We start from the raw sequence: 56,923 nt of genomic DNA, 5'->3' as shown, positions 1-56,923 counted from the left end.
CGAACGGCTCTCTCACATCGATGACGAGGCCGTCTTTCGTTTCGCCGTTTTCATAAGCTTTGTTAAAATGCTCCGGCGATATATGGCTGTAACGATTCATATGGATGTGCGTCTCCTCTCAAACCGCGTTCGCGGCTGTTCTTTATTTACGTTATGAATTGGATGCGGTTTCTTGCAAATCCTGTTCGGCTTTCTTATTGACACTATTACATTGCCATGATACATTATGTTGCAATAGTAATGTTAGTCCCATACAAAAACATGCGATGACGGAGAAAGACCGTTCAGATTGTCCTTAACAGAGAGCCGATGGACGGTGAAAATCGGCGGACAACGAATAGCGTCCAGCACTCCACAGCAGCCGCGCCGAACCCGATATATTGTTTCGCAGTAGGCGTTGCCGGTCATGGTACCGTTATAACCTTGGTCGATTTTTTCGACCGCTGAGGCCGCAGCAATTGCGGTAAAGTTGGGTGGCACCGCGAAATAAACTCTCGTCCCTTCATACGGGTTACGTATGCAGGTTCGGGAGTTTTTTAATTATCATTCCATGTTAGGAGAGAGAAACCATGTTTAAAGTGCTGGTATCCGACCCGATCAGCGATTTCGGGTTGCAGCAATTGACGGATGCTGCCGACGTCGCCGTAGACAAAAAGACAGGCTTGACGGAGGATGAGCTCGCAGACGTAATCGGGGAGTACGACGCGCTGCTGGTCCGCAGCCAAACGAAAGTAACGGACCGAATTTTGGAGGCCGGCAAAAAGCTGAAGGTGGTCGGCCGCGCAGGCGTCGGCGTCGACAACATCGATTTGGAGGCGGCGACGAAACGCGGCATCATCGTCATTAACGCGCCGGACGGCAACACGATTACAACGTGCGAGCACACTTTCGCAATGATGATGGCTCTTGCGCGGCATATCCCGCAGGCTTACCGCAAAACCGTAGAAGGCGTCTGGGACCGAAAGTCGTTCCTCGGCGTAGAGCTTCGCAACAAAGTGCTCGGCGTGCTCGGCATGGGCCGAATCGGCTCCGAGGTTGCCAAGCGCGCGAAGGCGTTCGGCATGGACGTGATCGGCTACGACCCGTTCCTCACGGAAGAGCGCGCCGAAAAGCTCGGCGTAAAGCTGGGCTCGGTTGAGGATATTATCCGAAAAGCCGACTTCATGACGGTGCATACGCCGCTGACGAACGAAACGAAGCATATGATCTCCAGGCCGCAGTTCGAAGTCATGAAACAGGGCATGCGGATCATTAACTGCGCGCGCGGCGGCATCATCGACGAGATGGCGCTGTATGAAGCGATCGAGCAAGGAATCGTTGCCGGCGCCGCCTTCGACGTATTCGAGGACGAACCGCCGAAGCCGGACCATCCGTTCTTGAACCATCCGAAAATTATCGTCACTCCGCATTTGGGCGCATCCACGGTTGAGGCGCAGGAGAACGTCGCCATCGACGTATCCGAGCAAGTGTTGAACATTCTTCGCAACGAGCCGTTCAAGAATGCCGTCAACATGCCGCCGATCCAAGACGCCGTGCTTGCGAAGCTGCAGCCTTATTTCGGACTCGGCGTTAAGCTCGGCTCCTTCCTGGCGCAGCTGTCGGAGAAGGCGGTTTACGAAATTCGCATTTCTTATTCCGGGGAGCTTTGCGATGTGGATACGACCCCGCTCACCCGGTATATCGTACAGGGCGTACTGGGGCATCACTTGGGCCGCGAACAGGTCAATGTCGTCAACTCCCTCCACCTCGCCAAGACGCGCGGCGTAGAGGTTGTTGTACAGCAATCGACGTTGTCCAAGGGCTTTACGAACCTTATTTCCGTAACGCTCAAAGGCCGCCACGAGGAGCATTCCGCGGCAGGCACGCTGCTGAACGGATACGGCGCCAGAATCGTTCAGATCGATCCGTATCCGGTGGACGTATCGCCGGAAGGCCATCTTCTGCTCGTATCCCATACCGATAAGCCGGGTATTATCGGCCGGGTCGGCACGCTGCTCGGCTCTAACGACGTCAATATCGCCACTATGCAGGTCGGACGCAAAGTCGTCGGCGGATCCGCGATCATGGTGCTCACGGTGGATAAGGAAGTGCCGAAGCCCGTGATCGGACAGCTTGCGGAGCTGACCGATTTGACGAACGTTAAGGAAATTACGTTGTAATAATAGATAAGCCCGCTCCGGATTGCACTTGGAGCGGGCTTATTATTTATGCTTTAAGTTTGTATTCCGGATGAAACGCTTTAAATTCCGGCAGCGAGCCGGCTACCATGAGTCCCTGCCCCCAGTTGATGTGAACGTCCTCAACCGCCGGGTCGGAAGCGTCGCGGTATTGGAACAGCACGTTTCGACGGATGCGTTCGCTTCGGTTCGGGTACGAGCCGTGAACCGTCAAATAGTTGAAGAACAAGACGTCGCCGGCTTTCGCTTCGCACGGCGTTGCCTGCTCCAACGGATATTTCTTGGCGTCCAGGTAATGTCTGCCGATGTGCGGTATCGGCCCCCAAAGATGCGACCCCGGGATGACGCGAATGCACCCGTTCTCGTCGTTCGCGTCGTCCAAATGAACGCTGGCGGCCGTCATCGTGTGGTCGCGATGCGGGAAATACGGTTGATCCTGATGCAACGGGAACGCAGCGCCGCGCTCCGGCGGCTTGACGAGCATCTTGGAATGGTGGAGCTGCACGTTCGGGCCGATCACCTTCGTCAATACCGATACGATCGTTGGGTGCATCAGCGCTCTCATGAATGCGGCATCATGGTATTGTACGTCGTGGAACCCTTTTAACACTAATTTGTTTAATTCTTCGGGCGGCAAGAAATCTCCTTGCCACTGATGGTTCACATCTCTCTTCGCTTTGACGGCCCGGTCGATAATTCCGTCCACCGCCTGACGCATTTCGGCAATTTCATCGGCGTTGAATACCCCTTTGACTAGGAGATACCCGTTTTGTTTGTAAAAATCGACATCCTGCTGAGTAATCATCGTATGCCCCCCTACCATGTCATTAAATAATTCATTACAATGTAACTGTATTGTAAGGCAAAAGAGTTCAGCCAGTCTTTCTACATTTGCGACTTCTATTTGTATTTTTAAGACAAGGAGTGAACAGCGGCGATGAAGGATGCGGAGCTTTGCTATGACGCGGTGGCGGTGCTGAACGGAATGGAGCGAAGGCTGCATGACGATCAGTCCGCCTTTGAAGTGCTGTATTGGGGCGCCCAGCGGGATCATCGCGACAACCCGGTTCATAAGCATTCCTTCCTGGAAGTATGCTATGTGCTGGACGGTTACGGCTCCTATGAGGAATACAAGCAAGGGTACCCGCTTGCGCCGCAAACGTTGTTTTTGTCGAGGCCCGGCATCCCCCACCAAATCCGCAGCGAACACGGGATGCTTTTATATTGGGTTGCGTTCCGCCTCGATTCCGCCCGCAGCGAACCGCATGTCGTCGAGCAGTTTCGCCGGCTAAGCTCGTCTTCCCGCGTGCTGCAGCCTGGCGCCGGTGAGACGCCTTCCTCCCTTCTGTGGAGGTCGTTGTACCGGCACGCAGCCGACCGGCATTACGGCTTGCTGCAATCGGTACCGACGCTCGCTTGCGCGCTGCTGCGTTCCTTCGTCTCGTCGTTTCTCGAGGCGGACGCGTCTTCGGCGCAGCATCAGCCGCTGCCGGTGCACCATTCGTCGGCTTCCTCTTTGCTTCATCAAGCCCGGATTTACATCTCCGACAATTTGGCGGGCGAGCTGTATTTGCAGGATGTCGCCGCTTATTTGCACATTTCGGGCAGGCATCTGTCGAGGCTGTTTATGTCGGAGCTGGGAGTGACGTTCATTGAATATGTGAACCGCCAGCGAATCGCCGAAGCTCGACACCTGCTACGGACGACGGACATCCCGATCCGGATTGTCGCCGAACGGTGCGGCTTTTCGTCCGTCCATTACTTTACCCGCGTCTTTTGTACGGCGGTGAAGACGACTCCGGCGCAGTTCCGCAAGCAATGGTGGGACAAAGACAACGAGGGATGAGGGCCGCTAAGGGCGCACAATTTCACGTTACCGGCTAAGCGGGGAGCAGCTGCTGCAGCTCCTCCTTCGCGGACTGTGCTGCCTTGCGCTTGTATGCGATTTCGAGCGAACTTAGCGGAAAGCAATGTCCGCTAATTCGCGGAAAACGGCGGGATCCGACGGNCGTTACCGGCTAAGCGGGGAGCAGCTGCTGCAGCTCCTCCTTCGCGGACTGTGCTGCCTTGCGCTTGTATGCGATTTCGAGCGAACTTAGCGGAAAGCAATGTCCGCTAATTCGCGGAAAACGGCGGGATCCGACGGAATAACGGAACAAGATGTCCGCTAATTTGTTGAAAAGTCAAAAAATCGGGAGAAAACACCGTGTTAGCGGACAACGCCTTCCGTTAAATCGCCGAATTATGTAAACTAGCCCATTTTAGCGGACATTCGTTTCCGTTAGTAATAGGAAACTGCCGTGCGAAGCAGTTCTTACCCTATTCAAAACAAAAACGGGGCGGAAGATGACCCTCCGACCCCGAAAATTTATGCCCGCAGCTCCCCGATGGGGCTAAAGGCTTGGATACGCGCCGCTAAGGGCGCAATTTTGTTCCACGGACAACAAGATTTATCTTCTTTTTTCTACAGAAACCGCCGCAGCTACAGGGAGCGTGACGGTAAATGTCGTACCGTGTCCGATCCGGCTTTTAGCCGTAATCGTGCCCTCGTGGGCGTCGATAATATTTTTGACGATCGCGAGCCCGAGACCGGTCCCTCCGGCGGAGGCGCCGCGGGTGCGGGCTTTATCCGCCTTGTAAAACCGTTCGAAAATATACGGGAAATCCTCAGGCGGAATTCCTTGGCCTTGGTCCTCGATCTCGATGCGGACCGCATCGCCGCCAGGCAGCTGCGCGCGCTCCGCCCGAACCGTAATGTCCTTCCCCTCCGGCGTATGGCGGATGGCGTTATCGAGCAGATTGGTCATGACCTGCTCGAGCCGATCCTCATCGGCCGACTCCAGGACAAGCCCCGCCGCAGCGTTCGGATCGACATCCAAGCGAAGCGTGATGCCCTGATCCTTGGCAAGCACGGAAAACTTCCGGTGCACGCGCTGCAGCAGCGGCATGAGCGATACGTTGCCCATGTTCATCTCCAAGCGCCCGGCCTCGATCTTGGCTAAATCCAGCAAATCCTTCACGAGCCGCCCCATCCGAAGCGACTCTTCATTGATGACCTGAGCCATTTCCCGCCGTTCCTCCGGAGTGGACGCGATGTCGTCAAGCAGCGCCTCGCTGTACCCCTGGAGCATCGACAGAGGCGTCCGCAGCTCGTGCGACACGTTCGCCACGAAATCTTTGCGCATCTTCTCGGCGCGATATTCCTCCGTGACGTCACGCAGCACCGCCACTGCCCCGTGGAGCGTGCCGTGGGTATACAGCGGGTCCATCGACACCGACCAAACGCCGCTGCCCACGTGCAGCTTCGTCACGACTTCCTTCTCTTCCTCGACGACCATCCGGAACACATCGTACAGCGGCGCAGGAATGCTTCGGCGCGGCCGCTCCTTCGGCAGCTCTCCGTCCCCCGCCACCGCAGCGGCGGGAGCCGCCCGATGCGGCGCCACGAGCTTCTCCCATTCACCGGCAACGGTTTCACCCGGCGGATTGCAGGAAATGACAAACCCGTCCGCATCCACTGTGATGACCGCATCCGTCATCGAACGCAGAATGCTGGAAAGGTGCTCCTTTTCGTAATTCAAATCCCGAATCGTGACGTCCAGCTTTTCGCCCATATGATTAAAAGCGCGGGACAGCTGCCCGATTTCGTCGTCGGAATGAATGCGGACTCTCGACTGGTACTCTCCCGCAGTAATCATGTCGGCCGCCCGCTTCAGCTGAAGCAGCGGCTGAGTAATTTTTGTCGATAAGAAAAAGGCGAAAAACGTCGTAAGCAAAAAACCGATGGCGCAAGCGATAATGAATAGCCGTTTCACTTCATACGCTTCGGCGACCGAAAATACGGTATCGATATATTGCAGCAAAGGAATGCCCAGGATGAGCAGAACGACCGCCACAAGTACGATGATCGTCATCCAAAGCTTTCCGACGATGCTTTTCAGGATCGTCAGCATCGTTACTTCGGCACCTCTAGCTTATACCCGACTCCCCACACCGTCGTAATCATGGCGGCAGCTTCCGGAGACACTTTGTTAAGCTTCTCGCGGAGCCGCTTCACATGCGTATCGACCGTACGAAGATCGCCGAAAAATTCGTAATTCCATACATCCTTCAGCAGCTGCTCTCTGGAAAACACTTTGTCCGGCGAAACGGCAAGGTAATGCAGCAGCTCGTACTCCTTCGGCGTCAAGCTTACCTCCTGGCCTGCTGCGGTCACCCGATGCGCGTCATGCTCGATCATGATATGCGGAAATACGATGTTATTGCTCGTATGCGCCTCCCTGGAAAGGAACGCCGTCGCCGACGATCTGCGCAATATCGCCTTCACGCGATAAATAACCTCCCGCGGCGAAAACGGCTTGACGACATAATCGTCCACGCCGACTTCAAACCCTTGCACGCGGTTGGCTTCCTCCCCTTTCGCCGTCAGCATGACGACCGGCGTCGCCTTGCTTTGGCGCAGACGGGCACAAACCTCCACGCCGTCTATGCCCGGCAGCATCACGTCGAGCAAAATCAGGTCGTAATCTTTCTCCTGCGCCATGCGGAGCGCGGTTTCTCCGTCCTCCGCCTCCTCGATGACGAAATGCTCCTTCTCCAAATACATGCGGAGCAGTCTGCGAATGCGCTCCTCGTCGTCGACGATCAAAATCGTATGACTTCCTTCAGCCATGAACTTTCTCCTCCATTCCGGAATGCCCCGTTTTACGATACGCCGGCGTAAGAGTGAAGACCGGCAATAATCAGATTAACGCCGATTAAGGTAAACATGACGACGACAAAGCCTAGCACGGCAAGCCACGCCGACCTGCGCCCGATCCAGCCGCGCCCGAGACGCAAGTGGAGATAAGCGCTGTAGAACAGCCACGTAATAAGCGCCCAAACCTCCTTCGGATCCCACGCCCAAAACCGGTTCCATGCAATGTGGGCCCAAATCATCGCGAAGATGAGCGCGCCCAGCGTAAAGATCGGAAAGCCGATCGCAACCGCCCGGTAGCTGATTTCATCCAAGTCGTCCGGATCGATATCTTTCAGAACCGGACTGATCGCGGCGCCCAGCGGCTTGCGCAGCGCCAATCGAAGAATGCCGTATAAGATGATGCCGAAAATGACGGACCATATCACCGTATTGAGCTTCCTGCCTGCATTAACTCCTTTGAACCAAGACGGAGTCTCAAACAGCGGCTGCGTTTGCCCCAGGAACGGACCCATCTTAACGAGCTCCATGCCGGTCGGGGAAGCGATCGGCGGCAGCGTATATTCCACCGTCGTCTTTACCATCTGCTCCGTGCCTTTGCTATCCTTCTCCAGCTGTTCTCCCGTAAAGGAGGCTTCGTAGCCGATTCCGCGGAACATAAAGACGGCGACGACAAAACCGATGACGATCAAGACGGAAAACAGCGTAAACTCCACCCACCGGCGCTGCCTTTTCAGCTGCTTATCCTCCGAGGAAAAATCGACGACCCGAAGCAAATACATCAAGCCTGCTGCGAAGGCAACGGCAAAGAACGCTTCACCGGACGCAGCCGTCGTTACGTGGATGTACAGCCAGTAGTGATTCAGAGACGGGATCAGCGGCTGCGCCTCCCACGGAAACACCATCGCGTACGCAAGCAGAATGAACGAGATCGGCGTTGCGAACGCGCCGATTAGCGGCCCTTTATAAATCAAATAAAAAATAGCCGTCGCCACGACCGTCATCATGGACAGGAACGTAATAAATTCAAACAAATTGCTGACCGGGATATGCCCGATCCCGACCCAGCGGGTCACGAAATAAATCAGATGAAGAGCCAGACCGGCCAACGTCGTCCCGAAGCCGATGCTTCCCCATTTCTTGGTATGCTGCGCAGGGTCGTTGTTGCCCCATTGTCTGCCGGTAATGCTGAGGACGTACATCACAAACGCGATAATATACAAAAACAGCGCAACAACAAGCGCTGTATTGCTGACATCGAAAATCGTCAAGCGCGACCCACCTCATTCTTACTCATGATTTTGTCTCGTCTGTCTTTGTGCGGACACCGGATGCGTCAAGTCCGGCGGCTTCCAGCAAGCGCTCCGTCTCACGGCGCATGGCGTGCCAGTTTTTGTTGGCGTGAGCCGCGACAACGACCCGGCCGTCTTCGATTCGGAGCCATATTCTTCGATGCTGCCAATAAAAGCCCATAACTAGCCCGATCATGCACACGATGCCTCCGAACAACAGGTAAGGCACGGTCCGGTCCGAACGAGCGCTCAACACGCTTGTAAACTGGGCGATTTCCACATCTTCCATCCCGCCGGCTTCAATAACAAGCTTGTCCCCGATCCCGACCGCCTTATTGAGCTCGTCCTGCCGGAACCGTTCCTTGTCAATCTCGCGAGGGAAGTACAAATAGGTCGAGCCTTCTTCGGGCAAGCCCGGCCCCGTAATTTGAAATACGAAGGCCGGCGCGTTCGGCGTCTCCGCCGACAGCGTAGTGGGCTCCCCGTCCTTGCCGATGGCGAATTCGGGGTAGTAATTATGGAGCCGAAGCTTATACGGGCCCGCTTGGTAGGATAGCTCCGGGTCGCGCGTTCGCAGCGTAAACTGCCCGTACGATTCCCCGCTCTCGGCATCCTTCAGCTGCACGCGGACGCTCCGAACCTGCGGCGTGAAATCGTAGCCGAATTGGTAAACGGACAGCCCTCTGTATTGCAGCGGCTTATTGACCAAAATATTGCCCTTCGCGACTTCCTTGAGAACGGGATCGCTCGTTCCGCACCTGTCGGTACATTCGTACAAAACCGCTTTCGTTTCGTACAGCTTCGGTACGACTTTCTGCTCTTTGCGGAACTCGCCTTGCAGCTCCTCCGGCTTATAAAACTCAGCCGTAAACTTCTCGTTCTTCACATAATAATTCGTGCCGCCGATCGGCTCCGCTTCGCCCTCCAGCACGGATACGTATTGCTCCAGCGTAAACCCGTGGAAGGAGCGAATCAGCACGACCAGCAAAAAAATAATGAGACCGACATGGTTCACGTACGGCCCCCAACGGCTCCAACGGTTTTTTTCGCCCAGGACGGCGTTGCCCTCCCGCAGGATGCGAAACCTTTGTTTCTTTAATTGAAGCTCGAGCCGATCGGCGAGTCCGTCCGCATGCCCGGAAGGAACCGGAACTTCAAGCGATATTTTTTGCCGGCGCAAAAAATCGAGGGTGCGGTTCGCCTTTTGCTTCTTTAACGCCTTATACAGCGGAACCCCCCGGTCTATGGAGGCGATCACGATGGACGTCCCCAGCATAATGACCAAAAGCTTGAACCACCACGACGTATAGGTGCCGGCTAAGCCAAGCTTATAGTACCACTCGCCGGCCGTTCCGTACGTCTGCGCATAATAATCCAGTCCGGGCGGTCTGACGAACGAGCTCGTTTGGGGAAAGATCGAGCCGATGAGCGCGCCGAGAAGCGTAAGCACAATGAGCCATACGCCGACTTTGGCCGAAGCGAAGAAGCTCCATACGCGGTCCAGCCGATCTTTATCGGCTTTCTGCGACCGGATCGGCGCATTGTCGTATCTCATATCGAATTTTTTATCGGCTTCGTTCACGCATCATCCCCCTTTCATGCTGTTGCAGGTGCTTTCCCGTCCGATCTTATTTTCCGAGAAGCTTTCGAATTTCCATCTCCATATAGCCCTCGGTCATGCCGCCGACCTTGATTTCTTGTACGGTTCCGTCAGCATCGACGAAAAACGTCGTAGGATAGGAGCGAACTCCGAAGCGGTCCCTTATATCCAGCTCGGGATCGAGCAGGATCGGATACGTTACGTTAAACCGGTCGACGAAATTCGTGACGCGGACGAGCGGCTTTTCGCCCAGGTTCACTCCGATGATCGCTACGCCCTCATCTTTATATTTCTCGTACATTCGCTGCAATGCCGGCGTTTCTTCCACGCAAGGCGGGCAGAACGTACCCCAGAAATTGATCACGGCGATTTTCCCGCGATAATCGGAGATGCTCACCTGTTCCCCTTTCAAATCTTCCAATGCGAATGACGGAACCCGATCGCCGGCTTCCGGCGGCTTCTTGTCGTCTTGAAAGGCTCCGCCCGCCACCGTATATCCCGCAATCAGCAGCACTACGGCAAAGATGGCGATTTGCAGCCGTTTTTTGTATTTACCCAAGGTCCTCACCCATCAACTATTATATCGAAAGAGAGAAAGCAAGCTAAAGCAAGCTTCAGGCCCGATTATGAACTTTATGTGTCAGCTTTGTCGGCGTTTTGCCGCAATTCTTCCACTTCTTGCTTGGTCAAGGGGCGAACCTTTCCTCTTTGCAGACCGGCGAGCTGAACCGGGCCGATCGAAATGCGCTTCAGCCGCGTTAAAGGAGTATGGATCGCCTCGAACATGCGACGCACCTGCCGGTTTCTTCCTTCAAAAATCGTAATGCGGATCACGGCCGAATTTTTGTCGGTATCGATATCCGCATACTCCACCTCCGCCGGAGCCGTCATTCCGTCATCCAGCTTGACTCCCGCTCTCAGCTTGTCCAGCAGCGAGCCGTGCGGAATTCCCTTGGTCGTCGCCAAATACGTCTTCGGCACATGATGGCGCGGATGCGTCATCAAGTTGGCGAACTCCCCGTCATTCGTCAAAATGAGCAAGCCCTCGGTCTCATAGTCGAGCCGGCCTACGGGATATACACGCTCCTTGACGCCCTTCATATAATCCATGACCGTCTGGCGTCCTTCGGGGTCTTTCGCGCTCGTAATTACGCCCTTCGGTTTGTGAAACGCCAAATAAACCTTTTTTTCTTTAGCGATTTTTTTGCCGTCGACCGTGATTTCATCAGCAGTCGGATCCACTTTAAAGCCGAGCTCCGTAACGGGGTTCCCGTTGACCAGCACTCGGCCCTGCTCGATAATTTCTTCGCATTTGCGCCGGGATGCAACCCCGGCCGCGGCGAGCACCTTTTGCAGCCGTTCCATGTAGACGTTCACCTCAAGCTAATGATAACCATCTGACATGGAAAGCACAAGTTCGGCCCACGGGAAGTAACGTCCGGGACATGTCAGCGTATGGGGCTGCATATGCTCGAACGACAATTCGTAAGCGGCGCACAGACGCAATATCAATTTGGTTGCAATGAATAGCTGCTCGCGGATTTCGGAAGACAACGGGTCGAACGGCGCGGAGAAATCGCCTTCCAGACATATATGAAGCTGCTTCGCATCCATCGGTTCAGAGGAAGGAATAATGGTGCCTCGGCGGGTGATCAGAAAGTCGTACCCCTTCCCGTTGATGGAGGGGCAGGCGGAATGGTGAATCGTAAAGCCCGTATACTGCAACCAGGTTCACCTCGCGGTCCGTATAAATGCTACAGTATATGAAACTTTACGATAATCGGTTCAAGAGGCGGAAAGGAAGAACGGTTTACGAAAAGGCCAAATAGCAAACGGCAACCGCCGCCAAAAAACCGACGGCATCCGAGAATAAGCCGACACGCAGCGCGTATCCCGCCTTCCGAATTCCGACCGCGCCGAAATAGACGGTAATGACGTACAACGTCGTATCCGTGCTCCCTTGAACGGTCGCCGCGATTCGCGCGATGAAGGAATCCGGACCGTACTGCTTGATCAGGTCGGTCGCGTAAGCCAGCGACCCCGCACCGGTAATCGGCCGGAGGATGCCTAGCGGCAGCACCTCGGGCGGGATGCCCAGCGGCACGACGAGCGGCTTTACGAGGTTGATCAGCATGTCCATCGCGCCGGAAGCCCGGAATATGGAGATTGCGGTCATCATGCCGACCAGATGGGGAATGATGCGAATCGCCGTTTCGAAGCCGTCCTTCGCGCCTTCGGTGAACGATTCGTAGACGGGAACCTTCTTATATGCGGCGTAAAGCGGTATAAAAACAATCAGCACGGGGATCGCCCATGCGGATATCGTATTCATCCATTGTGCCAAATGTGATTCACTCCCTTTTTACTGCTGCGGCGGCGGGGGCGGAGGCGATTTGCGCTGATACCACTTGTCCAGCAGAATGGCGGCGGCGAGCGCAATGGCCGTCGCAGCCAGCGTCGGGCCGACGATGTCCGTCGGATTTTCCGAATTGAAATTCATCCGAATGGCAATCAGCGTCGTCGGAATCAACGTAATGCTGGCCGTATTAATCGCAAGCAGCGTGCACATCGCCGCCGTCGCCTTATCTTTCTCGGGGTTGAGCTTTTGCAGCTCCTGCATCGCTTTGATGCCCGCCGGCGTCGCCGCGTTGCCGAGCCCCAGCAAATTGGCGCTCATGTTCGACAAAATATAGCCGAATGCGGGATGATCCTTCGGTACGGACGGAAACAAATAGCGGACAACCGGGTGAAGCAGCTTGGCAAGCTTCTGCAGCAAGCCGGCGTCCTCTGCGATCCGCATGATGCCGAGCCAGAAAACAAGCACGCTGATGAGTCCGAAGCAAACGGCAACGCCCGTCTTCGCTCCGTCGAAAGCCGCCGCCGTTACGGTCTCCACATTGCCGTTCACGATCGCCACGATAAAGCCGGAGACGATAAACAGAAGCCAAATCCAATTGACCATGGACGTTACCCCTCCCCCGTCTTGCCGGTAAACACGCCTTTCAGCAAAGACTTGAATATTTGCTGAAACGTAAGCTCCTGCTGCTCGTACTTCGTGTGCCGGAACGTCGCCCTTTCCTGCACCGTCAGCCGCTTGCTCCCGCTTTCAAATAAAGGCAAAGAGACGATGCGCTCCCCTCGCAGGTAGAGCTCGAGCCTGCCCCGCTGTCCCAACCGATAATCTGTCGAGCCTTCGTCGTAGAGCACTATTTTTTTGCGAAGCTCCGCCGCCTCCCCTTCCGCCAGCGGGAACTCGAACGTTCTGGCGGCGACAAGCCCGGGCTCCTGCACCGTCTCCCCCTTCCGCACGATTGTCGCGAGCGGATAATGTGTAAACGCGTAGTCCAGCATTTTTTTATGATCGTTCCAATCGTCCCCGTCGTTCAACGTGACGACCGCAAATTGCTGTCCGTTCCTTGTAGCGGAGCTGATCAGCGTTCGATGAGCCAGCTTCGTGTAACCGGTTTTGACCCCGTCCGCCCCATCGTACATCGATAACATTTTGTTTTTGTTCGACCATTTGTAATCCCATTTCTCGTTCGGGTTCGGGGCGGTTTTCACTTTCGTTTTGACGATTTCCTGGAAGATCGGATTGCGCAGCGCATAAGCCGTAAGAATCGCCATATCGTTCGCGGAGGAGTAGTGCCCCTCCTCGTCCAATCCGTGCGGATTTTTAAAGCTAGTATTTTTCATGCCCAGCATGCGGGCTTTCTCGTTCATTAAATACACAAACCCGTCGACCGAGCCGCCGACATGCTCGGCGATCGCCGTCGCCGCGTCGTTCCCGGACCGCAGCATGAGACCGTACAGCATGTTTTGCAGCGTCATCTCCTCTCCGAGATGGAGGTAGATGGACGAGCCTTCCTTGCCGTAAGCTCTATGGGACACCTTCACCTTATCGGTCAGCGTTCCGTTTTCGATCGCAACGATTGCGGTCATGACCTTCGTGAGCGAAGCGATCCGCATCCGTTTGTCGCCGTTCTCTTGAAATATGATCCGGTTCGACTTCACATCGATGACAGACGAAGCTTCCGCATGGGTGGAGATGCGCGGAGGCGCAGCCAATGCCCGATGATGCGCAGGCGCCAGCATGCAGGTTAATAGGGCTGCTGCCATGAGAACGAAGGTGATTGGACGAAGTTTCAACAGTTGGTTCATCTTGCCCTCCGATAAGAAAAAGGTTTCCGGCGGGTTTGTCCGGTTACTATGATGTATATGCGTTTTCATATCGGTTATGAAAAAAAATAGCCGCGGCTCGGGAGCTCCCGGCTGCGGCCGTAACGAGTATGTTACTTGAGCGGAGTAATAAAATTTTGCGTGTAATACGGCTTTCCGTCCGCCTCGGAGAACGCCACTCCGACGCCGAGGCGGGTATAATCGCCGAGCACGTTCCGCCGGTGCCCTTCCGAATTCATCCATCCTTCATGGGCAAAGATGGCGCTCGTTTGCCCGGCGGCAATATTTTCCCCGGCGGACCGGTACCGGATTCCGTCTTCCTTCATGCGGTCGAACGGGCTTTGTCCGGAAAGGTTCATATGATCGAAAAATCCGTTCTCGGCCATATCGGCGCTATGCTTCCGCGCGGTAGCGGCAACCGCCGCATCCCACTGCAGCGGCTGCAAGCCCCTCTTTACCCGCGCCGAGTTGGCCAAATCGACAATTTCCCTTTCATAGCTTTCGCGAAGCGCGGCGGACGGGTTCGGTGCGTAAAACTTTTTGAGCGACTGCTCCATTTCCCTGTCAATCGCCTGAACCCCTGAGATCGCCCTTGCTTGGTGAACATCGTAAAATACGGTAACGTACATGCCTTCCGCTACAAACGTATCCCGTTCGTTGCCGTCGCCCAGCATCATTCTCGTATTCCCTTTCAGCACGTAAGACAGCGGTTCTCCAAGCACCCGCAGGGCATCCGTTTCGCCGCGTCCGGCATTCAAGTCGTTCTCCGCCCCATGTATAACCCAATTGCCGCCGTTGGCGTATGCTGCAACGACGGTTCCTCCGGAAATGCCGAACATGGAAAAATTCCGGTAATCGGCGTTATATACGTACCATATAAAGCCGTATTCGCTTGCGTCCTTCCTGTCCGGTTCGCCAAAAGCTTGAATCAGCCCGGCTTCCGAATCGCCTATGGCCACTCCCCCGACGGAAAAGAATGCGTCCTCCGCCTTCCGCGGCTCCGCCGGATGAAGCTCCAGACCGGAGGATACGACGTTTCGCACGAACTGAACCGCTTCCGCCCGCGTCAACGTATCGTTCGCCGCGAAGCCTTCCGCCCCTTTTCCTTGGGCGAGCCCTGCGCCGAGCACCAGTTCGACGGCGCTCGAGACGTTCAGCAGCTCCCCTTGCGAGGCAGCGATGATTTGTGCGACTTGTCCGCGCGTTACATGCTTGCCTGCACGCTCCGCGGCGACCGGCCAATTTAGCTTCGCGGCCGCTTGATAATATGGCGAATACCAATAAGAACCGCCGGAGCCGGACACGGCCGATTGCGGGAAAGCCCGGAACAGCATGGCGAGAAATTGCGACTCCGTTACAAGTCCGGACGGCCGGAACGTGCCGTCGGGAAATCCTTGCACGACCCCTTGTCCCGCCCCCCACTCAATAGCGGCTTCAGCCCAGTGTCCTTCGATATCGGCAAATGCGGCTTTCTCGGCGCCGGCGGACGTCGCTCCGGGGAAGTTCCCGGCGGTCCCGAAGGCAAGCACGAGCGCGATGAATAGTAATGCGGCAACCGCCTTTTTCATGGTGTTTCCTCCTTATTCGCCGCGAATTAGCGGACATTGCGTTCCGCTAACTCCGCGGATCTCCCAACGCCCTTACTAGGATGAAGCTATTCCCCTGTTACATCAAGTATATAGAGATAGGCTAGGCATGAACACAGGCTTAGGGAATATACCAAAAGTTTCATAGGAGGAATTATGGAATAATTGTGTTCATATGCCGCAGTAGTCACGACACGTTTTGAACATAAGATTGCCAAAATCCCATCCGCCGAATGAAATTACACAGAAATAAGCAAAGGAAATTCAGCAAACCAATATGGGTAAATCGATAATATGATGCGGCCTTGCAAAACGCAAAACAGCAGCCTAGGGCTGCTGCTTTAACTAAAAGGTATTACAACGTTGTAGTTGTAGTTGTATTGCTCTCCGTCGGGATTCCTTCCATCGGCGCCCCGTACGTAACATCGTTGAAGCGCGTGTCGGTTTCCTTTTTGCCTCCGAACATGCTTTGAAGCTTTTCCACCATCTGCGGCGCCGACTCGATTAACCGCTCGAACATGCGAGTCTGATTATCGAGCGGCACAACCTTAACTCCGTGCTGACCGACGACCAGGAAAGCGATCGGCGTAATCGATATGCCGCCGCCGCTGCCGCCGCCGAACGGCATCGCAACCGAAGCGCCGTGACGGCTTTCGAACGGTGCGATCGCATGTGTTTCGCGGTCGCGCTGCTCTTCGTCGATCCGATCCTGCGCAAATTCGCTGCCGCCTGCAGCAAACCCGAACGCCGCCTTGCTGATCGGCAAAATCACCGTTCCGTCCGGGCAATTCACAGGGTCCCCTACAATTGTATTGACATCGACCATTTGTCTTATGTTTTCCATTGCGGTCCTCATCAGACCTTGAATCGGATGCTCGCTCATAACAGCTCCTCCTTCAATAAAAATGGGTACAAAGTTCAGTACTTTACGGTGTAATTTCCCCTTTACAACACTCCATTATGCGAAAGGCACCGGTCTTTATTTCGCGTTCACTTGAAGCAATACGCGGCGCCACACTTTCAGATTTTTCTTTTTCCGGGCGACCCTTGCCGCAAGCATAACGATGCCGAGGAGCAGATGGAATACATTGATGCGCATTTTCGCTTCGGCTTCCGTTTGAAAGCAAACTTCATTATAAACGGGCTCCACACTTAGCTCCGGCTTAGTCTCCAGTGAAAACGGAAGCAACATTCTGGACAGAAGCGAGCTTTTCAAGCTCCACACCACCCCGTAGGCTATGGCTGTTTCCGGAGCATCTCCAAGCCCGAAGCGTGTTTTCCACCGAATCCTCTCGACATGAATGCGCCCTAACGTGCCGGCAACCCACTCTTTAAAATCCTTTATATGCCGGATCAGCTCGCGGGTGTTGTGAACAAACCGTGAAATGTCGTCTCTGCTGTATACTTTTCGGGACGCCGGCGCCTCCGCCTGATCCGCCCTTTTCATTTTTAGCTTAATGCCTTCCGCCATTCCCTTAAGCTTGATTACCGGGACGCGATATTTCACATCGACAAGCCCGTACAATGCGGTAACATGCAATCTTACCTCGTCGTTTTTCGCTTCCCTTATGTATTTCAATTGTATGACGATGTTAGAAGTGAGCAGCAAAGTCATCGACAGCGCGAATATAAGAAGAAATGCGATCCCCCATGGCGAGATCAACAAATAATACAGCCCGATCAACAGCGCAAGGGAGGCCAAAACAATTCGTTCCTTCATAAAAACGCCCTCCGTTCCCAATACGTTACGCTTTAGTATCGGTACGAAGGGCGCTATTTCATTCGTTCGGTTCTTCGACAATAGAGGCTTCCTCCAGGCTCGCGGCCATTTCCCCGACATCGTCGATCGTCATTTGTTTTTCTTCAAGTTTTTGGAACAACATGCGGGTTTCCGCCTCGAGGTCCAGCTCTCCGGTCATCTGTTCCGCATCCGGCAAATCTTGAATATGGGCCAAGCCGAAATATTGCAAAAACTGTTTCGTCGTTTCGTAAAGTATCGGCCGCCCGACGGCTTCCGCTCGACCCGCCTCCTGAATCAAATCTTTGGCGACCAGCGTATGAATGGCCCGGTCGGACTTCACGCCGCGGATTTCATCGATTTCGATCCGGGTGATCGGCTGCCGGTAGGCGACGATCGCCAGCGTCTCCAGCGCCGCCTGGGAAAGCGTGCCTCGCGACGGAGCTTGGGCGAGCTTGGCGAAATAAGGCGCATGCTCCGGGTTCGTCGTCAATTGGTAGGAGCCGGCAATCTTGGCGATTCGAAAGCCCCGCTTTTCCCGCACGAACTGCTCGCGCATTTCTTCGATCGCTTCCTCGACGACGCGCCAGTCCAGCTCGAGCACGTCGGCAATTTCGCGCACGTCCAGGCCTTCATCCCCCGCCGCGAACAGCAGCCCCTCAATGACTGATTTCCACTCCGTCCAGCTCGTCTTCATCGGCTTCTTCCCCTTCCTTCGCCTGTATGACGATGTCTTCAAACACCTTATGTTGAAAGCACGATATTTTTTTCATCTTCATCAGCTCAAGCAGCGCCAGAAACGAGACGACCAGCTCGTCCTTCGTCGTGCGCTCGTCAAACAATCGGGAAAACAATATTTTGCCGCCGGCATCGCGGAGCAGATGAAGCACATCGCGCATCCGGTCCTTTACGGACACCTCGTCGCGGCGAATTTTGGCGACTGCGTTCCGGTTTGCCGCCCGGCGAAGCGCTTTGCGGAACGCCAGCAGCAAATCGAACGTGTCCAACCCCTCTACAGGGGACGGCTTTTCCGCCTCCGCGGCGTAAGGCGCCAAATCATGAGGCTCCCGCGTATAAACCAAGCTCTGATCGAGCTCCTTCTCCCTCAGATGTTCGGCGATCGCTTTATATTTTCGATATTCGATCAGCTTGGACACCAGCTCTTCAAGCGAGTCGGTTTCGTCCTCTTCCCATTCCATGTCGATTTCGACAACAGGAGGCTTCGGCAGCAGCATCTTGCTCTTGATCGCCAGCAGCGTTGCCGCCATCACTAAAAATTCGCTGGCTACCTCTAGCTCCATCTCTTCCATGAGGCTGACGAATTCGAGGTATTGGTCGGTAATTTCGCTGATCGGTATATTGGTAATATCCACTTCCGCCTTGTCGATCAGGTGCAGGAGCAAATCGAGCGGTCCCTCGAAGGAAGGCAGCTTATACGTTACGTTCATAGAGCGTCATCATTTCTTTATCGATATTGGTATTTGTTTTTCTCAGAACGCAAGGATTACAGCTGCTTGAGCAAGTTCGCCATCTCGATGGCGGTGACGGCTGCATCCCAGCCTTTGTTGCCCGCCTTTGTGCCCGCGCGTTCCACCGCTTGCTCGATCGAATCGGTCGTCAGCACGCCGAAAATCGTCGGAACGCCGGTTTTTAAGGAAATGGCCGCCACTCCCTTGGACACTTCGCTGCACACATAGTCAAAATGCGGCGTCGATCCGCGGATAACGGCACCCAGCGTAATAACGGCGTCGTACTTGCCGCTTTCGGCCATTTTCTGGGCTGCCAGCGGGATTTCGAAAGCACCCGGTACCCAAGCGACGCTTACTTCATTATCCGCCGCTCCGTGACGCTTCAACGCGTCGAGCGCGCCTCCAAGCAGCTTGGAGGAAATGAACTCGTTGAATCTGCCTACGACGATTCCGTATTTCAAACCTTGTGTGACTAAATGACCTTCAATCATATGCGGCATTCGTTTTCTCTCCTTAGGTAGTTAGTTTAATTATATATCGTCAAGACGGGCGTTTCTTTATTTTGCGGCCGAACCGCTCGGTTTTCCGCTTTCCTCGGCAAATTTCAGCATATGTCCGAGCTTCGCTTTTTTCGTGCGCAAATAGTCGGCGTTATCTTCGTTTTCTTCCATTTGCAGCGGCACCCGCTCGTGGATCGTCAGCCCGTATCCTTCCAGGCCTTTAATTTTCCTTGGATTGTTCGTTAACAGCCGCATGCTTCTGACGCCCAAATCCTTCAAAATTTGCGCGCCGATGCCGTAATCCCGCAAATCGGGCTTAAATCCAAGTTTTATATTCGCGTCGACCGTGTCCAATCCCTGCTCCTGAAGCTTGTAAGCCTTCAATTTGTTGATCAACCCGATCCCGCGCCCTTCTTGACGCATATAGAGCAGCACTCCGGATCCGTTCTTTTCGATGGCGCTGAGGGCAGCGGCCAGCTGCGGGCCGCAGTCGCACCGGTGCGAGTGGAATACGTCGCCGGTGAGGCATTCGGAATGGACGCGCACGAGCGTCGGCTTGTTCGGATCGATGTCTCCCTTGACGAGCGCGACATGCTCCTTGCTGTCGACTTCATTCGTATACGCGATCGCTCTGAACGTGCCGAAATCGGTCGGCATGTTCACCTCCACCTCGCGGCGCACCAGATTCTCCTTCTCGTTCCGGTATAAAATCATATCTTGAATCGTGATCAGCTTCAAGCCGTGCTTCTTCGCGATTTCCCGCAGCTCGGGGACGCGCGCCATCGTGCCGTCTTCCTTCATAATTTCGCAAATGACGCCCGCCGGGTAGCTGCCGCACATCCGGGCCAGGTCCACCGCGGCTTCCGTATGCCCCGCTCTCCGCAGCACGCCGCCCTTCTTGGCGATCAGCGGAAAAATATGACCGGGCCGGCGAAAATCGTGAGCTCTCGTCTTCGGGCTGATCATCGCTTGAATCGTCTGGGACCGTTCATGCGCGGAAATGCCCGTCGAGGTCGATACGTGGTCAATCGACACGGTGAACGCCGTGCCGTGATAATCCGTGTTTCTTGCGACCATCGGCGGCAAATCGAGCTCTTCCGCACGCTCCTCCGTAATCGGGACGCAGATTAGGCCGCGCCCCTCCGTCGCCATGAAATTAATGATTTCGGGGGTCGCTTTCTCCGCGAGCGCCACGAAGTCGCCTTCGTTCTCCCGGTTTTCGTCGTCGACCACGATGACCGGCTTTCCCATCATAAGATCGTAGATGGCCGATTCGATCGTATCGAACGCAGCGCCGTCATGCGTATGGTTCGATTGTGTCATGCTTGTTTCCCTCCGATTCCTTCTGTATTTTTTCGATATCGAATCATAAAAAGCCGTTCTCTTTAAGCATTTGCTCCGTTATGCCGCCTGCGCGGCCTTTCCCGCTGCCCCCGTCCTGCCGGTAAAAGAGCAAATGCTCCACGTACTTGCCGATGATGTCGCATTCGAGGTTCACCTCGTGGCCGGGGTGCTTATGCTGAAGAATCGTTTCGGCAAGCGTGTGCGGGATGATCGACACCCGGAACCGTCCGCCCGATTGGTCCACCACGGTAAGCGAAATGCCGTCGATGGCGACCGAGCCCTTCGGAATAATGTAACGGAATAGTTCCGGATCGTGAGGCTCGATCGTAAAATAAACCGCATTATCCAGCGCTTCCCGCCCGCGAATCGTGCCGGTGCCGTCGACGTGGCCTTGCACGAGGTGGCCGCCGAATCGGGTGTCGGCGCGCATTGCCCGCTCCAGATTGACCGGGTCGCCGATGCGCAGCCTGGATAACGTCGTCTTTCGGAACGTTTCCGGCATTACGTCCATAGACACGGTCGAAGCGTCAAAACGGATTGCTGTCAAGCAAACGCCGTTAACGGCGATGCTGTCGCCGAGCGCAATGCCCTCCAGCACCTTGCGGGCGCCGATGTTGAGGACGAGCGCCTCTCCTTGCCGGTCCACGCCCTTGAGCGTGCCGGTTTCTTCAATTAAACCCGTAAACACGGTTTGTTTCACCTCTTTTCCGTAAAGCTCGCCCCCGGCGGATATACCGGATAGCCTTCGATCAGGACGTCGCTGCCGAACGTTCGGACGGCGACGCGCTCCAGGCTTATGGCGTCGGCCATCCGGCTGAAGCCCGGAAAGCTGAAGTTAGCCGGGCCGCCTTCGCCGATGATTTTCGGTGCGACAAAGGCGTACACCTTGTCGACGAACCCGGCGGCAAGCAGCGCGCCGCTTAGCGTTCCGCCTCCTTCGACAAGCACGGAGGCGATGCCCCGCTTGCCCAGCTCCTGCAGGGCAAGCGTAAGGTCGACGCGGGGGCCCGGCCCGCAGTCGACGATTTCCGCGCCGCGCTCCGCCAGCGCGGTACGGGCGGCGGCGGGCGCCGATGCCGCCGTGAAGATGAGCGCCGCCGGCAGACCGTCGGCGCGGGGCGCAAGCGCCGCCGCATCGGGCGGCGTCCGCAGCTGCGAGTCGACGATGACTCGCAGCGGATCGCGCGACGGCACCTCAAGCCGCGCCGTCAAGCGCGGATCGTCGGCCAGCACGGTGCCGACGCCGGCCATGATGGCTGCGTAGCGATGCCGCAGCCCGTGCACGAACGAACGGGATTCCCCGTTCGTAATCCAGCGGCTGTCGCCGCCCGGGGCGGCGATGCGCCCGTCGAGCGTGCCCGCCGTCTTCACGGCGACGAACGGGCGCCCGCTACGCACGAGGTGAAAAAACACCTCGTTCAGCTCCGCCGCCTCGCGCTCCAGCACGCCGGTCTTCACCTCGATGCCGTGCTCGCGCAATCGCTCGACGCCCCTCCCCGCCACTAGCGGGTTCGGGTCGACGCCCGCAACGACGACGCGGGCGACGCGCTCGCGCACGAGCCGGTCGGCGCACGGCGGCGTGCGGCCGTGATGACTGCACGGCTCCAGCGTCACGTACACGGTACTGCCTTCCGCCGATGCTCCGGCCATGTTCAGCGCGTGCACCTCCGCATGCGCTTCGCCTTGCCGCAGGTGCGCTCCCATCCCGACGATGCGGCCGTCCTTTACGACAACGCAGCCGACGGACGGGTTGGTGCCGGTTTGCCCGATCGTCGCCTTCGCCAGCTCGATCGCCGTCCGCATATATGATTCATCGTTATATTCCATCCGTTCTCCTCCCTCCGTACTGTTTCGTTCCAACGGATCGTGAAGCGCAAAAAAAGCGCCATGGAATCAGGGCGCTTTCAGAAAAACGGCAACGCGAAATACAACGAATAGGTGTGAAAAATTGCACAACCTAGCCGTAATCGAAACGGCACGACGGCTGCGGCAAAACAAGCCCGTTAATGAGGCATATCAAACCAAAGCCCGCCTCATAGCCATGTGCGTCTCTTCTTTGCGTTCCTTCTCCCATCCAGACTATTACTGTCGGTCTCGGAGTTTCACCGAGTCCACCGCCATTCCGTTTTTTGTGAACTGAACGCCGGGTCACGGACTGAGCGTCAAGCCGAATGGTGGCGGCCATTAAGCCGCCGCTTCGCTTGCGCATCACCGCCGGTCGGGAATTGCACCCCGCCCCGAAGGAAAATATAAAGTTTTTACAAGTATACTGCCAACATCCGCGACTGTCTATGATAGAAATCACGACAGCACGAATCGCCGAACGCCGCTTACACTTCCGTTACGCGCACGCTCTCCATCCGGTCATGCCCTTTAAACTCGTCCACAAGCTCCATGCCTTCGGTCACTTTGCCGAATACCGTATGAACGCCGTCCAAATGCGGCTGCGGCTTGTAAACGACGTAAAATTGGCTGCCGCCCGTATTCGGACCCGCATGAGCCATAGCCAGCGAACCGCGCTCGTGCTTGTTCGGGTTGATTTCGCAATTGATCGTGTAGCCCGGACCGCCCGTACCGTTACCTCTTGGGCAGCCGCCCTGAGCAACAAAGCCCGGAATAACGCGGTGGAACGTAAGACCGTCGTAGAAGCCCGAGTTCGCGAGCTTTTCGAAGTTTGCTACTGTATTCGGTGCGTCTTTCTCGAAAAGGTCGATTTTGACCTCTCCGCCTGCCGCCATTTTAATGACTGCTTGCTTTGCCATCTAAGTCCACTCCTCTGCATACAAACGAAAGATGGTTCTAGTTTACATATGTTTTAAGACAATTTCAAATCAAAAGGATCCACCTTAGATTTACTCGCAAGAAACCGCTGGAAAAGAGTGGAATCCAAAGTTACACTAGCTATATCGCTATAACACAATTTCAAAGATACATTCATTTGGAGGGCAGCACAAAATGGCTGATGAGAAAAAGCAACGATTCGAGACAATCGAAACAGAGCAAATCAATATTGTTGATAAAAATGGAAACGTGCGAATGTCGTTGTTCAACAGCGAACGGATGCCGGAGATCGTCATGGAGGGACAGCCCGTTTCCGGGAAACGAAGCGGAATACCGGGATCAGGCATTATGTTTTACAACAATGAAGGCGACGAGTGCGGCGGTCTTGTATTCGGGAGCGCCAAAGATGATAACGGCAATTACGTTTCCTTCGGCTCGGTTACGTTCGACGCTTACAAGGATGACCAAGTAATCCAGACGAACTTCTGGGAAACAAACGGGCTGCGCAATTACGGTTTTATTTTATACGATCGGCCGAGCGGCAAGGAGCGGCTGTACATGGGAAGAGGCCAGAACGGAGATTACGCTGTTACGCTTTGCGACAGCAAAGGAACCGAGCGAATCCGGATGGTCATCGACTCGAATGACGTTCCGCGCATGGAATTTCTAAACGAGAATGGCGAAGTCGTTTACAAGCTGCCGCCAGAGTAATCGGCATATTTCGGATTGTCAGCAACATTGACATAATCGTCAACCGACATTGACAGCTATGTCAATATCGCTGACAAACGGCACGGCTTGTCAGCCGGATTGACAATATTGTCAGCCGCGAAAGACTAATTTGTCAATTACAGTGACAAAACTACACGCAGCCAATAGGTACTCGATCTCGAGCGAAGCTAGCGGAACACATTGTCCGCTAATTCGCTGCGAACGGCGGAATTCCCCGAAACAACGGAACAAGATGTCCGCTAATTTGTTGAAAAGTCAAAAAATCGGGAAAAAACACCGTATTAGCGGTCAACGCGTTCCGTTACATCGCCGAATTATGTAAACTAGCCCATTTTAGCGGACATTCGTTTCCGTTAATGATGGGCAACTGTTAGGCGCAGCGGTCGGTCGCGGTATACCGATCGGTCACGAAGCGGCCGGTCGCGATCCGAAGTTCTACCGGGCAGCGGCAAACTGGTCCCATGCTTATCAAAAAAAAGCGCCCGTAGGCGCTTTTCGCTTTTCCCCATTTTATCTTTGCTTCGCCGCATTCGCCACGGACAGCTTCCGAAGCCGCTCCGGCACGACGTCGTTCGCGACCAAATCCGCATGGGTTTCCCGGCGGACGACCAGCTCGGCGGTGCCGTCCTTCACGAACACGACGGCCGGACGGCGAATACGGTTGTAATTGCTCGCCATCGAGTAGTTGTACGCGCCGGTGCAAAACACGGCGAGAATATCCCCCGTATTCACCTTCGGCAGCTGCAAATCCCAAATGAGCATGTCGCCGGATTCGCACGCCTTGCCCGCGATCGATACGATCTCTTCGGCATCCTCCGACGCGCGGTTGGCCAGCACAGCTTCGTACTTCGCATCGTACAGCGCAGGACGCGGATTGTCGGTCATGCCTCCGTCAACGGCGACGTATTTGCGGATTCCCGGAATGTCCTTCACGGCTCCGATCGTATACAGGGTCGTGCCCGCATCCCCGACGATGCTGCGGCCCGGCTCGACCCAAATTTCCGGAATCGGCAATTGATGAGCGTCAAACCGATCTTTCACCGCGCCGGTAATGGCGGCTACGTATTCCGCCACCTGCAGCGGCCGGTCGCCCTCCACATAGCGAATGCCGAAGCCGCCGCCCAAATTGACGACCCTTAGCGAATAACCCGTATGCTTTCTGACTTCCGCCGCAAAGTCGGCTACCTTCTCGGCGGCGATTCGAAAGCCTTCCACCTCGAAAATTTGCGAGCCGATATGGGAATGGATGCCGAGCAGCTCCAGGTTCGACGCGTCAATCGCCGCCTTCACGGCCTGCATGGCCGATCCGTTGCCCAAACTGAAGCCGAACTTTACATCCTCCTGGCCTGTCGATATATATTCATGCGTATGTGCCTCAACTCCGGGAGTAACCCGCAGCAGGATGTCGGTTTTCATTCCCCGATCCTTAGCGAGTTCATTCAGCAAATATAACTCGGTAAAGTTATCGACGACAAAGCAGCCGATCCTCGCATCGAGCCCCATGGCAAGCTCTTCCGGCGTCTTGTTGTTTCCGTGAAAATGAATTTTCTCCGGAGGGAAGCCCGCTTCCAGCGCCGTGAACAATTCCCCGTCCGAAACGACGTCCAGCGACAGCCCTTCCTCATCCGCCAAAATGCACATTGCTTTTACACAAAACGCTTTGCTTGCATAGGATACATCGAAACGCAGTCCCGTTGCACGAAAAGCTTCCATATATTCTCTGCAGCGCTGCCGTACGAGCGCTTCGTCGACTACATAAAGAGGAGTACCGAACTTCTCGGCGAGGAAGGACGTATCCACGCCGCCGATTTCCAGTCTCCCGTTCTCGTTGATAATGCCGGTTCCGTGCAAAAACAATAGCCTATCCCCTTTATTTCAGACGAATGATTATAAGCTGTACAATATCACAAAACGCCGCAATTGAACAGAACTGCTTACCCTTCGCTTTTTCCGCAAACAAGCCCGAAGTTATTTCGCAACTTCGGGCTTAATGATATGCAGCTTTATTGTCGATTGTGCATCTTGGCGGACATCCGGTCGCGGTCCTGCGGCTTCGTAATCGTCGAGCGGTACCGGTGGGCTAAGAGCGGCCGCCTGAATATAATGTCGAACATGCCGCGTGCATGAAACGGAATGAACGGCCACAAATACGGCGTCTGATAAGAACGCTGTGTTATTAATATGATCATCACCGCCGTAGTGCCTACTACAAAGCCCGGAACGCCGAACGCCGCAACCGCCAGCAGCAGAATAAGCCGTACGATCCGGTTTGCAAGCCCCAGCTCATAGCTCGGAGTGGCGAACATGCCGATCGCCGCCACGGCCATATAGAGGATAACTTCCCTGACAAACAACCCGGCGCTGATCGCCACGTCGCCGATGAGAATAGCGGCGATCAAGCCCATGGCCGTAGCCAGCGGAGTCGGCGTATGAATGGCGGCCAGACGCATGAGATCGACGCCGAGCTCCACCAGTAAAAACTGCGCCAGTATCGGGATCCGCCCCTCATCCTGCGGTCCGATAAAGCCTAGCGAGGCCGGCTTCAGCTCCGGCTTAAAGACGAGCAAAAACCATAACGGCAGCAAGAACAAAGAGGAAAAGATGCCGAAAAACCGAACCCAACGCAAGTATGTTCCGATAAACGGCGTCTGCCTGTGTTCTTCCGCGTGCTGCACGTGGTGGAAAAACGTCGTCGGCAACATAATGACGCTCGGACTCGTATCGACGAATAAACATACGTGCCCCTCGAGCAGATGATAGGCGGCCACGTCCGGGCGCTCCGTATACCGGACCGCGGGATACGGGTTCCAGCCCTTCCCGACGATCGCCTCCTCCAGCTCCTTGTCCGCCATCGAAATGCCGTCCACATCGATGAGCGCGATTTTTTTCTTAACTTCCGCCACCAGACTTAAATCCGCTATATCGTTAATATAAGCAACGCAGACGTCTGTTTTTGTCCGCCTGCCCACTTGCAGCATCTCCAGCTTTAAGCGCGGGTCCCGCAATCTTCGCCGAACGAGCGACACATTCGTCAATAACGTCTCGATAAATCCGTCGCGAGCCCCCCGAACGACCCGCTCGGTGGACGGCTCTTCCGGCCCTCTGGCGGGCAACGCCTTAACATCCATCACAATGGCGGTCGTTTCCCCGTTAATAAACAGGGCGCTGCCTCCGGAAAGCACCTTATGGATAATTTCCGGCATGTTGTCGACCTTTTCGACCTGTATGTGCGGAATGTACAGGCTGAAAAATTGCTGCAGCGCATCGCCCGTCATTTCCTCAGGCTTGATTTCGGTCAATCGCATCATAATGAGCGTAAGCACTTGATCCTTGACAAACCCGTTCAAATAGAGCAGTCCGGTCTCCTTGCCTCCGTACGTCATTTCGCGGAACAGCAAGTCGAAGGAAGCCCCGAGACCGGCCATTTCCTCGAGCGTCCGTTTTACCTCCTTCAAGTCGGCCGGCACGCTCTCGGCTTCCTTCAGCCGCTTCTCCTCCGCTGTCATTAGGTAGGGCTCAGGGTCTTTCGGTTTGGGCTGCTTTACTTTATAACGCTCCTCGTTATCGTAACGCTCCGACTCATTGATCGGTATCGTATTTTCTTTGCCGGTAGTAAGCTCAAACAAAAAGTCCCGATCCTCACGGCGAATCACATAATCCTGTACGCCTTCGCCGCTTTTGTTCTCATGCTCTTCCGTTCTCATGATTGTCCGCAGCTCCTTTCTTGTCAGGCGTTCCCTTTAATGTATCCGAAACGAAAGCCATTCAAACAAAGAACCGAGCACCTTGCCGAGCACCATCGCCGCGAGCAGACGCGAAATGTACCCGTCCATCCCCAGCCTTCTTGCCAATATCGGAAATACGTTCAGCACTTCGGTAAGCGCAGCCGCCACACAGCCGACGAACGCTCCGATCAACAAGCCTGCGGCCGCAAGCGTGACGAAAGGAAGATGGATCCGCCAGCCGAAAAAGTCCGCGCACGTCCAATACAATGCGCCCAGAACGACCGCCGCCTCAAGCTTCGGACCGCGTTTGGCGGAACCGGTAATTTGCGCGAGGCGCGGGATGACGTCAAGCACGACCAGAAAAGCGACCAAGCCGCTTCCGACCGCCAGCCCGCTGGACAAACCGAGAAATATGAGCGCGAACGAAACAAGCATCGCGGTCATCGGGATTTCCCCCTTCCCTCCGCTTGCCCGTTCTCCGAAAGCCTTTTATATTCCTCCGTCACGACATATTGCAAAACGCTCTCCTCATACTTAAATATTTCCACATCCAGCGGACTCGGCTCTTCATTAATCTTTTTCTTGAACAGATGATTGAAAAATACGACCATACCGAGGCCGATGCCGATGGAATACGGGATTTGAAACATATACGGGTGCTCGACGTGCTTCCCCGTAATCAAATAAACGATTCTTCGTTGGACCTCCGGCATGGAAACGTCCTCGTGGAAGTTCATGATGGCAAGTCCCGAACCGAAAAAGAGCAGCAGCCATACGACGGCAAAAAGCAGCCAGCCCGCCGATTTTCGTTCCGTGCGGATCTCAACCAGCGTATGCGGCTCTCCGTAATGCTCGACAGCCGCGTCGGGCAGCCGCTCCCGGATCGCCGCCACGATGCTCAGCATATCGATGAGGATCAAATTGCCGTCGCCGCGGATCGGCCGATGGAGGACCAGCTCGCGCAATATCGGGTCCCACTGGGGAGGCGAAAGAAACTGGGCGATGTCCGTAAGAAAGATGGGGCGACCCCGCGGAACCTTTACTCGCTTGCGAAGCCGAATATATATCGTTTCTGATGGCAAAGGCGCTCCCTCCTCTCATATTCGTAGTATGGAGGATAGCGTGCGATGAGATACACGAAAAAAGACCGGACGCGCTATTGCGCGATCTGGTCTTTGATCGTTTGCAGTATTTTTTTCTCGAGCCGCGATACTTGCACCTGCGAAATACCCAGCCGCGACGCAACCTCCGACTGCGTCTGGTCCCGGTAGTACCGCAAATACACAATCAGCCTTTCCCGCTCGGTCAACGAATTGATCGCTTCCCCCAATGCGAGCTTGTCGAACCACCGCTCCTGCGATTCGTCGGCGATTTGGTCCATCAAGGTGATCGGGTCTCCGTCGTTCTCGAACACCGTTTCGTGAATCGACGACGGGGGCTTGTTCGCTTCCTGCGCAAAGACGATATCCTCGGGCGTGACGCCGAGCTCCTCCGCCACCTCGCTGACGGTCGGCAGGCGGCCCATCTTTTTGGACAGCTCGTCCTTCGTCTTGCGTACCTTATTCGCCATTTCCTTCAAGGAGCGGCTGACCTTGACAGTACCGTCGTCTCTTAGGAAACGTTGAATTTCGCCGATAATCATCGGCACGGCATAGGTCGAAAACTTCACGTCATACGACAAATCAAATTTATCAATCGATTTCAACAGGCCGATACAGCCGATTTGAAATAAATCCTCAGGTTCATAGCCTCGGTTCAGGAAACGCTGAACGACGGACCAAACCAGGCGAATGTTGCAATTGACGAGCGTATCGCGGGCGGTTGCCTCTCCCGCCTGGCTGAGAGCGATAAGCCGTTTCACTTCGGCGTCGTCCAGGTAGCTGTGCGAGGCGTTCTTCACATCGACGTCCATGCGCTTTTCCTCCAAGCTGTTGCGCAGCATAATACTGCTCCCGAACCGGGCTTAATTATACATCACTTTTTTTGACATAATGCGCTTCGCCATTTCTACCTTGGTCCCTTTGCCCGGCTCGGACGTTACGTCGATCCGGTCCATGAAATTTTCCATGATCGTAAAGCCCATTCCCGACCGTTCCAGCTCCGGCTTCGAGGTATACAGCGGCGTTCTGGCCAGCTCTAAATCCTCGATGCCCTGACCTTCGTCCTCTACCGTTATGTAAACCATGTCTCCGTCCATTCTCGCGGTAATCGTTACAAGTCCTTCTTGATTCTCGTTGTATCCGTGGATAATGGCGTTAGTCACCGCTTCGGAGACGACGGTTTTAATATCCGTCAGTTCGTCGAGCGTAGGGTCCAGCTGGCTGACGAAGGCGGCGACGGCGACGCGGGCGAACGCTTCGTTGTCCGACACGCTGGAAAACTGCAGTTTCATGTAATTTTTATCGCTCATGATACAACCCCCAAACTGGAGAGCGCTTCTCTCTCGCTTTGTTCGATCGACACGATTTTGAACAGGCCCGATAACTCGAACAACCGGTAAACGGCCGGCGAAACGTCGCAAACGACCATTTTTCCGCCTCTGCCCGTAATCGATTTATAGCGGCCCAGAATGACTCCGATGCCTGAACTGTCCATGAACGATAATTGCTTCAAGCTTAAAATAAGATGCGTTACGTTCCCTCGCAATATCGCTTCTTCCATTTGCGCCTTGACGTCGTCCGCCGAATGATGATCAAGCTCGCCTTCGAGCCTGACAATCAGCGCTTGACGGTGCTGTTCCATATGAAGCTTGAGATTCACCTTTGTTCATCTCCTTCCGGGTCTTGCAAGTTCAATTCTACGAAATCGGCTTCTATTCCTGCCTGCCGACAAAACTAGAAGGAAACTGCCAGAAAGCGACACGAAGGTCTAGCTTTCGCGCAATTGCTCCCGTTCTTGAGCTTTTGCATCAAATCTATCACTATGAACCCGTATGTTCGAGCAGCCGGGTACGACAAAACAGCACGCATCCGTTCCGCGGATCGTTCAGCCGGAACGGATGGCAGTGCTTATGAAAGCTCGTCAGTCTAAAAGAAACAGCTTGGCCGCGGTACGCTTCAAAATCGTCCACCAGCTCGCTTCGCCTATGGCTGCGGGGGATTCGATTTCAAATTCCTTCAAAACCGCATCTCCTTTAAATACGACCAGTTTCCCGATCGGCTGCCCTAAAGCGATCGGCGCTTTAATTTCGCTGTTCAGCTTTAATTCATGGCGGATATCGTCGGTCTTTTCACCTTTTTTCAGCAAAATGCTGTACTGCTGCTTGGCGACGATGTCGACGCTTGGAACTTGTCCCTTTTCCACCTTCACCGTGCCGATTTTTTCGCCGTCGCCGATTAACGTATGGCTCTGATATTGCCCGAACGCGAAATCGAATAAAGAGCTGACTTCGGCGTTCCGCGTCTTCGTATTCGGCTCGCCCATGACAACTGCAATCACTCTGAAATTGCCGCGCTTCGCCGTCGCCGAGAGGCAAAACTTCGCTTCGCTCGTGTACCCTGTCTTTAACCCGTCGGCGCCGGTATAAAACCGAACCAGCTTGTTCGTGTTCACAAGCCAGAACGGATTGTCGGTATCCTTGCGCAAGTAGTCCTGATAAAGGCTCGTATACTTCGTCACTTCGTCGTGCTTCAGCAGCTCGCGGGACATAACGGCGATGTCTTCCGCCGACGTATAATGGTTTTCAGCCGGTAGTCCGTTCACATTGACAAAGTTCGTGTTATTCATGCCGAGCTGTTTGGCCCGCTCGTTCATCATTTGGACGAAGCCTTGCTCGCTGCCCGCGATATGCTCCGCTACCGCAACTGACGCATCGTTGCCGGAGGCCAAGGCGATTCCCTTAAGCATATCTTCAAGGGTCATCTCTTCGCCGGGCTCCAGAAAAATTTGCGAGCCGCCCATGGAAGCCGCATATTCGCTGGTGCGAATTTTGTCGGTCAATTTCACTTTGCCTTGATCGATCGCTTCCATAATAAGCAGCATGGTCATAATTTTCGTGATGGATGCGGGCGGCAGCTTTTCCGCTTTATTTTTTTCATAAATGACGGTTCCCGAATCGGCGTCCATCAACAGCGCCGAACGGGCGTTCGGTGCCAAGTCGATCTGCTGCTTGGCCTTTGCCTCTTCTTTGGCGGCCAACGCTGCACCGGATACGGGCGTAACGACAGCAACCATACAGAGTAAACCGATGAAGATCGAGCGATACCTTTTGATCATGTGCATTCTACCCCTCCTGCTATTTTGCAAAGCGAACCAAGGTACAACGGCTATGCCTTCTGCAAGAGCGGCTACCGTTTACCGAAAAAGCCTCTTATCGCTTTTACCATTGTTGACGCTTCGAAGCGGTTTTATACCACGCGAATCGCTAGCCGGCCATATCAAGCAGCAGGTTCGGCTCCACGCACGGCCGATACGACCGCGTTCGCTGCTTCCCTCCGCCGGCCCGTACCAGCAAGCGCTTCTCTACCAAGCTCTTAAGAATCGTTCTTGCGGTTTTTCCGCAAATGTGAAGCGAATGAGAGACGTCCGACGGCGTAACCGGCCGTGCGGAGCCGGCGGCGAGCCGCAGCGCCTCTTTCTCGTAAGGGGTGAGCGTAACTCCGGCGAGACGCTCCGGGAACAATCGCCTAAGCAGGTTAGCCATCAGCTGCCGGCACCGGTTCGGGCAGTTCGACATATCTTCATAGGACATCTTGATGACGACCCAAAGATCCGCAGCCAACGCGTCTGCCCCCGGATCGTCCTCCGTCACGATGCAGATCCGGTGCGGCGGGCGAACGTACGCGAAGCTCAAAACCCGCTCGCGCCCGAAAGCATCGCGAAATTCGAATTGGGGATGCAAATGCTCGAGGCTGCCGAAAATCGGCCACCATATGTGCTCAAGCAAAAAAATCTCTTTGTCGCCGTGTCTTGCTAGAAGCCGCTTTTTACTCTCGCCTTTCCTTGCGGCCGCATGCTTCCCCAACCATTCCATATGGGCTTTCTCAAAAGCCGTGTCGTTCATGACTTCTTTCTCCTCCTTGAATGAAAAAACGCCGCCCATCCCTCAAACAGGGACAAGCGGCGCATGCTTTGCTGCCGTACAATTATGGATCTTGTACAATCTAGTTTACTCGTTTTTTTGCTCCTGCGCAACGATTCCGTGGAAAAATATGGACATGATTTGCTCGCTTATGGCACGCAGCCCCGCCGGGCCGCTCAGAGCGTCCGATCGGGATAAAACCTCCTTCATGCCCATAAAAAACAAGATCACGACGTGAGGAGAAAGGTCTTTCCGAAATTGCCCCCGTTGCTGGCCTTCAAAGATCGTCCGCTCAAGCAGCGGCCCGAGCGTCTCCTGCTGCTTTGCGATAAGCTCAGCCCCCTTCTCGGGGTAAAGCCGCATCAAGTCCTGCACGAAGACGGCTGCGACATGATCCATGCCTCGGTATTGCGTCATCAAGGTCAACATATCCAGCGGCGTCTCCGCTTGGTTCAGCATCGAGCGAAAATCCGCTTCCCCGCGCTTTAGCATACGGTCGAGCACCAGATCGAGCAGCTTCTCTTTGCTGCCTGCGTATTTGTATAACGTCATTTTGGCGATCGGAACCGATTCCGCGATTTGATCCATAGTCGTTTCCGCAATACCTTGACGGCAAAACAACGCTTCGGCCGTTTGCAATATGTCCGCCATGCGGGAGCTTGCTTTATTCGTTTCCTTTCCCGGCGACGATTCCATGTCCGAGCCGCTCCTTTAACAACCGTAGGCAAAAATCGCATGCTCCTGCTAGATGTCTTGACGCTTTAGCAAAATCAAGCCGATGATCAGCCCTATAATATATATCATTACTGTAGTGGCCGTCCCACCCCATGTCAAGGCGCCGTCCGATATGACGGCTCCGCTGTCGTAGGCTTGAAACAGGCTCAATCCGGACAGCCAGCGGATGCTTTCGTCCATGCCGGCGAGCATGTTCAGCAAAAACGATACGATCACAAGCCCGATCCCCGCCGTCATCGCGTCGCGCTCGGTTCTCAGCAGCACCGTCACGGCAAAGCCGATCCCGCTGAACGCGAGCGAAATCAAATATCCGCCCGTCAGTATCAATAAAACGGCCGCAGGGTCGCTCATTTCGGTTGCAGTGAAACCGATCGCAACAACAACGGCCGCCGAAACGATATAAATGGCGGTAACTTGCAGCCAGTGAGCGAACGCCTTCGACAAGTAGATCGAGGCCCGGCTGTACGGAAGCGAAAACAAAAATTCGTCCGTTTCCCGGTCCCGCTCCTTCGCAATGGCCGTACTGGCCCAAATCGCCCCAAACACGCCGAGCAGCAAAACAAAGAAAGTGTACGGCTGGCCCGACAAAAACCCTTCGAAGCTGCCGAATGCGGACGGGTCGATGCCAAAGCCTTCAAGGAGCGCGGGAGGAAACGATTCGATCACCTTCGTCATTTCTTCATTATCGATATATAAATCCGCGAAGGAAGACAGCAATGCCAGAAAGCCGACGATTACCAGCGCTCCGATGAACCAGCCTCTGCGGTTTTGCAACATTTCATGCTTGATAAGATTCAGCTTCATCGGCTTTGCTCCTCCTTCGAATAGTACTGCATAAACAACTCCTCAAGCGACGGTTTGTGAATCTCGATGCTGCGTATGGGCAGCTGCGATATTTTTCGGAGCGCTGCGGAAATTTCCCCGCTCACCGTCAGGCTGATTTGGCCGCCTGCGTATATCAAATTCGGGTCCAGCTCCCGCAAGCCGAGCTTTTCGGACACATCCCCGTGCTCCTCGAAGGTTACTTCGATACGAGCCTGCCGGCGACCCGGAATATCGTCCACCTCAGAAACTTGCCGGATCACTCCCTCTTTTATAAAAGCGACCCTGCTGCACAGCTTCTCTACCTCGCTCAGTACATGCGTCGAAAAAAACACGGTCGTTCCGTTGTTGTTCTGTTCGCGGATCAGTTCAAAGAAGGCTTGCTGGACAAGAGGATCGAGTCCCGACGTCGGTTCGTCCATGATCAGCAGCTTCGGCTCATGCAATAACGAAGCGATGATGCCGAGCTTCTTGCGGTTGCCGAGCGAATACGATTTTATGCTTGGCGACATGTCGAAACGGAGACGTTCGGCATATTCGTACGCACTCGTTTCTTTTAAGGCCATGCCATAAGCGCGAGCCGTGAATTCCAGCAGCTGCTTGCCTGTCATCTCCTTATAGAAGCTGACCTCCGAAGGCAAATAACCGATGTTTCGGCGCACATTCGGATCATCTCCTTCCAGCGGCCGGCCTAGCAGCGCGATCCGGCCCCGGTCCGGCTTCGATAATCCCATCATCATCCGGATCGTCGTAGACTTCCCGGCCCCGTTCGGTCCAATGAAGCCGAAAATTTCCCCCTGCGCCACCGAAAAGGTTACGTCCTTCACCCCGCGGCCGTTCCCATAGCTTTTCGTTATTCCCTCAATTTGTACGGCGTCCATCCGCCCCACCCCAATATACTATAGAATAATAATGGGTACATTATATCTCGACTATATAGTTTTGTGAATTGGTTTTTATACTTTTATTTATTTCTTAGTATATTTCCCTCGAATTTGCGGACATGTCGTCCCCCGTCGATGCCATGCCCTATGTCTCTTGAGGGACTTTTAACATACGTATCTCCCGGTACGTTTCCATCAGCGGTCCTCCCTCTATTTCTCCTTCTTATCGCTCCCCTTTTACCGCCAACAACTTTTCGCCGTCTACTATCACCCTTTTTACTGCATACCTTTTTCAGGCAAAACCTACCTTATTGACAACACAAACTCAGCTCTCCACACGTCCGTTTACAGCCGACACTTCTTTTTTCCGCCCGAGCTTATCCTCCCACGCCCTCAACCCGGGGGTTATGTATCCCAGCATTTCTTATTACCGCTATCCCCATTGCTCAGCAAAAACGTCGGCGGCCCTAACTGCATTTTCCTCTCGACCTCATCTTCTCCCACCTTGTGCCTCCGCCTACAGCTTTTTACCTCCCGGAGCTTATTCTCCGATGCTCTCTACCTTGGGTTATGTGTCCCCCCCGCATTTCTTATTACCGCTATCCCCATTGCTCAGCAAAAACGACGTCAACCCCGACCGCATTCTCTTCTCGTCCTCCTCCGACAACTTTTTACCTGCCCGAGCTTATCCTCCCACGCCCTCTACCCGGGGTTATGTGCCCCGCATTTCTTATTACCGCTATCCCCATTGCTCAGCAAAAACGACGTCAACCCCGACCGCATTCTCTTCTCGTCCTCCTCCGACAACTTTTTACCTGCCCGAGCTTATCCTCCCACGCCCTCTACCCGGGGTTATGTGCCCCGCATTTCTTATTACCGCTATCCCCATTGCTCAGCAAAAACGACGTCAACCCCGACCGCATTCTCTTCTCGTCCTCCTCCGACAACTTTTTACCTGCCCGAGCTTATCCTCCCACGCCCTCTACCCGGGGTTATGTGCCCCGCATTTCTTATTACCGCTATCCCCATTGCTCAGCAAAAACGTTTCGTATTAATTACTCCGTTACTAATCAAGATCAAGCAGACTGATCTCGCTATTTTGGTAAAAAAGGGAGTAGCATGGGCGATACGTGGGGTGAGGCGTTTCGACCGTTGCTGAGCGAAGGGGAGAGTGGTGAAAAGGACCGTGCAAAGGAAGTAGTGGCATAGGCGGCTTGACCGGCGAATAGCTAGCGTTGGCGCGCGAAGGACGGTGTTGGGTGCGTAGGGCAGTTCTGGCGTGCGAGGGGCAGCGTACGGGCGAAACGTGGGTGAAGCACTACGACCGTTGCTGAGCGAAGGGGAGAGTGGTGAAAAGGACCGTGCAAAGGAAGTAGTGGCATAGGCGGCTTGACCGGCGAATAGCTAGCGTTGGCGCGCGAAGGACGGTGTTGGGTGCGTAGGGCAGTTCTGGCGTGCGAGGGGCAGCGTACGGGCGAAACGTGGGTGAAGCACTACGACCGTTGCTGAGCGAAGGGGAGAGTGGTGAAAAGGACCGTGCAAAGGAAGTAGTGGCATAGGCGGCTTGACCGGCGAATAGCTAGCGTTGGCGCGCGAAGGACGGTGTTGGGTGCGTAGGGCAGTTCTGGCGTGCGAGGGGCAGCGTACGGGCTAAACGTGGGTGACGCACTACGACCGTTGCTGAGCGAAGGGGAGAGTGGTGAAAAGGACCGTGCAAACACAAACCCATACAATCAAGAAAAACGCGAGCGGCGTCCTTTGAATTCAAGAAAGTGATGACGGCAAAAATGAAAGCGATAATAACTCGGTCACTAAATGAATGACAAAAAAACCGAGCCAAATAGACTCGGTTTCTACAAAACGCGTCGTTTCACATCCGGTGTACACCGTTGCGGGAAACGACGGCGCGAATGAGCGGCGGCGCGGCCGCCGGCTCGCTCTGCAGGGCGTAGGCGTCCGCCACCTGCCGCGAAATTTCCGCGAGCGCATCGCCGCCGCGGCTCATCGCTTCGCTCGCGTGCAGCTCTGCGAGCGGCTCGCCCGCTTCTACCCGGTCGCCGATCCGCTTCAGCAAGCGGATGCCGACCGACAGGTCGATGCGCGACTCTTTCGTCGCTCGGCCGGCGCCGAGCAGCATCGCGGCCGTGCCGATATCAATGGCACGGATCGCACCCACGTAGCCCGCCGCAAGCGAGGCTACGGGAATGACCGCGCCAGCGGCGGGCAAACGGTCGGGCGAATCGACGACCGACGCATCCCCGCCCTGCGCGGCGATCATCTCGGCGAACTTGCGCAGCGCGCCGCCGTTAACCAGCAGCTCCTGCAGCATGCTGCGTGCCTCATCCACGGTGCCCGCGCGACGGCCCAGCACAAGCATGTGCGCGCCGAGCGCGAGGCACACCTCGATCAAGTCGCGGGACACGCCCTGCTCGCCGCGCAGCACCGCAAGCGCCTCGCGCACCTCGAGCGCGTTGCCCACCGCATTGCCGAGCGGCTGGTTCATGTCGCTGATGACGGCAACCGTTTCGCGCCCGACCTCGGCGCCGATACCTACCATCGCAGAAGCGAGCGCGATCGAATCGTCCAGCGTCTTCATGAACGCCCCGCCGCCCGTCTTTACGTCCAGCAGGATGGCGTCTGCGCCTGCGGCGATTTTTTTGCTCATGATGGAGCTTGCGATCAGCGGAATCGACTCCACCGTGGCCGTCACATCGCGCAGGCCGTAGAGCATTTTGTCGGCAGGAGTAATGTTGCCGGATTGCGATATAACCGCCGCGCCGATCCGGTTCACCTGCTCGACGAACTCCGCCTGGGACAGCTCGACGCGAAAGCCCGGAATCGACTCGAGCTTATCGACGGTCCCGCCCGTATGCCCGAGCCCGCGCCCGGACATTTTCGCTACGGGAACGCCTGCGGCGGCGACTAACGGGGCCAGCACCAGCGTCGTCGTATCGCCGACGCCGCCGGTCGAATGCTTGTCGACCTTTACGCCGGGGATGGCGCTTAAATCGATCATATCTCCCGAATGCGCCATCTCCATCGTGAGCGCGGCCGTCTCCCGCGCCGTCATGCCGCGGAACACGACCGCCATCGCCCAAGCCGCCATCTGGTAATCCGGTATGGTGCCGCCGACGTAGCCGCGCACAAGAAACGCGATCTGCTCCGGCGTCAATTCCGCGCCGTCCCGCTTCAGCCCTATCAAATCGACGGCCCGCATATTAACCGTTCACCTCGCGGACGAACGAACGTACGAGCGATTTAAACATCGGCTTCGTCCGATTCGCCACCGCGACGACCTGCTCGTGCGTCAAAGGCTCCAGCTCCTCGCCGATCGCCATATCGGTAATGCACGAAATGCCGAGCACGCGCATGCCTGCATGTTTCGCGGCGATGACCTCGCCGACCGTAGACATGCCGACCGCGTCGCCGCCGACGCGCGCCAGCATAATGAGCTCCGCAGGCGTCATGTAGGTAGGACCGCTGATGCCGGAATAAACGCCTTCGACGAGCCGCAGCGCCTTACCGTCCGGTCCCGAAACTCCCGAAGCCAAGCGGCGCGCCAATGCCCGGTACTCCTTGTCGTAAGCGGAGGACATATCCGGAAAGCGTACGCCGAAGCGCGGATCGTTCGCCCCGATGAGCGGGTTGTCGCCCGTCAAATTGATATGGTCGCTGATCAGCATCAAATCACCGGCCTGAAATTCCCGGTTCATGCCGCCGGCCGCATTCGTAACGACGAGCGAAGCGACGCCGAGCAGCTTCATCACATAGACGGGGAATACGACCTTTCGCATCGAATACCCTTCATAGTAATGGAATCGCCCTTGCATGACGATCACTTGCTTGCCTTCAAGCTCGCCGACGACAAATTGTCCCGCATGACCCTCAACCGTAGATACTGGAAAATGCGGAAGCTCGGTATAATCGATCTTCACCGCGTCTTTCACTTCGTTCGCCAAATCGCCGAGACCCGAGCCTAAAATAAGACCGATGGACGGACGGCGTTCGCCGATTTTCGCGCGAAGCGCTTCTGCGGCTTCTTGTACTTGCTCGTAATATGTACTCATAGCTCCGGAACAATTCCTTTCACTAAACGAATGAACGTATCTTTGACCCGCTCCGCCGTTTCCATCACTTCATCGTGCGAGAGCGGCTGATCGAGAATGCCCGCCGCCATATTGCTGATGCACGAGATGCCGAGCACCTCGATGCCGGCATGGCGCGCCACGATCGTCTCCGGCACGGTGGACATGCCGACCGCATCCGCGCCGAGCGTCCGCATCATGCGGATTTCAGCCGGCGTTTCGTACGTCGGACCGAGCAGCCCGATGTAGACGCCTTCCTGCAGCGGAATGCCTTCCTTCTCTGCGACGCGCCGGGCCGCCGCGCGCAGCCGCTTGCTGTACGCCTCCGACATGTCCGGGAAACGGACGCCGATGGCGGGATCGTTCGGCCCGATGAGCGGATTGCGGAACATAAAGTTGATATGGTCGGAAATGAGCATCAAATTGCCCGGCTCGAACTGCTTGTTGATGCCGCCTGCCGCATTCGTCACAAGCAGCGTGCGAACGCCGAGCGCCTTCATGACGCGGACCGGGAACGATACCTCGGTCGCGCCGTAGCCTTCGTATTGATGAAACCGGCCTTTCATCAGAAGCACCTTTCTGCCGGAAAGCGTTCCGATGAGCAGCTCTCCCGCGTGCCCTTCCACGGTGGATACCGGGAAGTGCGGAATGTCTTCATAACGGATCGCGACCGATTCGGTAATTTCGTCCGCAAGTACGCCCAGACCCGAGCCGAGAATGAGGCCGATCTCGGGAGAAATGTTCGTCTTGCTGCGAATATAATCGGATGCTTCCCGAATCATGGCCGAAACGGCTTGTTCCTCTTTTCCTGCGTTGCCGCTCATGCTATACCAGCTCCTTCATAAACGAATTTCCGTTGCCCGTTCCCCGCACGCCGAAGTTTTCCGCGACGCTCGCACCGGCATCGGCGTAAGTCGACCGCACTCCGAGCGAACGGCCGCCCTGCAGCGCCGGACTCCAAACCAGCAGCGGTACGTATTCTCTCGTATGATCCGTCCCGCTGTGGGTCGGGTCGTTGCCGTGATCCGCCGTCAGGATGAGCAAATCGTTCCCGGACAGCGTGCCCATCAACTCCGGCAGCGCCCGGTCGAACTCCTCCAGTGCGCCCGCGTACCCTTGCGGGTCTCTCCGATGCCCGAACAACGAATCGAAGTCGACCAAATTAACGAAGCACAGTCCCTTAAATTGCTTCCGCATCGTGTCGATCGTCTTTGCGATGCCGTCCGCGTTGCTCTTGGTCGGCATTGCTTCCGTGATGCCTTCCCCGGAAAAAATATCGTTGATTTTCCCGACCGCAATCACATCGAGCCCCGCATCCTTCAGTCCGTTCAGCACCGTCGCCTCCGGCGGCTTAACCGCGTAATCGTGGCGGTTCGGCGTCCGCTTGAACGCTCCCGGCTTGCCGACATACGGGCGCGCAATGACGCGTCCGACCGCGAATTCGCCCTGCGTCAGACGGCGCGCAATCCGACAAGCGTCGTACAGCTCCTCCAGCGGAATCACTTCTTCGTGCGCGGCGATTTGGAATACGCTGTCCGCGGACGTATAGACGATCCACGCCCCCGTCTTCATCTGCTCTTCGCCGAGCTCGTCCAATATTTCCGTTCCGGATGCGGGCTTGTTGCCGATGACGCGCCGGCCGGTCTCCTGCTCGAACTGCTCGATCAGCTTCGCCGGAAACCCGTTCGGGAACGTCTGAAACGGGATCTTCACGTTCAGCCCCATCAGCTCCCAATGTCCGGTCATCGTGTCTTTGCCGACCGACACCTCCGCCATCTTGGCATAATTGCCTTGCGGCGCATCCGCCGGCGGGATGCCCGCCATTTCGGCGATGTTGCCGAGACCCAAATTCCGCAAATTCGGCAGCTTCATCGACGGCACCTTCTCGGCGATATGCCCGAGCGTATGCGAGCCTTTGTCCCCGAATTGATCGGCGTCCGGCAGCTCCCCGATCCCGACGCTGTCGAGTACGATAAAACAAATTCGATCAAACGTGCGCAAAAACGTCAATCCCCCTTGGCTCAAGCGGTAACTTTTATTGACCACTATGATTTCATTATCTCATTAGTCGCTTGTCTGATGCAAAAGTCCCGGCACTTTATTTCTTGGCGCGGGGATGCGTCCGGTCGTACACTTCTTTCAGCCGCGATTTGGCGACATGCGTATAAATTTGCGTGGTGGAAATATCCGCATGGCCCAGCATCTCTTGAACCGCCCGCAAGTCGGCTCCGCCCTCGAGCAGATGGGTCGCGAACGAATGCCGCAGCGTATGAGGCGTTATTTCCACGACAATACCTGCTTCCGAGGCGTACTTTTTGATGAGCTTCCAGAACCCCTGCCGGGTCATCCGTTTGCCGACATGACTCAAAAAGAGCGCATCCTCCGCACGCGGACCCTTCAGCAGCTTCCCCCGCGCATATAAGATATAATCGTTCAAAGCCGAAACGGCCATTCGCCCGATCGGAATAATTCTTTCCTTCGAGCCTTTGCCCAGCGCTTTGACGAAGCCCATGCCCGTATGCACGCTGCCCAAATCGAGCGAGAGCAGCTCCGAAACCCGCATTCCGCTGGCGTACAGCAGCTCCAGCATCGCCCGGTCCCGCATGCCTGCCGGCGTCCTGGCATCCGGCGCGGCGAGCAGCCTCTCGACATCGTCCGCGGTCATGACGCCTGGTAATTTTTTTTGAGGCTTCGGCGAAGCGAACGATGCCGTCGGATTGACCGAAATTATTTTTTCCGATACGAGAAAACGGTAGAGCGCTTTAATCGATACGAGCCGCCGCGACAGCGTCGCCGAAGCTTTGCCCGAAAGCTTGTCCGCGGACAAAAAATGAAGCGCATGCGCCGAAGTCGACTCTTCAAAGCTTTTCACGCCGGCGTTCTCCAAATATTCGATAAATAACGTAAGGTCCCGTTCGTAAGCTTCCAGCGTATTTCGCGAAAGACCGCGTTCCACCGCCAAATAATGAATGAATGATTGCAAGTGCTGTTTCAACGCATCGATACACCCTTATCCTGTTAAAATACCGCCTTCGAACAACACGAAGCGCGCTTTCAAAAGGTTCGCCGCCGGCACCCTCATTCCCTCCCCGGCGCAAAAAAGACACCGGAAGCTCCGATGTCTTCATGGGGTGTCTTACTCGCCGTACCAGTAAAAAAACCTAAGCCGGTCCTTGAACGTTTCATGATCGAAGCCGGGGACGGTATCGCTGCTGTTGAACGCTTTGACGGCTTTGCCTTCCGGTTCGCGGTATTTGTCCGGGCCGACCCATGCGGAGACGTAGCCGAACAAATGGTACAGCACATATGTGAATACGGCGAACAAAACGAGAAATTTGAGGCGCTCGAGCGCACGCCGGAACGAAAGTATCATATGCGTCACTCTCCTTCGAGGATAGCATATGAACTTGTCCTCCTATTTATGTCTTGAGCAGCTCTCGTGCGGGCGTATACGGTTTGCCGACCGCGCCGGCGACCGTTTCGTGAACGACGTGCCCGGCGTACGTATTCAGTCCGAGCAGCAGCGCTTCATCCGCCTGCAGCGCGGCCTCCAGCCCTTTGTTCGCGAGCAGAAGCGCGTAAGGAAGCGTCACGTTCGTCAGCGCGAGCGTCGACGTGCGCGGAACGGCGCCCGGCATGTTGGCGACCGCATAATGGATGACCCCGTGCTTGACGTAAGTCGGATCGCTGTGCGTAGTCACACGGTCGATCGTCTCGATCGAGCCGCCTTGATCCACCGCCACGTCGACGATTACGGCCCCCCGCTTCATCCGGGATACCATTTCCTCCGTCACGAGCTTCGGCGCCCGCGCGCCCGGAATGAGGACGGCGCCGATGAGCAAATCCGCCTTCTGCACGGCGCTCGCGATGTTGTACGGATTGGACATGAGCGTCGAAATTCGGCCGTCGTACACTTCGTCGATATAGCGCATCCGCTCCGCGCTGCGCTCGATGATAACGACACTCGCCCCAAGGCCGAGCGCCATTCTGGCCGCGTTCATGCCGACGACGCCGCCGCCGAGGATGATGACCTCGGCCGGCGGTACGCCGGGTACGCCGCCGAGCAGAACGCCGCGGCCGCCGTTATACGCTTCCAGAAAGCGCGCGCCGATCTGGACGGACATCCGTCCGGCCACCTCGCTCATCGGGGTCAGCAGCGGCAAGGAGCCGTTCTTCAATTGAATCGTCTCGTACGCGACGGCGGACACTTTCTTGGCAAGCAGCGCATCCGTCAAATCGCCCGCTGCGGCAAGATGCAAATACGTGAACAACATTTGCCGCTCTTTGAACCGTCCGTATTCCTCCGGCAGCGGCTCCTTCACCTTCATGATCATGTCCGCGGCCGACCAAACATCGTCCGCGTGCGTCGCAATGCGCGCGCCTTCCTTCGCATAGTCGCCGTCCTCGAAGCCGCTGCCGTAGCCCGCATTCGTCTCGACGACGACTTCATGCCCCGCCGCCTTCAGCATGCCCGCCCCCGCCGGCGTTAAGGCGACCCGGTTTTCATTGTTTTTGATTTCCTTCGGCACCCCGATGATCATGGTTGCTTACCCCTTTTCGCTGATATGCTTACAACAGCGATTCCGCTCCGTCGATAAAAATTTCCGATCCGGTTATATGGCTGGATTCATTGCTCGCAAGAAACAGCACCAAATCGGCCACCTGCTCCGGCGACCCCGCCTTGTGCTCCAACGGTTGATTTCCCTTCGGGTATTTCACCGGAATGGAAATATCGTTCACCGCGTCCGTCTTGTGCGTGTTTTGGCTTATATTCGTCTTGATCGCGCCGGGACAAATGACGTTGACCCGAATTTTATATTGAGCCAGCTCCAGCGCCGCCATCTTCGCAAACGCCACCTGCCCCGCCTTCGAAGTCGCATAAGCCGACGCCCCGAAGAACGAGAAGGTGCGGCTTCCGTTGATCGAGCTCGTCACGATGACGCTTCCCCCGTTCTCTTTCATATGAGGGATCGCATATTTGACCGTGTAGAACGTGCCGAACAGGTTGGTGGTCAGCGTTTGCCCCCATTGCTCGGGAGTCATCTCCTCAATCGGCGTGACCGTACCGTTGATGCCCGCGTTCGCGAAGACGACGTCGATCGTCTTGAAGCGGTCCACTGCAGCGCGCACCGCTTGCTCCACGCGATTCGCATCGGACACGTCCGTGTCGACGACCAGCGCTTCTCCGCCTGCCTTCTTGATCGACTGCTCGACCTGCTCGGCATTGTTTTCTTTCAGATCGACGAGAACGATATTGGCTCCTTCCTCCGCCAGCTTTAAAGCGGCCGCTCTTCCGATGCCGGATCCGGCTCCGGTCACAAGCGCGGTTTTGCCTTCCAGCCGTTTTGCCGTAGCCGCCGCATTCCTTTCCGCCGTTAACAGAGACATCTTTTTTCATCCTTTCGCAATAAGATTCGGACGAAAAATAGGATGCCGCCCCCGTCGCAAAATATGTGATTCGGCGGCGAACTGGCAGGAATTAACCCGCGGTCAAAAGAATACGCAAAAAACACCCCTTAAGCGGAAGGAGTGCGATTCGTCGGTTGATCTATTGTATTCCTATCTTGCGCATTCTTGTCGCGGCAGCGGTGACAAATGCCTTGAAAATCGAGCCGATGGTCAAGCACCGTGAACCGGTACTCCCGATCCAGTCTCTCTTCCAGCAGCAGAAGCCAATCTTCCATAATCTCGTCCACGGCTCCGCATTGCACGCAGATCAGATGATGGTGATGATGCCTTGTGCTGTCGTTGCGCAAATCGTACCTGGCAACGCCGTCGCCGAAATTCATCTTTTCCACCACATGAAGATCGCTCAGCAGCTCCAACGTTCGGTAAACGGTCGCCAAGCCGATTTCCGGGGCTTTGTCTTTAACGAGCATGAATACGTCTTCCGCGCTTAAGTGGTCTTCCTCGTGCTCAAGCAGAACGCGCACGGTCGCTTCGCGCTGCGGCGTCAACTTATACCCTTGCGACTGAAGCTGCCCCTTAATCTTCTCGATGCGCGCCTCCATCTCCATGACCGAGTTCCCCCTCTCGCGCACGGTGTCAATGCTTGTCTTCATTATAGGGGGTGAAATTGCTGTAAGTCAAACCCCTTCAAGCACGAGCGGCGTCACCCACGCAAGAAGCGAGGGAGATACGTACGATTCAAATAAAGCTACGATGAACAAAAGGCCGCACAGCGCAAGACAGACACCCGAGAACGCGGCGAACGGCCTTCCCGCCGAATTCGAGCGGTTCAGCAGCCTGCTGCGGACGAGCAGGAACGAGAACGAGATGGCCGCGACGCTGCAAATCATGATCGCGGGAACGACGATTAAATTTTGCGGCGCGACGGACGCAAGCGCCAGCAGCATCCCTTTCCAAGACCATTGGCCCGCCAAATAACCAACCGTAAAACCGATCAGCACTCCTTTTAAAAAATCGAGCACTAAAATAATCGGCACGCCGACGACGGAAAGCCCGAGCAAATAAATGAGAAGCACCCATTTGAAATGAACCCCGAACGATTCAAGCAAGGAAACCGGGCCGCCGCTCGCCGCCTCCTTCCCTTGCGATTGAAGGAACGTATTCAAATACTGGCTTACTTCCTGCTTCTGCTCCAGCGTGAGAGCATTCACCAGCAGCGCGCCGAACACGACCCCCATAATGAACAATACGCATACAAACATATATAACGGCAATTGTTCCTTGGAATAAACACGAAACACGCTTTGCATTCGCTTCATCTCTCTCCTTCGTTGTCTTCGCCATGCTCTTTATATATGAAAAGCAGGCCGAAACTATGACGAAAATGAGAGAGTGAAAGAGGGCTACTTGAGCTTTCCGTACTTGCCGCCGCCGCCTTCAAACACGGTCATTCGGCCTGTTCGGGCGGCTTCGACCGCCTCCGCAAGCGGCTCTCCGACCACGTCGGCAAGCTGCTCCAAGGTCGCCTTGTGCAGCACGTTCATTTCGGTGCCGAACGCTTCCAGCAGCGCCAGCCTCTTTCTAGGACCGAGGCCGGGGATGAACTCAAGCGGCACCTGATGAACGTATGGCGGCCGGTCCGGCTTCCGCGACTCGTCCGAAGGCTGCTGCGAGGCGCTCAGATGCGCGATGCGGCCGGCGACTCCGCTTACTAATTTTTTGCCGCCGCAAACCGGACAGCGCCGGTCCGGCGACGGCTCATTCATGCCTTCGATGAGCGTATCGCACGTCGCACAATACGTGCGGTGGTATTTTCCGAGCCTCGGCTCCAGGCCGTAGTTCGCTTCGATGCCTCTGCCTTCGGCGCCCCTTAAAGCGGATACGACCTCTTCATAGGTCGGCTCCTTGAGGCGCAGCGCATTGTATTCGCGCGCGATTTTGCCGAGGCTGTGCGCGTCGGAATTCGTCACGAACGGAAACGCGCCGAGCTCGGGAATCGTATCGGCCATCTCGGTATCGGAGCTTAAGCCGAGCTCGACGGCAATGACGTCCTCCGGCTCAAGGACGTCGGACATCCGGGAGCAGCAGCTCCCGTAAAGGCTCTTGTGCGGCGTGAAGATGTGCGCCGGAATGACGATGCCGCCGCGGCCGACCGCCTCCTCCTGCAGCGCCCGCGCGGAGACGTACACGCGCTGCGAGCTTAAATTCGGATTTTTCATGTAGCGCGACAGCCATTCGGTGAAATCCTTCATGACGGAGAGCGTCGGCAAAAAGAGGAGAAGATGAGCCGGACCGCAGCCGGGGTCTTTGACCTCCAGCTCGCTGCCGAGCAGCACCGTCGTATTGCCGTATGCAATGCCGCCGCCGGATAGCTCCTTCATCTCGCCTTTATCCAAATAATCCTCGATTTCCCGCTGCACCGCCGGAGACTGGCAGTCGATAATCCCGACGATATCGATCCCCTTGCGGTCGGAAGCTTCGCGCGCAATATTGTAAAACGTCAGATCGCGGGAGCCGCTTATTTTTACCGGCTGTCCCGCTTCCGTCCGTCCGATGTGAATGTGCAGGTCCGCGTAATACGTTTTCACCGCTTCTGCATCCCCCTACTTCGTTGTCTGCTGCGGAATCCCCCAAGTGCCGGTCGCTTCAAACAGCCTCCAGGCATAGTAGGCGATTATCGTTTTGGCGTCGGAGATACGTCCCTCCGCAATATACCGTTCGGCATCCGCCATGCTGAGAGCCTCCGCGCTCAAATATTCGTCTTCGTCCGGCTGCGCCTCTCCGGGCGTTAATCCGTCGGCAACGTATATATGGACGATTTCATCCGCGAAGCCGGGAGAAGTCGGGACCGAATGAAGCAGCGTCATCGTTTCGCACGTATAGCCCGTCTCCTCGCGCAGCTCTCGTCTTGCGGCTTCGGCCGGGTCCTCGCCGGCGTCGAGCTTGCCGGCCGGAATTTCCACCTGGAACTTCTCCAGCGGCTTTCGGTACTGCTCTACCGTCAGCAGCTTGCCGTCGACCAGCGCGATCACTGCGACCGCTCCCGGATGCTTAATGATTTCTCTTGTCGACGTTGCGCCTCCGGGCAGCAGCACCTCATCCACCTGCAGTGAAATGATTCGCCCTTTGAACACTTGCTTCGTTCCGATCGTCGGCTCGTTTCGGTTGTCCGTGTGATTCTGATTCATAATTCATATCCTCCCCGTCATAACTTGTCCCATTCATTCATATGGTGATTATACCTGAATCGTTTCGGGCGGGCCAAACGAGGCCCTTCGGCTGCTCGGCCAATGACGTCGGTGAAAGGGGATATGCGAAAATGAAAAGCTACTACGGCGAACGCGAGGTACGATTTACAGGCAAGGCGTGGGAAATCCGGCATCGGCTAAGGACGCTTGCGGCGGCGGAGAACACGCGCGGAGCGACGCTCTCCGATGCGCTGCAAAAAAGAACGAAAGCCGCTTCCCGAACGAAAACGCCCGCCTCCGCGAAAACATAATCGCGGCAGCGGGCGTTCATTCGTTTGCTTATGCTTTTACTTTAATTGATTGCTCGATAATCGCGACGACGACGCGGGCCGAATCGACGATATCCTGCACCCGGATTTGCTCCTTGGTCGTATGGATATGCTCGTAGCCGATCGCCAGGTTCACGGTCGGCACGCCGAGGCCGTTAAACATATTGGCGTCGCTTCCGCCGCCGGATTTGAACGTGCTCGTCTCGAAGCCGAGCGTCTTGAACGCATCCATGGCGACCTTCACGACAAGCTCATCCTCGGAGAAGTTGTATGCCGGGTAGAGGAAGTTTTCCTGGAAGTCGACCGTTGCGCCGAATTCCGCGGCGGCCGAATCGAACGCTTCCCGCATTTTCGCGATTTGGTTCACCATCTTCTCGTTGACGAGCGACCGGGCTTCAGCGGTAATGATCACCTTGTCTGCAACAACGTTCGTTTCGCCGCCGCCCTCGAACCGGCCGATGTTTGCGGTCGTCTCGTGGTCGATCCGGCCCAGCGGCATCCGTGCGATCGCTTTCGCGGCGACCGTAATGGCGCTGACGCCCGCTTCCGGGTTTACTCCCGCATGAGCCGCCTTGCCCGTTACGGTGATACGCATCTTCGTCTGGCACGGTCCGGCTGTGCAGATCATGCCGATGCTGCCGTCGGAATCGAGCGCGTAGCCGTACTTAGCGCCTTCGAGATATTTCGCGTCCAGCGCGCGCGCGCCTACGAGGCCGCTTTCTTCGCCTGCGGTAATGACGAACAGCACGCGGCCGTGCGGCAAGCCTTGCTCGTTTACGACGCGGATGCCTTCGAACAGCGCGGCGAGGCCCGCCTTGTCGTCGCTGCCGAGAATCGTCGTGCCGTCGCTGCGGATATAGCCGTCGTCGTCGATGCGCGGCTTAATGCCGTTGCCGGGCACGACCGTGTCCATGTGGCACGTAAACAGCACCGGAGCAACCTGCTCCATCCCTTCCGTCGCTTCCCAGGTTGCGATCAGATTGCCTGCGCCGTGCCCCGTGCGAGCCGCGGAATCGTCCTCCGTCACCTTCAGGCCGAGCGAGGTGAATTTGGCGGTAAGCAGGTCGCAAATCGCCCGCTCGTGCTTCGTTTCGCTGTCCGTTCGGACAAGCTCGAAAAATTCGTCGATAAGCCGTTGTTGCTGGACCATTCTTATTTCCCTCCAAGTGATCGGATGCGGTACAATATGTAGCATAAGCTTGACTATTTCGAAAAGGAGAAAAGCAACCCATGTACAACAATAACCGCCTGTTTAAAATCATCATTTGGATTATGCTGATCACGATGCTGCTTTCCACCGTTTTGTTAAGCATTCAGTTTGTTATGGCCTAAACGGTCGCCTTTTAATATAAATTGGACGACTCGTCGAACGACTCCAGATTTTCCTTCACGCGCTGCAAAAACCGTCCGCAAATGACGCCGTCCAAAATACGATGGTCAAGCGACAGACACAAATTAACCATCGAGCGGACGGCGATCATGTCTTTAATGACAACGGGCCGCTTGACGATCGATTCGAAGGTAAGATTCGCGGCTTGCGGATAATTGATGATCGGATAGGACAGCACGGAACCGAAGGAGCCAGTGTTGTTTACCGTGATTGTGCCGCCCTGCATGTCTGAAAGCGACAGCTTCCCGGCGCGCGTTTTTCGCGCCAGCTCGTCGATTTCGCGCGCAAGGCCGGCGATATTTTTCCGGTCCGCCTGTTTGATGACCGGCGTCAGCACGCTGTCCTCCGTTCCGACGGCGAGCGAGATGTTAATGTCCCGCTTGACGATGATTTTGTCCACCGCCCACACCGAGTTCATGATCGGGTAATCCTTGATCGCCCCGACGACCGCTTTCAATAGGAAGGCGAGATAAGTAATGTTGATACCCTCGCGCTTGAAAAATTCGTCCTTCACTTTGTTCCGCAAGTTCACAAGGTTCGTGACGTCCACTTCGATCATCGTCCAAGCGTGCGGAATTTCCGTTACGCTCTGCCGCATCCGGCTTGCGATCGTATTGCGGATCGGCGTGACGTCGATGAAATATTCGCGGCTGTCGCCCGCCTCCACTTCGATCGTCGGAATGCGCGGCTCCTCGGACAGATGCAGTCCGCTCGAGCGGACCGGTGACAGCGGCGCGTTTGCCGCGGCGGCCGTTGCGGGCGCAGGCGCGGGTGCGGGCGCCTCCCTGCGTGGGGCGGACGGAGCCGCTCGGTGCGCGCCGCTTTCGACATAAGCGATAATATCTTTCCGCGTAATGCGTCCTCCGATTCCGGTACCGCGAATCGGAGCGTCGTCCAAGCGCAGTCCGTGCTCCGCCGCAAGCGCTTGAACCGCTGGAGAGTAACGCCGTCTCATCGGCTGATCCGCATCCATCGCGCCTGCGGCGCCTTGCGGCTGAGAACCGGCGTACCCCGCCGTATCGCCCGCCGCGCCGTGGCCGCCAGCCGGTTCGCTTTCTCCTTGACTGCTTGCAATGAGGCAGATCGCTTCTCCGACCGCCGCCTCCGCTCCTTCCGCAACCAACAGCTCCGTTACTACGCCTTCCACCGGCGACGGCATTTCGGTCGTGACTTTATCGGTAACGAACTCGCAGATCGGGTCGTATTGCCGCACGGCATCTCCGGGCTTGATCAGCCACTTGCCTACGATGGCGGAAACGAGAGTTTCCGCCAAATGCGGCACGGTCACCGGAACTGCAGCCTTCGCGCCGCCGCGATTCGTATAGGTGTCGTTCATTAGATTCCTCCTTGCGCGGTTCCCCGCCTTGGCGTTAATACTCCGCCAGGCTCCGCATAGCTTCCTTCAGTTTATCCGAGTTCAGCAGGAAAAATTTCTCGATCGTCGGGCTCATGCCGACAGCCGGCACGTCCGGTCCGCACAGCCGCATAATCGGCGCGTCCAAATCGTACAGCAGCTCTTCCGCAATGATCGCGGACACCTCCGCGCCGACGCCGCCGGTCTTATTGTCCTCGTGCACGATGAGCACCTTGCCCGTCTTGGCGGCCGCTTCGAGAATGCCTTCCTTGTCGAGCGGCTGGATCGTGCGCAAGTCCAAAATGTGGGCGCTGATACCTTCCTTCGCCAGCTCCTCGGCCGCCGTAAGCGCATAGTGGAGCGTCATGCCGTAAGAAATGACCGTAATGTCCTCTCCATGCCGCTTCACGTCCGACTTGCCGATCGGAACGGTGTAATCTCCCTCAGGCACCTCGCCGGAAATCGACAAATAGCATTTCTTATGCTCGAAATAAAGCACCGGATCGGGATCTCGAATCGCCGCCAGCATGAGCCCCTTCGCATCGTAAGGAGTGGAGGGCGCGACGATTTTCAGTCCCGGCGTGCCGAAGAATACGGATTCCGGGCATTGCGAATGATACAGCGCGCTGCCGCCCGTCGCTCCGTAAGGGGCGCGGATCACGACCGGACAATCCCAGTCGTTGTTGGAGCGGTAACGGATTTTCGCCGCTTCCGAAATAATTTGGTTTGTCGCCGGAAAGATGAAATCGGCGAACTGCATTTCCGCAATCGGGCGCATTCCGTGCATCGCCGCCCCGATCGCGACGCCGGCAATGGCCGATTCGGCCAGCGGCGTGTCCAGCACGCGCGCTTCGCCGTACAAATCGCGCATCCCTTTCGTCGCATTATTGACGCCGCCCTTGCCGACGTCCTCGCCCAATACAAATACCCGTTCGTCGCGCCCCATTTCCTCGGACATGGCCGAACGAATCGCTTCCAAGTATTTCATAACCGCCATAACCGTTAGCCTCCCATGCGTTCGTCGCCGTAAACGTAAAGCATCGTCGTTTCCGGTTCGGGATACGGCGCACGGTCGGCGTATTCGGTCGCTTCCTGTATTTCGCGCGCGAGCTCGGCGTCCAGCGCCGCCTCTTTACCTTCGTCCCACAAACCGTGCTCGATCAAATAGTTTTTGAACCGCGGAATCCCGTCCTTCGCCCGGTTCTCTTCGACCTCTTCCTTCGTCCGGTACAGCAAGTCGTTATCGGCGGTGGAATGCGGAGATATGCGGTACATCATCGCCTCGATCAAGGTCGGCCCTTCACCCGCAAGCGCCCGCTGCCGCGCTTCCTTTACGGCGGCGTACACTTCCAGCGCGTCGTTGCCGTCCACGCGCACGCCCGGAAAGCCGTAGCCGATCGCGCGGTCCACGATTCGGCCCGCCACCTGCTTATGCTCCGGGATGGAAATCGCATAGCGGTTGTTCTCGCACATGAGAATGACAGGCAGCTTGAAGACGCCCGCGAAATTGCAGCCCTCATGGAAATCCCCCTGATTGCTGGAGCCTTCCCCGAACGTCGCGAACGCTACGCTCTCTTCTCCCCGCATCCTCGCGGCGAGCGCCGCTCCGACCGCGTGGGGAACCTGCGTCGTCACCGGAGACGAGCCGGTAAATATGTTCAATCGCTTGCTTCCGAAATGTCCCGGCATTTGGCGGCCGCCGCTCGTCGGGTCCTCGGCCTTGCTTAACAAGGACAGCATTAAATCGCGAACGGTCATCCCGACGGACAGCACGAACGCGTAATCCCGATAATACGGGAAAAGCATATCGGTGCCGGGGCTCAGCGCATAGGCGGCCGCCACCTGCGCCGTTTCCTGTCCGATGCCCGATACGTGAAAGCCCGTTTTGCCCGCACGCTGCAGTACGAGCGCCCGCTCGTCGAATTTGCGCGCAAGCTTCATCTTCTTATACATCGCGATGACGTCGAAATCGTTCAAGCCTAACTGGATATGCTTCGCCTGCTCAGTATGGAGCTTCTTTTCGTCGATCAACGTGAAACCTCCTTAGGACCGGGTGTTAGTACCAGGTCATAAAAGTAACGCATGGCTTCATCTTACATTCCGACCGGGCGCCCGTCAACCGCCTGGGCGGCTTCCATAAGCGCCTCCGACAGCGACGGATGCGGATGCACCGCGGCCCCGAGCTCCCACGACGCCGCGTCGAGCAGCTTCGCCAGCGACGCTTCCCCGATCAGCTCGGTCACCTTCGCTCCGATCATATGTACGCCTACAATATCGTTCGTGTCGCCGTTTGCCACCATCTTCACGAACCCGTCCTTCTCGCCGTAAACGAGCGCTTTGCCGATCGCCCGGAAGAACGTCTTAGCCGTCTTTACGTTCATGCCCGCTTCCCGCGCTTGCTCCTCCGTCAGACCGATCGACGCGACCTCGGGGCTTGAGTATACGGCCCGGGGTATGAACGCCGCGTCGAATTCCCGGGGCGATAAGCCGTACATGTGCTCTACGGCTATTCTGGCCTGCTCGCTCGCCGCATGCGCCATCTGCATCCCTCCGGTGCAGTCGCCGATCGCGTATATATGGCTCTCGTTCGTCTGCATCCAGCCGTTGACGCGAATGGCCCCTTTCTCTACGACGACGTTCGTGTTTTCCAGCCCGAACCCTTCCACGTTAGGGGCTCGTCCGATGGCGACGAGCATGCGCTCGGCCTGCAGCCGGATTCGTCCGTTCGCGCCCTCCGCTTCGATGCGGACGAGCCCCTCGGCGGCCGACTTTTGCAGCGTGTCGCCGAGCGTCTTCGCGCCCGTCAGCACCTCGACGCCGCGCCTCTTCAGCGCCGCCGACATCTCGCGCGAGATGTCCTTGTCCTCGCCCGGCAGCAGCCTGTCGAACGCTTCGACCAGCGTAACCGCCACGCCGAAATCGGCCATCATCGACGCCCATTCGACGCCGATAATGCCGCCGCCTACGATCAGGATCGATTTCGGCAAGCGCGGCAGCTCCAGCGCCTCGTCGCTCGTAAGGACAAATTCGCCGTCCGGTTCGAGGCCCGGGATCACGCGCGGTCTGGAGCCCGTGGCGACGATCAGCCGCTCGTTCAGCAGCGTGACGATTTCCCCGTCCGGCGTTTCGACCGCCACTGCGCCGCTTTGCGGCGAAAAGATCGACGGGCCGATCAGCCGGCCGGTGCCGTACACGACGGTGATGCCGTATTTTTTCATCAAAAATTGGACGCCCCGGTGAAGCTCCTCCACAATGCCGCTCTTGCGCTCCTGCACCCGGCCGAAGTCCACGGCGGGAGCCTCGCCCTGCAGCACGATTCCGTATTGCTCGCTCTTCGTTACCGTCGCGAACACCTCGGCGCTGCGCAGAAACGTTTTGCTCGGAATACAGCCCTTGTGCAGACATGTGCCTCCAAGCGCCGCCTTCTCGACGACGGCAACCTTCTTGCCTAATTGCGCCGCGCGAATGGCCGCCGCGTATCCGCCCGGTCCGCCGCCCAGCACGACAACGTCATATGTATGATTCATAGTGCTTGTCCTCCAGGTATGCTTACTCTATTTCTATGCTTTCCAGAGCCGTTCATGAATTTGTTAGACTCTTTGATTATTGTAACCTTTTTTGTGAGGGTCCGAATAGGGTAAAATACTTATTGTGTCCGAACTGTCCGAGTTGTTTAACAAACCGGACAAATTCGCGGGAAAGGAAAACGATGCCGCATGCCTTCCAAATTTTCACGGCTGATCGCCGTTTTGCTGCTTGTCATCCCCGGGTGGATCGCGACCTACGGCTTTTTGAAGATGAAGGACGCCGTATTCCACTCGTTCGGTCCGGCCTCGTTTCCGTGGCTTTCGTTTCTGCTCGGGCTTGTCATGTTCGCTCTTGGGGTCGCTTTTATCGGCGGCTGGATTTTTTACCGCGACCGCAAACGCAACTATGTCGCCCCCCGCTTCAAAAAGAAAAAACAGCCCCGGTCGCCGTAGCTTTTTTCGGCACCGGAGGCTGTTTTCATTTTTGTTTTAATGTGCGGCCGCTGCGTCGCCTTCGGCTGCAGGCGCATTTTCCACGCCTTCCGCAACCGTCAGCTTAGCCACCATGTCCCCATGGCCGGGGCCGCAAAGCACGATACAATGAATTTCGTAGGTGCCCGGCTTATCGAACGTCACTTCTTGCTCCAGCTTCGCGCCTTGAAGCTCTACGCCCAGCTCTTTGATTGCTATGCCGTGCAGGCCTTGCTCGTTCACCAATCGAATCGTCTTCTTGGAGCCGAGCTCTACCTTGTATTCCTCTTGATCGAATTGGAAGTTGGATGCGGTAATCGTCACCGAATTCGCTGCGGCCTCCAAATCTTCCTTCGAAGGCGCCTGCGGAAGCTCGTTGAACAAAATTCCGACCCCGAGCGCGCTGGCTCCGAAAAACAATACAGCCACGATCCATTTATACATCTCGTTAGTTCCCCCTCAAACAGTTGTACATCCTCATATTATAATGACTCCATCATCGCCTGTGGGTATGTATTGGCGCTCCAAAAGTGGCGAATTTTTGAACAATCGGACCGCAAAATCCATGGTTACTATATCATAGCCTTCCGCTCGAAGTAAATGCCGCCTCGAAGTCCCAAAAAATTACAAACATTTGACAGTTGCATAATCGGTTCTATCTCGCATACAATAAGAACATACATTCGTATATGTGCGGTGATGCATCATGGTGAAACGAGAACGCGTGCCGGCGGTTCCTCCGGTTACGGCGGTGGATGAGCTGAGCACGATTAAAGAAGTGCTGCTCCTGCATTTGCTGTTGACCGTATTCGACCGGGACGCCAAAATCATTGCGGAAAGCAAGCTGAAAACCAAGCAGCCTTATGCCGACCTTATCGAGCGGGCGATGGACGGAGTCACGAAGGATTTAGCCAAGCTTCGGGGCCGTCTTCGGGTATGCGGCATCAAAATAACCGACGAGCGAAAAGACGAGCACGGCATCGGCTGCGTATATTGGTGCCGGGGATACAAGGCGAGCTTCGAGATGCTGTGGCATTTCGTCAAGGCGGAAACCGAGGTGCGGATGCGCAAATATTTAGGCGAAGACATCCGCAAATACGTCCGGGACGATTTGCCGGCCCATTTGAAGCCGACCTGGCTGCTCGAGCCGGCCCCGAATGTATTCGTACCCGCTCCGCCCGAGCGGGCCGGTCAGGATCCGGCGGACAATCCTGCAGCGACGCAGCATTAAGGCTTTGCCCGGCGATACTCGGAGGTGCTGAAACTGCTTGCCTTATTTCGACCGCTGTCCGGTTCCGGCAAGCAGCTGCACGAAGGCAATCACTCCCGTCCACACCAGCGAGGCGGACAATGCCAGGAAGAACCAGTTATCGTTCCTTAATCCGTAATATAACAGTCCGTGAGCGGCGAATAGCACAATAAAGACGAGCACCAAATTCAACCGGCTGATCCATCGCAGCAATCCGTTCATCATGATCTGCTCCCTTCCGGAACACAACTGTCGTTTTACGAAGCTATTGTTCCCGTTACGGAAGCGGCTGATACGTGAGTCCCGGATAAAATTTCCAGCCGGTATCGCGATTAAGAGCCGGCCGCCCGGACATAATAAACTCAGACGGCGACGAGAAGGGTCGTGGTTGCGTTGGAAACGTTAGACGATTCAACGGAACGAAGCACCGGAGAGGGATCTAACTCAATATAGGAAGCGAGGGATGTGCTAAAGACTATTAATAGGCTTTAGACGCTCGGCGGCCTAGCCTTAAAAAAGCGAAGCCCGAATGCTTTCCGAAACTGAGATAGAAAACCAAATCAACGGCGCCGTCGCAAAAGACCCGGGAAACCGGGTCTTTTGTTATGTACGCCCAGCATGGGCGTCATCTCTAGGGTGAAAGT

The 56,923-nt window shown here is 56.0% G+C and carries 60 protein-coding genes and 1 riboswitch (1 of these 61 cut by a window edge); of the genes, 7 read left to right on the top strand and 53 right to left on the bottom strand.

From position 1 onward, the window contains the following. Positions 1-100: the start of a rhodanese-like domain-containing protein gene (locus PT964_RS16555; RefSeq protein ID WP_274364476.1), read on the bottom strand. The gene continues 227 nt to the left of window position 1, outside the view; 100 of the gene's 327 nt are visible here — the first part of the coding sequence; its start codon is at positions 98-100; its stop codon lies off the left edge, out of view. Between the two features lie 469 nt (positions 101-569). Between PT964_RS16555 and serA the strand changes: the two genes are divergently transcribed. Next, entirely contained in the window at positions 570-2,159 is a 1,590-nt protein-coding gene (gene serA, locus PT964_RS16550) for a phosphoglycerate dehydrogenase (protein WP_274364475.1), read from the top strand. 46 nt (positions 2,160-2,205) lie between these two features. On the opposite strand, the gene PT964_RS16545 is transcribed toward serA, so the two are convergent. Further along, the gene (locus PT964_RS16545) at positions 2,206-2,982 is read right to left on the bottom strand and encodes a phytanoyl-CoA dioxygenase family protein (protein ID WP_274364474.1); all 777 of its coding nucleotides are present in this window, start codon (positions 2,980-2,982) and stop codon (positions 2,206-2,208) included. Between the two features lie 132 nt (positions 2,983-3,114). Here PT964_RS16545 and PT964_RS16540 point away from each other — a divergent pair, with 132 nt between their 5' ends. Further along, a complete protein-coding gene (locus PT964_RS16540) occupies positions 3,115-4,023 on the top strand; it encodes a helix-turn-helix domain-containing protein (protein WP_274364473.1) in 909 nt (302 codons plus the stop codon). Between the two features lie 604 nt (positions 4,024-4,627). Here PT964_RS16540 and PT964_RS16535 read toward each other — a convergent pair. From PT964_RS16535 to PT964_RS16440, 20 genes are all read right to left on the bottom strand, one after another. Next, positions 4,628-6,130 carry a HAMP domain-containing sensor histidine kinase gene (locus tag PT964_RS16535; RefSeq protein WP_274364472.1) on the bottom strand — a complete coding sequence of 501 codons (1,503 nt, stop codon included), beginning with the start codon at positions 6,128-6,130 and terminating at the stop codon, positions 4,628-4,630. Positions 6,131-6,132: 2 nt separating this feature from the next. Then, positions 6,133-6,849: a response regulator transcription factor gene (locus PT964_RS16530; protein WP_274364471.1), complete on the bottom strand. Its 717-nt coding sequence runs from the start codon at positions 6,847-6,849 to the stop codon at positions 6,133-6,135. Positions 6,850-6,881: 32 nt separating this feature from the next. Next, on the bottom strand, positions 6,882-8,144 hold the full coding sequence (gene ccsA / locus PT964_RS16525) for a cytochrome c biogenesis protein CcsA (RefSeq protein WP_274364470.1): 1,263 nt from the start codon (positions 8,142-8,144) through the stop codon (positions 6,882-6,884). Positions 8,145-8,166: 22 nt separating this feature from the next. After that, positions 8,167-9,747: a cytochrome c biogenesis protein ResB gene (gene resB, locus PT964_RS16520; protein WP_274364469.1), complete on the bottom strand. Its 1,581-nt coding sequence runs from the start codon at positions 9,745-9,747 to the stop codon at positions 8,167-8,169. Positions 9,748-9,793: 46 nt separating this feature from the next. After that, positions 9,794-10,324: a redoxin domain-containing protein gene (locus PT964_RS16515; RefSeq protein WP_274364468.1), complete on the bottom strand. Its 531-nt coding sequence runs from the start codon at positions 10,322-10,324 to the stop codon at positions 9,794-9,796. Positions 10,325-10,398: 74 nt separating this feature from the next. Next, positions 10,399-11,130 (bottom strand): pseudouridine synthase, encoded by a 732-nt coding sequence (locus tag PT964_RS16510; RefSeq protein WP_274364467.1) that lies wholly within the window; start codon positions 11,128-11,130, stop codon positions 10,399-10,401. 18 nt (positions 11,131-11,148) lie between these two features. Then, positions 11,149-11,490, bottom strand: coding sequence for a hypothetical protein (locus PT964_RS16505; RefSeq protein ID WP_274364466.1), 342 nt, complete (start codon positions 11,488-11,490; stop codon positions 11,149-11,151). 85 nt (positions 11,491-11,575) lie between these two features. Continuing rightward, entirely contained in the window at positions 11,576-12,097 is a 522-nt protein-coding gene (locus tag PT964_RS16500; RefSeq protein ID WP_425262759.1) for a spore maturation protein, read from the bottom strand. Between the two features lie 30 nt (positions 12,098-12,127). Then, positions 12,128-12,727, bottom strand: coding sequence for a nucleoside recognition domain-containing protein (locus tag PT964_RS16495; RefSeq protein ID WP_274364464.1), 600 nt, complete (start codon positions 12,725-12,727; stop codon positions 12,128-12,130). A gap of 5 nt (positions 12,728-12,732) precedes the next feature. Further along, positions 12,733-13,923 (bottom strand): D-alanyl-D-alanine carboxypeptidase family protein, encoded by a 1,191-nt coding sequence (locus PT964_RS16490; protein WP_425262758.1) that lies wholly within the window; start codon positions 13,921-13,923, stop codon positions 12,733-12,735. 131 nt (positions 13,924-14,054) lie between these two features. Then, positions 14,055-15,509 carry a CAP-associated domain-containing protein gene (locus PT964_RS16485; RefSeq protein WP_274364463.1) on the bottom strand — a complete coding sequence of 485 codons (1,455 nt, stop codon included), beginning with the start codon at positions 15,507-15,509 and terminating at the stop codon, positions 14,055-14,057. A 373-nt stretch (positions 15,510-15,882) separates the two neighbouring features. Continuing rightward, positions 15,883-16,410, bottom strand: coding sequence for a GerW family sporulation protein (gene ytfJ, locus PT964_RS16480; protein WP_274364462.1), 528 nt, complete (start codon positions 16,408-16,410; stop codon positions 15,883-15,885). Positions 16,411-16,506: 96 nt separating this feature from the next. Further along, the gene (locus PT964_RS16475; protein ID WP_274364461.1) at positions 16,507-17,247 is read right to left on the bottom strand and encodes a DUF2953 domain-containing protein; all 741 of its coding nucleotides are present in this window, start codon (positions 17,245-17,247) and stop codon (positions 16,507-16,509) included. Between the two features lie 58 nt (positions 17,248-17,305). Beyond that, positions 17,306-17,962, bottom strand: a complete 657-nt coding sequence (scpB, locus tag PT964_RS16470; protein WP_274364460.1) for an SMC-Scp complex subunit ScpB — start codon at positions 17,960-17,962, stop codon at positions 17,306-17,308. Beyond that, a complete protein-coding gene (locus tag PT964_RS16465) occupies positions 17,925-18,713 on the bottom strand; it encodes a segregation and condensation protein A (protein WP_274364459.1) in 789 nt (262 codons plus the stop codon). The genes scpB and PT964_RS16465 overlap by 38 nt, the downstream gene beginning before the upstream one ends. Before the next feature lie 56 nt (positions 18,714-18,769). Further along, complete coding sequence (gene ribH / locus PT964_RS16460) at positions 18,770-19,234, bottom strand: 6,7-dimethyl-8-ribityllumazine synthase (protein WP_274364458.1); 465 nt, start codon at positions 19,232-19,234, stop codon at positions 18,770-18,772. Positions 19,235-19,291: 57 nt separating this feature from the next. Continuing rightward, entirely contained in the window at positions 19,292-20,557 is a 1,266-nt protein-coding gene (locus tag PT964_RS16455; protein ID WP_274364457.1) for a bifunctional 3,4-dihydroxy-2-butanone-4-phosphate synthase/GTP cyclohydrolase II, read from the bottom strand. A 43-nt stretch (positions 20,558-20,600) separates the two neighbouring features. Further along, complete coding sequence (gene ribE / locus PT964_RS16450) at positions 20,601-21,266, bottom strand: riboflavin synthase (RefSeq protein WP_274364456.1); 666 nt, start codon at positions 21,264-21,266, stop codon at positions 20,601-20,603. An 8-nt stretch (positions 21,267-21,274) separates the two neighbouring features. Continuing rightward, positions 21,275-22,405 (bottom strand): bifunctional diaminohydroxyphosphoribosylaminopyrimidine deaminase/5-amino-6-(5-phosphoribosylamino)uracil reductase RibD, encoded by a 1,131-nt coding sequence (ribD, locus tag PT964_RS16445; RefSeq protein ID WP_274364530.1) that lies wholly within the window; start codon positions 22,403-22,405, stop codon positions 21,275-21,277. Positions 22,406-22,636: 231 nt separating this feature from the next. After that, positions 22,637-22,827: riboswitch (FMN riboswitch) on the bottom strand. Positions 22,828-22,908: 81 nt separating this feature from the next. Then, positions 22,909-23,340, bottom strand: a complete 432-nt coding sequence (locus PT964_RS16440; protein ID WP_274364455.1) for a peptidylprolyl isomerase — start codon at positions 23,338-23,340, stop codon at positions 22,909-22,911. 193 nt (positions 23,341-23,533) lie between these two features. Here PT964_RS16440 and PT964_RS16435 point away from each other — a divergent pair, with 193 nt between their 5' ends. Next, positions 23,534-24,070, top strand: a complete 537-nt coding sequence (locus PT964_RS16435) for a hypothetical protein (RefSeq protein ID WP_274364454.1) — start codon at positions 23,534-23,536, stop codon at positions 24,068-24,070. A gap of 531 nt (positions 24,071-24,601) precedes the next feature. Here PT964_RS16435 and lysA read toward each other — a convergent pair. The 24 genes from lysA to PT964_RS16315 all read right to left on the bottom strand — a co-directional run bounded on the left by lysA (position 24,602) and on the right by PT964_RS16315 (position 47,959). Beyond that, the gene (gene lysA, locus PT964_RS16430; RefSeq protein ID WP_274364453.1) at positions 24,602-25,948 is read right to left on the bottom strand and encodes a diaminopimelate decarboxylase; all 1,347 of its coding nucleotides are present in this window, start codon (positions 25,946-25,948) and stop codon (positions 24,602-24,604) included. 146 nt (positions 25,949-26,094) lie between these two features. Further along, positions 26,095-27,795 (bottom strand): spore germination protein, encoded by a 1,701-nt coding sequence (locus PT964_RS16425; RefSeq protein ID WP_274364452.1) that lies wholly within the window; start codon positions 27,793-27,795, stop codon positions 26,095-26,097. A 36-nt stretch (positions 27,796-27,831) separates the two neighbouring features. Then, positions 27,832-28,260 (bottom strand): stage V sporulation protein AB, encoded by a 429-nt coding sequence (locus PT964_RS16420; protein WP_274364451.1) that lies wholly within the window; start codon positions 28,258-28,260, stop codon positions 27,832-27,834. Next, positions 28,257-28,898 carry a stage V sporulation protein AA gene (locus tag PT964_RS16415; RefSeq protein ID WP_274364450.1) on the bottom strand — a complete coding sequence of 214 codons (642 nt, stop codon included), beginning with the start codon at positions 28,896-28,898 and terminating at the stop codon, positions 28,257-28,259. Before PT964_RS16415 ends, PT964_RS16420 begins: the two co-directional genes overlap by 4 nt. A 74-nt stretch (positions 28,899-28,972) precedes the next feature. Beyond that, on the bottom strand, positions 28,973-29,728 hold the full coding sequence (gene sigF / locus PT964_RS16410; RefSeq protein ID WP_274364529.1) for an RNA polymerase sporulation sigma factor SigF: 756 nt from the start codon (positions 29,726-29,728) through the stop codon (positions 28,973-28,975). 51 nt (positions 29,729-29,779) lie between these two features. Further along, positions 29,780-30,226 carry an anti-sigma F factor gene (spoIIAB, locus tag PT964_RS16405; RefSeq protein ID WP_274364449.1) on the bottom strand — a complete coding sequence of 149 codons (447 nt, stop codon included), beginning with the start codon at positions 30,224-30,226 and terminating at the stop codon, positions 29,780-29,782. Then, the gene (spoIIAA, locus tag PT964_RS16400) at positions 30,223-30,576 is read right to left on the bottom strand and encodes an anti-sigma F factor antagonist (protein ID WP_274364448.1); all 354 of its coding nucleotides are present in this window, start codon (positions 30,574-30,576) and stop codon (positions 30,223-30,225) included. The genes spoIIAB and spoIIAA overlap by 4 nt, the downstream gene beginning before the upstream one ends. A gap of 261 nt (positions 30,577-30,837) precedes the next feature. Beyond that, complete coding sequence (locus PT964_RS16395; protein WP_274364447.1) at positions 30,838-32,031, bottom strand: D-alanyl-D-alanine carboxypeptidase family protein; 1,194 nt, start codon at positions 32,029-32,031, stop codon at positions 30,838-30,840. A 148-nt stretch (positions 32,032-32,179) separates the two neighbouring features. Continuing rightward, positions 32,180-32,818: a hypothetical protein gene (locus PT964_RS16390; protein WP_274364446.1), complete on the bottom strand. Its 639-nt coding sequence runs from the start codon at positions 32,816-32,818 to the stop codon at positions 32,180-32,182. A gap of 105 nt (positions 32,819-32,923) precedes the next feature. Continuing rightward, entirely contained in the window at positions 32,924-33,532 is a 609-nt protein-coding gene (locus PT964_RS16385; protein ID WP_274364445.1) for a TetR/AcrR family transcriptional regulator, read from the bottom strand. Between the two features lie 48 nt (positions 33,533-33,580). Next, positions 33,581-34,375, bottom strand: a complete 795-nt coding sequence (locus PT964_RS16380) for an ABC transporter permease subunit (protein WP_274364444.1) — start codon at positions 34,373-34,375, stop codon at positions 33,581-33,583. Then, positions 34,372-35,274: an ABC transporter ATP-binding protein gene (locus PT964_RS16375; protein WP_274364443.1), complete on the bottom strand. Its 903-nt coding sequence runs from the start codon at positions 35,272-35,274 to the stop codon at positions 34,372-34,374. Before PT964_RS16375 ends, PT964_RS16380 begins: the two co-directional genes overlap by 4 nt. Positions 35,275-37,147: 1,873 nt before the next feature. Continuing rightward, on the bottom strand, positions 37,148-38,494 hold the full coding sequence (locus PT964_RS16370) for a pyrimidine-nucleoside phosphorylase (RefSeq protein WP_274364442.1): 1,347 nt from the start codon (positions 38,492-38,494) through the stop codon (positions 37,148-37,150). A 1-nt stretch (position 38,495) separates the two neighbouring features. After that, the gene (locus PT964_RS16365) at positions 38,496-39,344 is read right to left on the bottom strand and encodes a purine-nucleoside phosphorylase (protein WP_274364441.1); all 849 of its coding nucleotides are present in this window, start codon (positions 39,342-39,344) and stop codon (positions 38,496-38,498) included. Beyond that, positions 39,341-40,186 carry a purine-nucleoside phosphorylase gene (locus tag PT964_RS16360; RefSeq protein ID WP_274364440.1) on the bottom strand — a complete coding sequence of 282 codons (846 nt, stop codon included), beginning with the start codon at positions 40,184-40,186 and terminating at the stop codon, positions 39,341-39,343. The genes PT964_RS16365 and PT964_RS16360 overlap by 4 nt, the downstream gene beginning before the upstream one ends. A 1-nt stretch (position 40,187) precedes the next feature. Then, on the bottom strand, positions 40,188-41,363 hold the full coding sequence (gene deoB / locus PT964_RS16355; RefSeq protein WP_274364439.1) for a phosphopentomutase: 1,176 nt from the start codon (positions 41,361-41,363) through the stop codon (positions 40,188-40,190). Positions 41,364-41,460: 97 nt separating this feature from the next. Continuing rightward, positions 41,461-42,357 carry a site-specific tyrosine recombinase XerD gene (gene xerD, locus PT964_RS16350; RefSeq protein ID WP_274364438.1) on the bottom strand — a complete coding sequence of 299 codons (897 nt, stop codon included), beginning with the start codon at positions 42,355-42,357 and terminating at the stop codon, positions 41,461-41,463. 141 nt (positions 42,358-42,498) lie between these two features. Further along, positions 42,499-42,735 (bottom strand): DUF4227 family protein, encoded by a 237-nt coding sequence (locus tag PT964_RS16345; protein WP_274364437.1) that lies wholly within the window; start codon positions 42,733-42,735, stop codon positions 42,499-42,501. A 46-nt stretch (positions 42,736-42,781) separates the two neighbouring features. Continuing rightward, positions 42,782-43,903 (bottom strand): alanine dehydrogenase, encoded by a 1,122-nt coding sequence (ald, locus tag PT964_RS16340; RefSeq protein WP_274364436.1) that lies wholly within the window; start codon positions 43,901-43,903, stop codon positions 42,782-42,784. 28 nt (positions 43,904-43,931) lie between these two features. Beyond that, complete coding sequence (locus PT964_RS16335) at positions 43,932-44,750, bottom strand: SDR family oxidoreductase (RefSeq protein ID WP_274364435.1); 819 nt, start codon at positions 44,748-44,750, stop codon at positions 43,932-43,934. A gap of 128 nt (positions 44,751-44,878) precedes the next feature. Beyond that, the gene (fur, locus tag PT964_RS16330; RefSeq protein ID WP_274364528.1) at positions 44,879-45,373 is read right to left on the bottom strand and encodes a ferric iron uptake transcriptional regulator; all 495 of its coding nucleotides are present in this window, start codon (positions 45,371-45,373) and stop codon (positions 44,879-44,881) included. 75 nt (positions 45,374-45,448) lie between these two features. After that, complete coding sequence (gene spoIIM / locus PT964_RS16325) at positions 45,449-46,090, bottom strand: stage II sporulation protein M (RefSeq protein WP_274364434.1); 642 nt, start codon at positions 46,088-46,090, stop codon at positions 45,449-45,451. 84 nt (positions 46,091-46,174) lie between these two features. After that, the gene (locus PT964_RS16320; RefSeq protein WP_274364433.1) at positions 46,175-47,359 is read right to left on the bottom strand and encodes an endonuclease Q family protein; all 1,185 of its coding nucleotides are present in this window, start codon (positions 47,357-47,359) and stop codon (positions 46,175-46,177) included. A 15-nt stretch (positions 47,360-47,374) separates the two neighbouring features. Further along, positions 47,375-47,959 carry an NUDIX hydrolase gene (locus PT964_RS16315; RefSeq protein WP_274364432.1) on the bottom strand — a complete coding sequence of 195 codons (585 nt, stop codon included), beginning with the start codon at positions 47,957-47,959 and terminating at the stop codon, positions 47,375-47,377. Between the two features lie 131 nt (positions 47,960-48,090). Between PT964_RS16315 and mciZ the strand changes: the two genes are divergently transcribed. Further along, on the top strand, positions 48,091-48,270 hold the full coding sequence (gene mciZ / locus PT964_RS16310; protein WP_274364431.1) for a Z-ring formation inhibitor MciZ: 180 nt from the start codon (positions 48,091-48,093) through the stop codon (positions 48,268-48,270). Between the two features lie 28 nt (positions 48,271-48,298). Here the strand turns inward: mciZ and PT964_RS16305 are convergent, their stop codons facing one another. After that, the gene (locus tag PT964_RS16305; protein ID WP_274364430.1) at positions 48,299-49,438 is read right to left on the bottom strand and encodes a M20/M25/M40 family metallo-hydrolase; all 1,140 of its coding nucleotides are present in this window, start codon (positions 49,436-49,438) and stop codon (positions 48,299-48,301) included. A gap of 80 nt (positions 49,439-49,518) precedes the next feature. Between PT964_RS16305 and prli42 the strand changes: the two genes are divergently transcribed. Then, positions 49,519-49,620 carry a stressosome-associated protein Prli42 gene (prli42, locus tag PT964_RS16300; RefSeq protein WP_274364429.1) on the top strand — a complete coding sequence of 34 codons (102 nt, stop codon included), beginning with the start codon at positions 49,519-49,521 and terminating at the stop codon, positions 49,618-49,620. Between the two features lie 11 nt (positions 49,621-49,631). Here prli42 and PT964_RS16295 read toward each other — a convergent pair whose 3' ends face one another. From PT964_RS16295 to lpdA, 4 genes are all read right to left on the bottom strand, one after another. Beyond that, positions 49,632-51,014, bottom strand: coding sequence for a dihydrolipoamide acetyltransferase family protein (locus tag PT964_RS16295; RefSeq protein WP_274364428.1), 1,383 nt, complete (start codon positions 51,012-51,014; stop codon positions 49,632-49,634). A 34-nt stretch (positions 51,015-51,048) separates the two neighbouring features. Further along, a complete protein-coding gene (locus tag PT964_RS16290; RefSeq protein WP_274364427.1) occupies positions 51,049-52,029 on the bottom strand; it encodes an alpha-ketoacid dehydrogenase subunit beta in 981 nt (326 codons plus the stop codon). Between the two features lie 5 nt (positions 52,030-52,034). Further along, positions 52,035-53,060: a thiamine pyrophosphate-dependent dehydrogenase E1 component subunit alpha gene (locus tag PT964_RS16285; RefSeq protein ID WP_274364527.1), complete on the bottom strand. Its 1,026-nt coding sequence runs from the start codon at positions 53,058-53,060 to the stop codon at positions 52,035-52,037. Between the two features lie 65 nt (positions 53,061-53,125). Then, positions 53,126-54,559, bottom strand: coding sequence for a dihydrolipoyl dehydrogenase (gene lpdA, locus PT964_RS16280; RefSeq protein ID WP_274364426.1), 1,434 nt, complete (start codon positions 54,557-54,559; stop codon positions 53,126-53,128). 189 nt (positions 54,560-54,748) lie between these two features. On the opposite strand from lpdA, the gene PT964_RS16275 reads away from it, so the two are divergent. Next, a complete protein-coding gene (locus PT964_RS16275; protein ID WP_274364425.1) occupies positions 54,749-55,012 on the top strand; it encodes a DUF2627 domain-containing protein in 264 nt (87 codons plus the stop codon). 36 nt (positions 55,013-55,048) lie between these two features. Here PT964_RS16275 and PT964_RS16270 read toward each other — a convergent pair whose 3' ends face one another. Continuing rightward, on the bottom strand, positions 55,049-55,474 hold the full coding sequence (locus tag PT964_RS16270; protein ID WP_274364424.1) for a cupredoxin domain-containing protein: 426 nt from the start codon (positions 55,472-55,474) through the stop codon (positions 55,049-55,051). A 262-nt stretch (positions 55,475-55,736) separates the two neighbouring features. Here PT964_RS16270 and PT964_RS16265 point away from each other — a divergent pair, with 262 nt between their 5' ends. After that, positions 55,737-56,261, top strand: coding sequence for a YhjD family protein (locus PT964_RS16265; protein WP_274364423.1), 525 nt, complete (start codon positions 55,737-55,739; stop codon positions 56,259-56,261). Positions 56,262-56,303: 42 nt separating this feature from the next. Here PT964_RS16265 and PT964_RS16260 read toward each other — a convergent pair whose 3' ends face one another. Then, positions 56,304-56,504: a hypothetical protein gene (locus tag PT964_RS16260; protein ID WP_274364422.1), complete on the bottom strand. Its 201-nt coding sequence runs from the start codon at positions 56,502-56,504 to the stop codon at positions 56,304-56,306. Positions 56,505-56,923 lie beyond the last annotated feature (419 nt).

The organism is Paenibacillus thermotolerans (genome assembly GCF_028745515.1).
GTDB classification, from domain to species: Bacteria; Bacillota; Bacilli; order Paenibacillales; family YIM-B00363; genus Paenibacillus_AE; species Paenibacillus_AE thermotolerans.
Note: the sequence above shows the minus strand (reverse complement) of the source record. Positions and strands in the feature narration are given on the sequence as shown.

Bases quoted from the DNA above. Each gene is read 5' to 3' on its own strand.
- PT964_RS16375 (WP_274364443.1), bottom strand. From the start codon at position 35,274: ATGGACGCCGTACAAATTGAGGGAATAACGAAAAGCTATGGGAACGGC.
- PT964_RS16455 (WP_274364457.1), bottom strand. From the start codon at position 20,557: ATGACACAATCGAACCATACGCATGACGGCGCTGCGTTCGATACGATC.
- PT964_RS16380 (WP_274364444.1), bottom strand. From the start codon at position 34,375: ATGAAGCTGAATCTTATCAAGCATGAAATGTTGCAAAACCGCAGAGGC.
- scpB (WP_274364460.1), bottom strand. From the start codon at position 17,962: ATGAAGACGAGCTGGACGGAGTGGAAATCAGTCATTGAGGGGCTGCTG.
- PT964_RS16275 (WP_274364425.1), top strand. From the start codon at position 54,749: ATGCCTTCCAAATTTTCACGGCTGATCGCCGTTTTGCTGCTTGTCATC.
- sigF (WP_274364529.1), bottom strand. From the start codon at position 29,728: ATGGACGTCGATGTGAAGAACGCCTCGCACAGCTACCTGGACGACGCC.
- PT964_RS16535 (WP_274364472.1), bottom strand. From the start codon at position 6,130: ATGCTGACGATCCTGAAAAGCATCGTCGGAAAGCTTTGGATGACGATC.
- mciZ (WP_274364431.1), top strand. From the start codon at position 48,091: ATGAAAAGCTACTACGGCGAACGCGAGGTACGATTTACAGGCAAGGCG.
- PT964_RS16290 (WP_274364427.1), bottom strand. From the start codon at position 52,029: ATGGCGGTTATGAAATACTTGGAAGCGATTCGTTCGGCCATGTCCGAG.
- spoIIM (WP_274364434.1), bottom strand. From the start codon at position 46,090: ATGAAGCGAATGCAAAGCGTGTTTCGTGTTTATTCCAAGGAACAATTG.
- PT964_RS16395 (WP_274364447.1), bottom strand. From the start codon at position 32,031: ATGATCAAAAGGTATCGCTCGATCTTCATCGGTTTACTCTGTATGGTT.
- PT964_RS16475 (WP_274364461.1), bottom strand. From the start codon at position 17,247: ATGAAGGAACGAATTGTTTTGGCCTCCCTTGCGCTGTTGATCGGGCTG.
- PT964_RS16545 (WP_274364474.1), bottom strand. From the start codon at position 2,982: ATGATTACTCAGCAGGATGTCGATTTTTACAAACAAAACGGGTATCTC.
- PT964_RS16440 (WP_274364455.1), bottom strand. From the start codon at position 23,340: ATGGCAAAGCAAGCAGTCATTAAAATGGCGGCAGGCGGAGAGGTCAAA.
- PT964_RS16420 (WP_274364451.1), bottom strand. From the start codon at position 28,260: ATGACCGCGATGCTTGTTTCGTTCGCGCTCATATTTCTCGGTTTGTCC.
- PT964_RS16305 (WP_274364430.1), bottom strand. From the start codon at position 49,438: ATGGTCCAGCAACAACGGCTTATCGACGAATTTTTCGAGCTTGTCCGA.
- PT964_RS16315 (WP_274364432.1), bottom strand. From the start codon at position 47,959: ATGAATCAGAATCACACGGACAACCGAAACGAGCCGACGATCGGAACG.
- spoIIAB (WP_274364449.1), bottom strand. From the start codon at position 30,226: ATGAGCGATAAAAATTACATGAAACTGCAGTTTTCCAGCGTGTCGGAC.
- ribH (WP_274364458.1), bottom strand. From the start codon at position 19,234: ATGCCGCATATGATTGAAGGTCATTTAGTCACACAAGGTTTGAAATAC.
- PT964_RS16500 (WP_425262759.1), bottom strand. From the start codon at position 12,097: ATGAATACGATATCCGCATGGGCGATCCCCGTGCTGATTGTTTTTATA.
- PT964_RS16265 (WP_274364423.1), top strand. From the start codon at position 55,737: ATGGTGAAACGAGAACGCGTGCCGGCGGTTCCTCCGGTTACGGCGGTG.
- PT964_RS16335 (WP_274364435.1), bottom strand. From the start codon at position 44,750: ATGTCTCTGTTAACGGCGGAAAGGAATGCGGCGGCTACGGCAAAACGG.
- serA (WP_274364475.1), top strand. From the start codon at position 570: ATGTTTAAAGTGCTGGTATCCGACCCGATCAGCGATTTCGGGTTGCAG.
- PT964_RS16485 (WP_274364463.1), bottom strand. From the start codon at position 15,509: ATGAAAAAGGCGGTTGCCGCATTACTATTCATCGCGCTCGTGCTTGCC.
- PT964_RS16530 (WP_274364471.1), bottom strand. From the start codon at position 6,849: ATGGCTGAAGGAAGTCATACGATTTTGATCGTCGACGACGAGGAGCGC.
- PT964_RS16425 (WP_274364452.1), bottom strand. From the start codon at position 27,795: ATGAGAACGGAAGAGCATGAGAACAAAAGCGGCGAAGGCGTACAGGAT.
- PT964_RS16365 (WP_274364441.1), bottom strand. From the start codon at position 39,344: ATGAGTACATATTACGAGCAAGTACAAGAAGCCGCAGAAGCGCTTCGC.
- PT964_RS16435 (WP_274364454.1), top strand. From the start codon at position 23,534: ATGGCTGATGAGAAAAAGCAACGATTCGAGACAATCGAAACAGAGCAA.
- PT964_RS16270 (WP_274364424.1), bottom strand. From the start codon at position 55,474: ATGTATAAATGGATCGTGGCTGTATTGTTTTTCGGAGCCAGCGCGCTC.
- PT964_RS16385 (WP_274364445.1), bottom strand. From the start codon at position 33,532: ATGGAATCGTCGCCGGGAAAGGAAACGAATAAAGCAAGCTCCCGCATG.
- PT964_RS16510 (WP_274364467.1), bottom strand. From the start codon at position 11,130: ATGGAACGGCTGCAAAAGGTGCTCGCCGCGGCCGGGGTTGCATCCCGG.
- fur (WP_274364528.1), bottom strand. From the start codon at position 45,373: ATGGAGGCGCGCATCGAGAAGATTAAGGGGCAGCTTCAGTCGCAAGGG.
- PT964_RS16295 (WP_274364428.1), bottom strand. From the start codon at position 51,014: ATGAACGACACCTATACGAATCGCGGCGGCGCGAAGGCTGCAGTTCCG.
- ribD (WP_274364530.1), bottom strand. From the start codon at position 22,405: ATGGAATATAACGATGAATCATATATGCGGACGGCGATCGAGCTGGCG.
- PT964_RS16490 (WP_425262758.1), bottom strand. From the start codon at position 13,923: ATGAACCAACTGTTGAAACTTCGTCCAATCACCTTCGTTCTCATGGCA.
- PT964_RS16495 (WP_274364464.1), bottom strand. From the start codon at position 12,727: ATGGTCAATTGGATTTGGCTTCTGTTTATCGTCTCCGGCTTTATCGTG.
- prli42 (WP_274364429.1), top strand. From the start codon at position 49,519: ATGTACAACAATAACCGCCTGTTTAAAATCATCATTTGGATTATGCTG.
- PT964_RS16390 (WP_274364446.1), bottom strand. From the start codon at position 32,818: ATGAACGACACGGCTTTTGAGAAAGCCCATATGGAATGGTTGGGGAAG.
- PT964_RS16540 (WP_274364473.1), top strand. From the start codon at position 3,115: ATGAAGGATGCGGAGCTTTGCTATGACGCGGTGGCGGTGCTGAACGGA.
- PT964_RS16370 (WP_274364442.1), bottom strand. From the start codon at position 38,494: ATGCGGGCCGTCGATTTGATAGGGCTGAAGCGGGACGGCGCGGAATTG.
- lpdA (WP_274364426.1), bottom strand. From the start codon at position 54,559: ATGAATCATACATATGACGTTGTCGTGCTGGGCGGCGGACCGGGCGGA.
- PT964_RS16260 (WP_274364422.1), bottom strand. From the start codon at position 56,504: ATGATGAACGGATTGCTGCGATGGATCAGCCGGTTGAATTTGGTGCTC.
- ytfJ (WP_274364462.1), bottom strand. From the start codon at position 16,410: ATGAGCGAGCATCCGATTCAAGGTCTGATGAGGACCGCAATGGAAAAC.
- PT964_RS16345 (WP_274364437.1), bottom strand. From the start codon at position 42,735: ATGATACTTTCGTTCCGGCGTGCGCTCGAGCGCCTCAAATTTCTCGTT.
- ald (WP_274364436.1), bottom strand. From the start codon at position 43,903: ATGATCATCGGGGTGCCGAAGGAAATCAAAAACAATGAAAACCGGGTC.
- PT964_RS16360 (WP_274364440.1), bottom strand. From the start codon at position 40,186: ATGAGCGGCAACGCAGGAAAAGAGGAACAAGCCGTTTCGGCCATGATT.
- PT964_RS16465 (WP_274364459.1), bottom strand. From the start codon at position 18,713: ATGAACGTAACGTATAAGCTGCCTTCCTTCGAGGGACCGCTCGATTTG.